Source organism: Streptomyces iconiensis (assembly GCF_028657195.3).
Classification (GTDB): Bacteria; Actinomycetota; Actinomycetes; order Streptomycetales; family Streptomycetaceae; genus Streptomyces; species Streptomyces iconiensis.
In genome coordinates, this window is sequence record NZ_JANCPR020000038.1 from 1 (window position 1) to 56,133 (window position 56,133).

Below are 56,133 nucleotides of genomic sequence, written 5' to 3' on the forward strand. Positions count from 1 at the left end.
ATGCCCTCATCGGCAAGGTGTCGCCGCCAACGAACACCCCGACCTCACCGGCATGCAACCGATCTTGTCGGCATGTTCAACGCCCAAAACCCGCCCGCGACATTGGCATCTTGAATGCCTCTCAACAACCCGGTCAAACGGCCCACCTGGACCGCGCGGTTCACCGGGCACACCCCGCAGCCGCTGATGACCGCCGTGGCCTCCGCCGTCCTGGATTCCAGCCCGGTGCCACGTGAGGCGTACCGCGTCCCCGAGCGGCACCGTGCGCTCGTCACCCTCCAACCGGCCACGGCCGAACACTCCGCCCGCGCGGCGGCGGCCCAGGCCCGCAGCCGGCCTTCCGCCGTACGACCGCACGCAACTCAGAGTCCCCAGCCGCCCGCACCGGCCGTCACACCCCCACGCCCCACCCGAAAGCGCTGAGCAGCGAGCCCGCCGCCAACCCAACGCTCTCCGTGAGGAGTTCCACCATGCCCGACCCCGACACCACCGTGCACGTCTCGCCCGTCTACCTCGCCGGGGAAGGCTCCGCCGAACCCGCGCTCCGCCCCCTCCTGGACGCGGGCTTCCGCCACGAGTACGACGCGCTCGGCAACGCCCGCCTCACCTCTCCCGCACAACACCACCAGGTCGACTACATGCCGCGCGGGCTCACCCAGGTCCAGTGGAAGATCAGCGAAGGCCCCGACCGCTACACCCCGCCCACCTGGCAAGCCACCTTCACCGACAACACACCGCCCGAAATCGTCGCCGCCTTCACCACCGCCCTCGCCCAGGACGCCAGCCCCTGGCCGGGCGGGCGACGACCCAAGTCCGATGACGTGCTGCGTCCCCTGGCCGATGCCGGCTGGCGCCGCCACGAAAGCGCATGGGAGATCGCCTTCACCTCCCCCGACCACCTCGCCAACATCAGCTTCGACACCATGCCCGGCCAGCCCCTCGATCCCGACTACGAGCCCTGGCTCCTCTCCGCAGGCCGCGACCTAGGCCACAGCTACGACTGGTATGCCGCCTTCACCACCCACACCCCCACCCACCTGGTCACCGCCACCGCCGCCCGCCTCGCCGACCCGGCCCCCGTCCCGCGAACCGACGCCCATCCCCTCCACCCAAGCGTGACGGTCACCGAAGCGCCTGCCCGCACGACCGCCTTCCGGGCGGCTGCCGCCCGCAGCCGCACCACCGCCCCCGCCGCACCGGGCCCCTCGGCGCCCACCACACCTTCTGCGGCAGCCAGCGCTCCGGCCAACTCCCAGCCCCGCCACCACAGGTGACCGGATGCGCGAGCCGGGCCCCTCCGGTCACCGCCCGGCTGCGTCGCCCACCGACGAACCAGGCCAACCGACACAATTCGCTGGCCTGCAACAATAGAGCTCGTCGACGGTGATCGTTCCCCGGCTGATCAAGATCAATTCCCAGGGCGGCTGGCAGGTACGGGCGCGAGAGGCTTGCGGAGCCAGCCGGGTATCTGGTCCGATCGTTCTTCTCATAGCCGAAGGGGTCGGCGACCTCACTCTGCAGGGTGCGGGCTCCAGCAAGCGCTCGGACTGATGTTGCAGCAGCGCGCCCTCGCTGGTCGGTTGCGGTCCCGTCCTCGTGTGTCTACGGCCAGGTGTCGGGTAGCGCTGCACGATTGCTTGGGGCCTTGGCTCACGCTGTTGAAAGCCGTTTTCTCGTGGGGTGTGGCTCCTGTGGGGGGATCGGACTGCCTCTCGTGGCTTTGGCGTCCTGGGAGGCTCATCGGTGAGTTGTCTGCGCGTCACGGCTGTCTTCTTGCGGGGGCGCTATCGGCGGTCTTGCCGCTCCGGACGGTCGCGCCACTGCGTGAGGAGGTGGGCGAATGCGATAGGTCAGAAGACGACGCCGACGATGCCAGCGTTCATGATGACCACGATTCTGGCGCCTGCGGTGTCGCTCAGGGTGGTCGTTGTCCAGGTTCCGTCGGCCGCCGACAGGCGCCAGTGCTCGCCCATCGGTGGCGTGGTCCGCCTGGTCACGTCGCCGTCACACGCCCCCGCCACGCCCGGTCTGGGCGGCTGTCTGGATTGACGGCCACCGGCCGCAGGCGTGCGGCGACCGTGCCGTGGTCTGCACCGGCGCGAAGGGTGCCTTGGGCTCATCGCCTGCGAAAAGAAGGGGCGTCTGCTTTCCTCGTCTGCCCTGGAGATCGGAGGCTTCGGCTTCCCCCACGGCGGCGAGTGCCAGCCGTTGCGCCAGCGCTTGCCGGTCCGCACGTTGATGCCCAGGATCCGGCACGCTGCGGCGCTGCTGTGTCCCTGACTCATGAGCTGGAGATATACCTCCCGCTCACGCGTCACAGAACCCCGGCCCCCAGGGCCCCGATTCTCTCTGACCTCGAAGTCCATCGCACCCCTTGAGCTGGGGTGTTGCGACAGCCACTAGAACTCAAGCAAGCCCGGGGCCTTCTTCGCTGCGACTGTGCGACGATGTGTTTTCTCCTGTCGGGTCACGCAGACGGAGTCTGTGGGCTGGTCGGCGGCCGTGCAGTGCAGTGCTCGCAAGGCCAAAGGAAGTCCGGCGGGCGGAACAGCCGTCTCTGGCAGGCGTTGGCTTCCGCTCTGCGGCACGGCCCCGATTCCTCGATTCCTTCTCCAGGGCCTCACCGCACTTTGAGCCCGGCCGCCGTCTGCTCACCGCCCGCGCCTGCCGACATGCCACCGACGCTTCGCCACGGACACCAGCACCCCAGCACACCTGCCAAAAGACTCACGTGACCAGGCCCTGCTGCAGGCTTTCTCCCCTCACCTCGACTGATCCGCTCCGATGTTGGGCGGGTCCGGAATATGGTTTCCGAAGTAGTCGTACGCGGTCCCGTCGTCCCCGCCTCCTTTCACGGACCCGGCCCCGCGTGCGGGTGAACCGCCCTTGAGGCGTACGTCGTCCGGGGCGGTCGGCTCGGCGGACCTGAGCAGCGGGTCGGCGCGGACGCCAGCGGGATCACGGGGCTGATCGGTGTGCCAGTAGAGGTTGTTGCGGTAGGTGCTGACGGTGTCGCGGATGGGGGAGTCCTGGCCGGCCGCACCCACGAACACGTTGTCCTCGAAAGTGACGCCGGTGCGGTTGTTGTCATTGCGGACGAGCGCGGTGTCGGACCGGTTGGTGACGACGGTGTTGCGGTAGACGCGCGTATCGGTGGAAGCGCCGCACACGATGGAGATCACGCCGTAGGACGAGGCCGTGTTCCGGTCGTTGATGCTGATGTTGTCGTGGACGCGATTGCCGTCGCTCACCATGTCCGCGGCGTTGCAGACGAGCAGGAATCCGCCCTCGTTGTCGTGGCTGTAGTTGTACCGGTAGACGTTGCGGTTATTGCCGCCGTCGATGTCGTATGCCATGGAGTCCATCGTTCCGTGGCCCCCGGTGACCTCGTTGTACTGATACAGGACGTCATCTGAGTCCCAGGCCCAGACGCCGGCGTTGTAGTCGGCCGACCGCATGTTGAATCCGTTGACGTAGTTGTGCTCGACGAGAGCGCCGCGCGACTTCTGCACGACGATGCCGTCGCCTCCGACGTCGTACACCTTGTTGTGCGTGAACACGACTCCGGTGGACTGCATGTGTTCGGTTCCGGCAGAGCCCTTCCCGCGCTTCCAGGTGGAGGAGGTGGCGATGCCGCTCCGGTCGACGTGGCGGACGGTGGAGTGGCTGACGCGCAGGTCGTCGAACCGGGTGGGGGTCTTGGACCCCTTCACGGTGAAGAGGATCCCTCCGCTCGGGTCCGGGTCCTTGAAGTCGGCCCCGTAGACGTCGTGGACATCGATGTCCTCGACGACGAAGTGGTGGGCGACGCCGTAGTCGGTGAGCTCGACGTAGAGGCCCGCGCGGCGGTCGGTTTTGGTGTCAGGGCCGGTGTTGGAAAGGTCGAGGTTGCGGATCTCCCACTGTTCGGTATTGGCGAGGAGAAGCGCGGCGCGGGCGCCCCCGCCATCGATGTGCGGCTTGCTCTCGCTCGTGCTCCCGTAGGCATCGATCTGGACGGGGGCCCCGTCCGCTCCCTTTCCCTTGGGCGCGAGCACGCCTTCGCACTCCGTACCCCGCTTGAGGAGGAGGCGCTCACCGGGGGCGTAGGTGTGGGCGCTGGCCTGGGCGAGGGTGCGCCAGGGGGCGGTGGGTGAGGTGCCGGTCGCGGTGTCGTCACCGTTCTGGCAGTCGAGGTAGTAGGTGGCGCCGGGGGCGGCGGTCGTCACGGGGGCGGCGGCTGCGGCCAGGACGGCGGCGAGCAGAAGGGCACGTACGAGCGTGGCCCGGAACGTAGCGCTGGGTCGTGCGTTGACATCCACGACGCGTTCTCCATCCTCGATTGTGCACTCGTCTGCTGCCGACGTCTGAAGGTATTCCGGTGGGAGTTCTAAGTATTCACCTGTCCAAAGGGCAGGTCTGCGCGCTTTGTGTCACCGTCGGCTCTGTCGATACCTCAGCTACCTTCGGCAATCAAGCCGACTCCGTTGAACATGTCCTCGCAATGGTCGCCAGGCAGAAATTTGCTGCCGCTCCAGAGGATATCCACTTCTCCACCTCCGCGAAAATTGGCGAGGCGACAATGCAGATATGGCCATCCCGCCACTTCCTTGGTGGAAAGCTTAGTGTACAAAATGGACCCGGCCCCGGCCGCGACGAAATTGCTTTCAGTCGGTGGGTTCGCATCGAATCCCCGGTTCGCTAGCCCGTCAGCGAAAGCGATGTTATGGAACATGCTCTTGAAGGAAAAGTAAGCGGCATAGTTGTCAAGGTACAGTGTCCCACCCTTCCCAACACCGTAACGGAGCCAGTATTCACGGGATTCGGTTTTCGTTGGGTCGATGATGGTGCATTTTTCTGAATTCTCGTCGCCGGTGACGACGAGGTAGTGTCCGTCGGGGGTGAGATTGATATGGCGGGGGTTGGGGATGGTGTCCCATTGGGGGCGGTCGGCGAAGTAGTGTGGTTCGTGGGGCATGGGCTTGAGGTCTTTGGTGACGGCGGCGGCTTTGCCGTCGTAGCTTTGGACGATGGCGAAGGCGTGGGTTCCGTCGGCGGTGATGGTGAGGTCAATGATGGGCCTGCCGTGCGCTTCGAGGACTTCGTAGGGGGCGGGGTCGGAGGTGGTTTTGCGGGTCTTGCCGCTGGAGTCCAAGGGGAAGGTGTAAATGAATCCGTCACTGCCACCGGCATACAGGCGCTGGTCGACGTGGGAGGGCTGTCCGAAGCCGCCGGCGAGAGCCGCACACAGCAGGTTCACCCTCTTGTTGGTATTTAGTTGGGTCGTGGTGGGGCTCTTGGGGTTGCTGACATCGAACTCATCGATGCTGGGGGTGCCGGTGGTGCGGTAGACCAGCGACCGGGGGGTATCCAGCAGGAGGCGGGCGTCGGACGTCACGCTGCCTCCTGTGCTGCTGGTGTGCCAGAACAGGGCGTTCGTGCTGGTGTCGATGGTCCGGATGCGGAACGGCGACGGCGTGTACATGGTGAGCTTGCTCATGGCGATTCCCTTAGCTGGTCTTGAGCTGGAAGGTGTCCCAGTCGGTTGCCCCGGTCTGTTCGTCTTCCTCGGCGTGCGGGGTGACGGTGTACCAGGTGTGGGCGCTGTCGAGGAGCATGATGGTTTTGCTGTCGATGGCCATGGCGGTGCGGACATCGAGGGTGAGGGTCTTGGGTTCGGCGGTCAGGGGGCTGGTGCTGGTGTCGGTGTCGGTGAGCCAGTACTTGTTGCCGGCGAAGACGACGGCGAGGGCGCGGCTGGGTTCGATGAGTGAGGTGGCGGCGGTGAACTGCTGTGCTGCTGTGGGCAGGTCGGTGAGCAGGCTGCTGAGCGGCTGGTCGGGGCGAGGTTCGAGCTTGTACCAGCCGCTCTTGTTCTTCTCGTCCTGGGGGTCGTAGGGCTTGGCGTTCTTGTTGGGGGCCAGGACGGTGTGTCCGCTGGAGCCGTTCTGGATGAAGTAGGGCAGGTTGCGCTTCACGATGGCGGCGACTGTGGCCTTGTCCTTTGTCAGGTAGTCGCCGTAGCCCGACCACAGGGGGTTGACGGGGTGCGATTTGGGCCCGTAGTGGCTGGTGTCCCAGGTGGGGGTGGGGGTGGTGTTCTTCAGGGTGCGGATGTAGACGGTGGCCTGGGTGGTGAGGAAGAAGGCTTGCCCGAGTTCGGCGTCTTGTGCGGGTGCGGTGTCGCGGAGGTGGGGGAGGTAGAAGGCGACGCTGACATCGGAGAGTCCGTCGGGCCCGGAGATGGTCATAACGGGGGCCTTTCTGGGGCAGTCGGAAGGGAGGTGCATACGTGCGAGTTGCGGGCTGGAGGTGGTGGCTGTGGGCGCCGTTGATGGCTTTCGGGCGGCCCGGACAACGTTGCGCTGCGGCGGGTCTGGGGTATCTGCGGCTGCGGCCACCGGTGCTCATGAGCGCGTGATCAGCCCTCGGCGCAATGGTTGCTGTCCGGGGCGGTCTGTGATGCGTCAGCCAGACGGGGTGATGCTGCCGGCGCCCAGGGGAATCCAGCGGATGCTGACTCCTGAATTCCGTTCCGCTACCCCTCCGATGGTGAAGTAGTTGCCCGCCGCGACGAAGAATTCGGTGTAGTTCCAGTCTCCGGCGCTGCTGAGGGTGACCCGACGGGCTTCCAGGCCCTTGCCGGGAGGGTCGTTGAGGTCGGGCACGGACTTGTCCGAGGGGGCATCGTTGACCGTGAAAGTGATCTGTGCGGGCTTTCCGTTGCCTGTGAGGCTGGCGCATACGATGCCGTCAGTGTCAGGGGTGTAGGTCTTGAAGGCGTGCGGGTCTCCGCTCGTCTTCTTGATGTCGCCTACGAGCAGTTGGACTTGGCCCATGACTTTCGTGGTACCGGTGACGATGAGCGGACCGGTCTGGAAAGTGCCTCGGTTGACGAAGACCATGGTGCTCAGGGAACAGTGGACCTTCGTGTGGCCTGCGCTGTCGCCGACTTCGGCAGTGAGCCGGAAGAACGAGTGATTGTGCAGGGCTTCGGTGTCGGTGGTGAGGACGACTCCCTGGGAGCCGTCGGTGATCGTGCGGGTGCCTTCGTGGGCGTAGCCCTGCTCGTCGAAGCCGACCCAGTCCAGGTCGAGTTTGGCCGGCTTGTTCAGGTGCCAGCTCAGGTGGGTGGACTTTCCGTTGTCGACGAGTTGGGGTTTGGCCTCAAGGCTGTGGAACTCAAATCCGGGGGGCGCCTTGGTCAGCTCCCGGCGCACGGCGGCGTTTTTGTTGATGGCGACTTCGACCCAGGTGGTGCCGACCTTTTCGTTGATCTGCAGCTTGGAGAGTTTGATGCACAGCGGGTCGGCCGCGGTGAGGGTATTGTCCTTGTCCTTGTCCGCGCGGACCGTGAAGCTGCTCGTTTTCTTGTCCGGGCTCAGGGCCGGGAGGCTCGCTGTCCAGCGTGCGCTGCCGTGCAGCAGGCTGACGCTGCGCTGGAAGTCGTTCTTCTCGCCTCGTTCGGTCAGGTCCTCCGGGGTGTTTCCGCAGGGGATGGTGATGCGGATGCTGTCGCACTGGGCGCTGGGGGTAGTGGGCATGACGCGGATTTCGATGTCGCCCGTGCTCAGGCCCGTGGCCTCTTTGGCTTGGAGCGGGTTGGGGGTCGTCGTGACGCCGATACTGAAGCCCGAATCGGACTGAACGAGTGTGTACATGTCGGCCTTCTGTCCTGGGCGGGGCGCTGTGCTGGGGGTCAGGAGGGAGGTGAGTGGCGGGTGAAGGCTTCCAGGAGCTGCAGGAAGCCGGCGCGGGCCTGAGCGGGGTCGGGCGGGAAGGCTGCGTCGGCGGTCGGGGGTGTGAGGTTGGGCCGGCTGCTCCACTGGGTGGCGGAGGCGCGCTGGGCCCATTGCCATTGCCCGGTGAAGGCGCTGGGCTTGGGCATGCGGATGGTGTTCTGGTCGGGGTCGGGCGGGGTGAGCAGGGGATCGGTGGAGAAGGGGATGCTCAGGGCGTCCAGACCGGTGCGCACGGCGAGCTCGGGGATGCGGTAGAACCCCGTCGGCAGGATGTCGGTGACGGCGTGGAGCTTTTGCCAGGGGTCGACCAGGACGGTGACGAAGCGCCCGGTGGTCGCGGGCAGCGGACTGGCGACGCAGGGCACGGTCAGATCCGGATCGTCGGCGGGCAGATGCTTCAGAACCGCGCACTCGGCAGGAACCGGGTGGGGGGTGCGCAGTTGGTCGTAGTGGTCATCGAGGAAGTAGCCGATGAGGCCGTCTTCGGTCAGGTCGGCGGCGCCCAGCCGCAGCGGCCACTGGGCGGTGAGGGTGTCGCTGGGGGTCGTGCCGGGGACAGCGGGGCCGGGCGGCGGGCCGTCGAGTTCGATGGCCAGACGCAGGCGGAGCAGGGCGAGGGGGCGGCCGGCCAGGAGGGCGAGAGCGGCGGTGTCCTGGTCGGTGCGGGAGGTGGTGGTCAGCCCGGCATCGATGAGGGTGATCAGGTCCTCAAGGGCGGTGGTACTCAGGCCGTCGAGGAAGGCGTGGACCTTGTCCAGGGTGGTGTTGCTGTCGAGGGTGCGGCCGGCGGGCAGGGGCAGGGTCAGGTGGGCGGCCTGGGCGGGGTCGGCGCCGTGGCGGTATTCGCTCAACGGCATGCCCGTGCCGGTGTACAGGACCAGGGAGTGGTCCAGGCGGTTGGGCAGGATCCAGCCGGCGAGGGTGGGCGCGATGTCAGGGACGTCCGGGGCGAGGTTGCGGTCGTCGTCGGGGTCGACGGCATCGATGCACAGGCGGGCCGGGTGGAGCAGCCGCGGGGGCAGTTGGACGACTTTGCTGCGGAAGGACGTCATGTCCTTGACGACTTTGTCCGAAGCGGGCGGGCTGTTGGTGTAGACCCTCGTCTGGTCCAGCATGAGGGAGGCGGTTTGGCCGAAGCGGTCGATGAGGGTGACTTCCTCCAGGTAGATCTGGCCGGCCCGGACGGGCTGGAAGCCGGAGCGGGCGGGATCGGCCGCGGGCTGGGGCAGGCGCACCGTACGGGCGGTGGAGGTGCCGGGCGTGGTCTCGGTCAACTGCTGGGCGACGGCCCGGTCGGTCTCGTCGGTGTTGTCGGGTGAGGGCAGGTAGTAGGGCATGGGGCTGCGCTGGAGGAACCAGGCGTTGAGGCCCTGCAGGCTCTGGGAGAGCATGTCGGAGCGGTTGGCGGTGTCGGAGAAGCGTCGGTAGGCGGGCGTGATGTCCTCGGAGCGGTTGCGGGCGATGTGGTCGGTCTTGCGGGAGGCGACGAATCCGGGCAGGGGAGTCAGGGAAAGGCGCCCGCCGAGGGTGCCGGGGGCGTGGTCGCCGCTGCCGTTCCAGGCGTAGTGCGTGCCGTTGAAGCTCCACAGCGGCTTGTGCTCGGTCGAGGTGTAGGGGATGGGGGCGCAGCGGCCCTTCCATTCCAGGAGCAGGGGGGACCAGGGCGGTTTCCAGGCCCGGGTGTGGGGGGAGAGGGCTTGGGCGGTGGGGTTGTGCTCGGGGGCGGTCAGCAGGTGCTGCAGGAGGCTGACGGCGTCCTGGTCGGGGACTGGGTGGTGGGCGGCCTGGTCGAGGGCGGTGAACTCGGCGAAGGCCTTGGCGGCGAGGCTGCGCAGATGTTCGGGCAACAGGTCGGTGTAGGGGGGATCGACGCGATCGGTGACGGGCAGGCCGGGCAGGACGGTGACCAGCTCATCGGGCAGGCGGCAAGACAGCGGGCCCTCGGGGACCAGGGGCTGGTCGATGCCGGGGCCCTGGAGGAGGATGGTCGGGTCTTGGGGGTGCTCGTAGGGGGCCGCGGGGGACGAGGTGAGCGAAAGGCCGGCGGCCTGGGCGGTCTGCTGCACGCTGGCCTGCTGGCGGGCGACGTCTTGGCGGAGCGTGGCGGCGGCGTCGCGCTGACGGGTGGCGTCCTCCAGAGCGTGTCGCAACTGCGCCTCCAGGGCCTTGGCGTTCTCGGTCTCGCCCTGGATCTGGCTGATGCCTTTCAGCCGCCAGAGGTCGGCCAGGCGCTGGCGGGCCTGGGCCAGCGCGGCGTCCGCTTGCCGTAGCTGTGCTTGCCGGTGGTTGAGGTCGGCCAGGTCATCGGTGCTGGGCGGCTGGGCGTCGGGGGTTTGGGTTGGGCCCGGGGTGCGCGGATCGGTCAGGGACCACTGCGGGCTGGTCGGCGCGGCGCCGAACCCGGCGGCGTGCTGGGCGAAGGCGGTCTTGACGGGCCCGTCGGGCGTGTTGAGGTATTCGCAGGTGCCAGCCAGCAGGGCGGCCAGGGCCTGGTGGCGGCGCTCGCCAGCGGTGCCGCGCTCGCCGGGTCCGGCCTTGGGGCTGTCGGTGGGAGGCAGCGCGCTCCACGCGTCATCGACGTTGCTGCCGATGGCGATGTTCACGCTTGCGGCGCTGGGCCTGTTGACGGCCTCGCCGGCTCCCGATCCGTTCAGGGCCAAGACCGTGCCGTAGTAGACGGAGCCGGCCCCCGCGGCGTCAGGCTGCTGCAGCTTCCAGCGCAGGGATTCCAGCGCTTGCTTGGCGTCCTTGGCGCGGGCGGGGTCGTAGGCGGCGTTGGAGTACCAGCCCAGGACGCAGTAGCTGAGCGTCCACTTTTCGTCGGGGTTTTGCACGTTGTCGCTGGGCCAGTCCGCGCTGCTGTCGTGGAAGGACAGCACGTTTTCGTTGTAGGGCTGGAAGGCGGAGAAGGTCGGCAGGCCGGGGCCGAGGATGTCGAGGAACAGCTCGCCGTCGGGGTCGCGCTCCTTCCAGTCGCTCGGGTCGATGCCGACGGTGCGCGAGCCCAGGGAGTCCTTTTGGGGCGGGGAGATGTCACGGCCGTTGATGCGGGTCAGCAGGTAGGGCGAGGTGCCCTCATTCATGCCGTCCACCGGGTCGGGGTGTTGGCTGTCGAGGTAGTCGCTCTCGACGACCCAGGCGCCGCTGACGGTGCGGGCGGCGGCGTTTTCCCCGCTGGTGCGGATGACGAGCCACCTGTTGGGGATCTTGGGGAAGGCCAGTGAGCCATCCGGCTGCTGCTTGCCCTCGCACAGGCTTTCCGGAAGCCGCCAGTGCAGGTACATGCCGCAGTGCCACTTCGGATTGGTGAAGTCTTCCAGAACGGCGTCTTCGGGGTCCTGGTGGTCGATGAGGTTTCGGAAGTCGGGGCGCCAGCGCTTGAAGTGCCCCGCGGCCAGCGCATCGCTGGTCACCACAAGGGCGTCGACCTGGATGGGCACCAGGAGAGGCTGGGAAGACATGGGGGAGGTCACCTCGGGTAGCTGAAGGTCATCGTCTGCGGGCCGTCGACGCACTGCAGGGCGAACTCGGCCGGCGAGAGCAGGCGGCGCTGGGCGATGTCGAACTGGCCGGCGTCCGCCAGGGCCTGGGCCAGGGCGGCCACCAGACCGCCGGCCGCCGGCTCCTCGCCGCGCGTGGGGGCCTTGGGCGAGTCCTTGGCCGACAGCAGGCACAGCACGTCGGGTGTCCCGTCGGGCACCGGCCGCAGGAACCGCTGGACGTCCTTGAGTTGCCGGCCCAGGTTGGTGCCGACGCGGTGCCCCGCGTTGCCGTCCTTCAGGGCCCGCAAGTTGATCTGGCAGGTAGCGGCAGCGCCCTCGTTGGACTCATCGAGGCCGAAGTGCAGGCCGTGGTAGGGCTCCGCGAACACGATCTTGTCCGGGACGTCGGCGAACAGCAGCAACCACACGCCGCTGCCCATCTTGCGCCGGAACGTGGTCACCGTCTCGCCCTTGCGGGTCGCCGTGATCAAGAGGTTGGGGATGTCGAGGGTCAACTGGGTGCGCAGCAGCATCCCGCAGGGCAGGACGTCGGTGGTGGCGGCCACCGCCTCCCGCAGCTCGGCGGTGATCACGCTGTCCAGGGTGGTGGCCACCCCCACGCTGACGGCGCCGTCGACCAGAGCCTGGAGCCAGGCGGGGTCGAGGTAGAAGAAGCGCAGACTCTCCTCGGGCAGGGCGCGGGCATCGGGGACCAGGTAGTGGAAGGGCACCGCGCACAGCAGCGTCCAGGCGTCGAGGTGGGCCGCGGACAGGAACGGGGCGTCCCGGTAGACGTCTTGGGCCGCTCCTGCTCCTGGGGCCTCCGGGGCCGTGTCGGGGGCGCCGGTGGGGGCCGGGACGTGCACGTGGGGCGCGATGGCCCGGCGGATTCGGCGGCGGATGCCAGGGTCAGCGGCGGCCTGCTGCACCGCGGCCGACAGGGCCGGCCGCGGTGCACAGGGCCGCTCATCGTGCTCGTGGCAGGGCGCCGCGGCCACGACCGGTTCCGGGGCGGGCCGGTCGGCGTCACCCGGCGGCGTGGGCAGACCTGCCAGCAGGTCGGGAAGGTGAGTAGCCATCAGGTGGTCCACCAGCTCCAGCCCGCTCAGCGGCTCGGCCTCCGAATGGTCCTGTGCGCTCGGCCCGCACCGGGTGAAGGGGCTGGTGGCATCAGCCGCACTCAGGTGCAGGGCCCGCCAGGCCGCGTTGCGGGCCCGCAGCAAGGGAGCCGACACATCGCCGGTCGAAAGGGCCAGCAGACGGCCCAGCGTCCAGGCGGCCGCGTAGCTCAGGTCATAGATGCCATAGCGTTTGAGGTAGATCAATGCGCTGTCAGGACGCTCCAGATGCCGAAGCGTGCCTGTCGCATCCGCCCACGGCGCCTTCAACGCGGGGGCAGGCACAAACGGGCCCCGGTACCAGGCGAAGGTGTCTTCGGCGCCCAGGGTGTGGTAACTGATCGGGGTATAGCCCCATCCCAGGCGGTCGGTGACGTGCCGGCCCAGGTCACCGGGGGGCGTCGGGCTCGTCGGCGCAAGTCGCAGCCCCAGGGCCGCGGCGTGCTCGCCCTTGGGAGCGGCGGGCGCCGCCAGGTGCCGCATTCGGGCCGTGAACCCGCTACGGCCGCCCGTGACCTGTTCGAAGGACCAGGAGTACAGCGAGAACAGCCGCAGCCGCGCAGGGCGGCCCGCGCTCTGGAAGTAGCTCTCGCAGCCCTCCAGTGACACCAAGTGCGCCTGGTAGCGGCCGCTCAGCCGCGGCAGACGGGAGGTGAAGGCGACCGCGAACTTCCCCGTGCGCATCCGCTCGCCGTCCTCGCGGAACAGCCCCAGATGGTGCGGCAGCTTTTCGTCCACCTCCCGGGCGTGCACCAGGTAGGGCAGCTCCGGGCGCCGGGGGGCGACCCGGTCGAAGGTCTCCACGCTGATCTCGATCGTCTGGCAGGAAATCGTCTGCGCCTCGGCCCCGATGTCCCCCAGCGCCGGCACGGCGACCTCCGACGTGGCCTGCAGCGCCTCCTTGGCCGTCGCGGGTGCGCTGCGCAGGATTTCCTCCTCGCGCAGCAGCAGCAGCGTCATCCAGGGCTCGCCCAGTTCGCTGCCGCTCACGGTCAACGGGCGCGACCACGGCAGCAGCTCGCGGTTGAGCGTGATGTGCGGGGCCACCAGTTGGTAGTCCCCCAGCGCTCCCTGCGCCGGATACACCGCCTCGACCAGATCCTGGCCGACAAGGAATCGGGGAGCAGCGATGGTGAAGGTCTGATCGGTAGGGTCGAGCTGCTTGCCGTCCAGGGTGTGGGTGGTGCGGACGGTGTACTCCCCGGGCGGGATCTGGGGCACATAGCTGTCGTAGAACGACACGCTCAACGGGGTGCCGACCAGCGACATGGCGGCTTGCGACATCACAGCTCCGAGCTCGGTCAGGCCGCTGCCTCCAGCAGCGGGTCATCGGTCAAGGTGGCCAGCACCTCACGTGCGTACCTGTCGAGTCCGTCGTTCTTCGACGTCCGCAGACAGCCCGCCCCCTTCAACGCCTCGAACAACTGGCCGCGCGTCTGCTGGATTGGCGAGGAGGCGATCCCGTCCTTGACCACATGGGCGGCTCCCGGCGAGAACGCTGCGGCACTGCCCTGGGCCGCCGCCTGCGCGGTCAGCGGCATGCCGGCGTCCCGCTCATCGTCGTAGGCGTAGATGGTCTCCATTTCGATGTCGGCCGCGTCCGCCTGCAGCGGGCGGTTGTCATGCCTCGCGGCACACCGCGCTGTGGGCGCCGGTACAGTGATCTCCAGGCCCGTCAGTTGGTGGGGCACCAAGTCCGATGTGGACTTGGGCGCTTCCACCTTCGGGTCTCCCCATTTGGCGAACGGGAGGTTCGCATAGGTTGGTTTGTAGGACCACGCCTCCCAGAACGCGTCCTGGAAGACCGGGTGGCCGGCTGGCAGCGGCTCCCCCTGGCGCGCCAGGTAGCTGAACTGCACGTCGAGCCGTGAGGCGACGTCGGAGCGTTTCATCTCCCGGATATGCACCGCGTCCGTCATCTTGGCCTCGCGCACGGGCTCCCCGGTGGGCGGGCGCACGTACACCTCCTTGGCCGGGGCCTGGATGGTGGCCGAGAACGTGAAACCGTTTTGGGAACCGTTGATGGCCTGTCCGTTCGCCTCCTCTCCCGCGATCGGTGCGGTGTCCTTATCCGGGACAGGCTTGTACGGGCCGGCCGTGCCTTCTTCCGGAATCTCGGTGTTCCTGCGGGGCAGGATTACCGGCTTGGGGACCGTGCGCTTGAACTGGTCCCAGTCGACCGGGAGCTTCTGTTGCAGGTCGCTGCCGAAATCTCCCGAGATGGAGGCGAACCACAGCGAGACGCTCCAGTGGCCACCGAAGTCCGGGCACCACCACAAGGCGAGGTCGACCCCCAGCTCCACCGACGGGCGCACATGCACGGGCCCGATATTGAGGTCCGCCGCGATACCGACCGATGCCCCCAACGACAGATACGCCGTAAACGGGTCCCAGCCGATCCAGCCGTCCACATGCACACTCAGCCACCACCGCAGCCAGCCGAGATTCTGGACCATCGACAGGTTTCCGCCGGCCATCACCGCACGCGGCGTGAACGCGAAATACACCTCGGCGCGCATCGTCACCGGGCCGATGTTGAACGTCACCCCGACGCGCGGCACATTGGGGTAGTGGTCGGGCACTTTGTAGCTCGGCGCATACCCCCCGAGGGTGAACACGAAATCGCCCGCATGAGGGCCCTGCGTCCACACCCGCATCGCGACCCCGCCCGTCAACCGGGCGTCATCGCTGAACAGATACGAGTTGGAACCCAGCACGACCGACGCGGTGAGCACCGTCTCTTCGTCACCGACCGCTACGTCCTTGCCGCCCGCATCCTTCTGCTGCACCTTCACCGAGCGGTGTTCGAGCTGACCCGCAAGCTGGCCCACGAGTTTCGCTGCCGGATCCTTCGAGTCCAGGGGCAACTGGAGCGTGACCAGACCCAAAACGGACACGGACCAGTCGTTGCCGAACTCCACCAGCAGCAAGACCTTGGCCAAGATCTTGAAGGTCTCGAACTCCAGGCCGCCGGCCGCCCAGAAGTTCTGGGCCTTCGGTGTGATCCACGGCGTATCGCCGCTCGTCAGTTTGTCCAGCACCTGCAGCGGGGTCGGGTCCTTGCCCACAGCGGTCTCGTCCGTCAGCCCCGCCACCAGCGGGAACTTCTCCACCTCATCGGGCTTCGGTAGCCGCACCTCACTGTTGTAGCCACCGCCCAGCATCACCCGCCGCACCGTGAAGCACGGCGGCCCGAACCCGCCCCCCACCATCTGACTGAAGTCCAGTTCACCGAACAAGAACACGGAGGGGTCGTCCTGCCCCTTCATCTGCCGGTAGGACCCCGCCACGGTCGCCGCGATGGCGGGCAGGTACACCATCACCGCACCGTCCAGCTGCACCAGATGGTCGTCGGCCCACGCCAGCGGATTGAGTACCAGCCCGCCGGCGACCCGGATCCCCAGCTCCGCCGTCCCCCACAAGAAACTGACGCCGACTCCGCTGAGGGTCGCCGAGGGCTTGAAGGTATCCACGGGGCAGACCACCCCGGCACCCTTGAATTCCAGCGTCAACGGCCCCAGCTCGCCCGCCGCGTCCAAGCTCACGACGATCCGCCCCGGCCGAGCCGGCGTGCTGCCCTTGGCTGTCGGCACAGCCGGCACATAGGCGAAATTGATACGCCGCACCCCTTTGGCGACCTTGCTCAGGCTTCCCCACGACGAGCCGCCCGCTGCCGCCCCGCCCCCCGAGCCGACCACCAGGTCCCGCTGTTCGCCTCCCTTCGGCAGATCCACGCTCAAGGCCGGCTGCTCTGCCGTCCCGATCCCGTAGGTCACCAGCAGGTGCGCACCGACGGCGATATCGTCGTCAAATTGGGTGAACTTCGGCACAGGCAAGGCGAACTTGGTCACGCCGGCTTTCTTGAGGAGCTCGTTGAGCTTCTTGGATGACTGCTCCGTGAGGATCACTCGGTTGCACAGCAGATTGACATGCTTGATGGTCACCTGCTTCAAAACCTGGCCCACGACCGGAACTTCTTTGAGGCTGAAGTTCACATCGACATCCACCACGACCACATGGCGCCAGACGTCCTTTTCTCCCTCCTTCATCGGCACACCGATGATGTACATCTGCGACAGACGCGCCGCTTGAGCATCTGACCGCTTGAGGGCTGCTGTTCCCACCCACCCCCCTTTGTCCTCAGAGCCCGAGCCGTCGATCGTCTTGACGAAGACGTCCTGTAGATGAAAATCCCAGTCGCTCGGCAAGAACAGCCCGTCCACCTGCTTGGCGAGGTCGGACAGTGACTTGCCCTCCCCTTTTTGCATTGCGCCTTGTACGCCATCTGCAGACATCGGGCACCAATCTGTCCATGCCGAGACCGGCCTCGGGGGGGGGAACGAGGAAAGGAAAGCTGAGGGCAGAGGAAGGGATCGTCATGCCGAGGGGCTCCCCCTGGAGTCACTTATTGCAGATTAGTGACCAAATTCAAGGGAGCGCGACGGCAGAACCCCTGTTGGTGAATATTTCGAGGCACACGGGTGACGGGCCCAGGCGTGTCGGAGTACGGCATGTAGAGAAACTGGCAGGAGAAAATGCCTACCGGCCGCTGCCTGCTCCGGCCCCGTCGATCCGTCTGGACGCTGACGAGGCGCCACTTGGCCCGTGGCCGGCCACCCGCTTGATCCGCACCTCAACGGTGCGGGCTTGTCCCACATCAACGCCTTCCGTCGTCTGGCAGCGGCCGGGGAGATGGATGCCGCCAGTCCGTGGGTGGGCAGGCGAGGTTTGATACTGGTGGGATCTCGTCATCAACTGTCGCCGGTTCCCCGAGGAGCCCAGCCCGCTGGTGACCTTCCGCAAGCCCCTGGGCCGTATCGGCTCCATGTGCCGCCGGTCTCGTTGCGGAGCCGGGTGGTGGTCTTGTGGTGGTAGCCGAGAGCGTCCGCGACCACGGGGGCGGGCATGTCAAGGAGCTGCTGGCGGATGGCGGCGCCGCGGGCAGCTGCGGCCGGGACTCCGATCTCGTTCAGCAGCGCGGACAGGTGATCGGGGCGGGCGGGCTGACCGGCCCCGCGGCCGGGGAAGAGCCAGCGGGACGCCGGGTTGGCCGCAGTGTTCATGTTGTCGCGGTGTGCGATGTGTTTCAGCAGCAGGTCAGCGACCGGCGTGGGGATCAGTGAGGGTGACTCCCCGAGCCGTAGCAGCACGGTGTCGCCGTCGCGGATGACGTCGTCGAGGGTGGACGATGCGGCTCACGGGCTGCGTGTAGAGGAGCACGATGATTCCGGCGATTCGGAGCCGCGTCGGTGTGACCGTGTCGGTCAGCAGTCGGCCGAGGGCGTCGAGGCGCTCGTCGTCGCTTAGTGCGGCCCACCGGGAGACCTTCATGGCCGGGATGGAGAGGAAGCTTGGGCAGTGGCGGGTCTGCATGGCCCAGTTGAGGAAGGCTCGCAAGCAGGTGCGGGCATGTTCGGTGTTCTCGGCCCACCACGCGTCGATGTCGAGCTGGCCGCAGGTTGCGAGGTTGATGTTCCGCTTGCCGAGCCGGTGCAGGAAGGCGGTTGCGCACTTGATCTGTCGGCAACCATGGGGCAGGGGCCGGTCGAGGACTCGGGCCAGTTCCTCGGCCGTCAGCTCGATACGCCCTCCGCCTGCCGCACGAGCCCGCCCCACGGAGCCCGCCTCGGCATCATCGATGCTCTCCTCGAACCGGTAACCGCTCCTCCGCGTCCACACGCCTTCCCTCCCTCTTCGTCATCGGTCGCCCCGCAAGCAGCCCGCGGGGCGACCGATTCGTTCCCCCACGAGAAGTTGACCCCGCTCCCCCCGGGCCGAGTTCGCCTCCGGCAGACACCAACCCGGCCCACGGACTGGAATGACGCTCCCATTCCAAGTCAACGTACGGACGGCTCGAAAACCCGCAGGTCAACGAAGGGGTTCCTCGTGACGTCCAACACTCTTACACCAGCTCGCCCCGACTCCACCAACCGCGAGTGGCTGCTCGAATGCCACTGCGCGGAGCCCGTCTGCGGCTGCTGGACAACTGCGGCTGGACCACGGTCGACGACCCCAAGGCCAACGTCTACTGCGCCAGCCCGGACCGCCGTGTCTTCGTCGGGTTCCTGCCCGAAAGCTCCGAGGCCGCCTTCGGCGAGCTGTGGCACATCAGCGTCCACGGACCCGACGGCCGCCGCGCCTGGAGCACCTCCTTCGACCACGACATCCCCGCCCACGCCGTCGCCGGATTCCTCGCCGCGCTCATCGCCTACCCCGGCCGGTACTGCGACTGCATCTGACACCCACGGCACGGCCAGCCCGCTGTTACAACCCGCACCACGGAGGTCTCATGTCCCGCACGCTCACGGTCGGACAACTGATCCACCAGTTGCACACCCTCGACCACGACCAACCGGTCTTCCTCGCCATCAACCCCGACTGGCCCTTCGCCCACCGCATCGACCAGGTCCTCACCGTGACCGACGGGCCCGCCACCGTCGTCTACATCGCCGAGAACGGCCAAGAGGGCTACCTCCCGCCCGCTGTACGCACCGAACTGTCCTGGTCCTAAGACCGCCCTCAGCCCGCGACACGGCCTGCCATGCCGTGTAGCGGGCCGTGTTCCTCCACTCCCCAACCCGCCAACCGACGGAGGCACCTCGTGAGCGACATGGACGGCAAGACCGTTCCCGGACACGCCCAACCATCTATACGAGCAAACCGGAGCTGCACCTGCTACTTCTTCCCGGACGAATACGGCACGCGCTCCCGCGCCCTGGCGAAGAAGCGCGGGCGCCGTATCGCCCGCCGCCGCGAACAACGCTCCTGGCAATCCGACTTCAACGCCCAGGGGCACCCGTGATCCGACCCACCGAGCCCCGGCGAGAGCAGAGACCAGCCCTGGATACCGCGGGCTGGTTTTCCCTGACCGACCGCGCACAGGCCCCCATGCCCGCATGGTCTCGTGGCGCGATCGTTCAGAGAGCCCCCTGCTGCCCGGATACTCCGATCTCGGCGGCCTGGCTCGGCAATGAAGTCGACCGCATTCCCGACGGCGCATACTCCTCGCCTGGGGCCTGCGCCCAGACCTCGACGGCGGGATGGATGGGGTCGCCCACCTCGGGCCGGCCGGCACAGAGGTCGTCCTCGCTGGCCGGCCAGGTCTTCGAGGGGACTGGACCGCTATCGTCCGCCCCACGCTCCACGAGGTCCTCGGATTGCATGGCGCCTTGTCACTGGCCGTAAACGCGCTACGCCTGGCGAATCGACTCCTCGGATAAAGCACCCTGCTCCAGGGCCGCCCCTGCGGGTGCGCCCGCCGGCCACATCCGCCCCCACACCTCAGCGCCCTCCGCCTCGTCGTGAGGCGGAGGGCACCGGTGGGCTGGGCTCGTGCTTGATCTAACCGGTGGTCAGCCTGCCCCGAGGGCGGTTCCGATGGCGTCGGCGGCGTCCCCGAGGGCGTCGCCCGTGTCCGTGGTGTCGGGGGTCGTCCGGGAGTCGCCGCTTCCCGGGGCCGGAGGAGCGTCGCCGCTGCGGGGGGTCGTCGGGCCGTCGCCGCCGTCCCCGGGGGGCGCCGGCATGCCGCGCTCGCCCACGCCCGCACGCTGGAGCGTGTCCACCTCCTTCGGTAGCCAGTAGTAGGGCTTGGCGTTCACGACGAGGTCGTCGCCGCGGGCGCCGCCCGGCTGGAGTTCCGCGCCGAGGTTCGGGGAATGGATCCGGTCGCCGGTCAGCTCCCAGTGCTGGCTCTCCTTGGACGGGTCACACCCCGCGGCTGACGTGTGGTAGTTGTCGCTGTCGCGATCGATGCACCACGTGTATCCGGTTTTCCCGAACGACAACAAGTACCTGCCGGGCACATCGCTGTAGCGCACGTTCACCCGGTAGTCCGTGCCGTCCTCCTTGTCCTTCTTCTCGTCGAACTCGTACAGGGACGGCCAGCCGAGAGTGATGAGCTTGTCCTGCTCATGCGCCGAGAAGTAGTGGTAGCTGCGGCCCGGTAGCGGGACGGCATCGCAGTCAGCGCCGTCTCTGCGGCAGTTCTGCTGCGCGATCGTGAGCAGGAAGTGGTCGGAGCTGATGCCCCGGCGCTCGACACTGAGGGTCCCGTTGGTCCGCTGCCCCGACATGAAGAAGTCCAGCTCGCCCCCGCCCTCCTGAGTGGGCTCGTCGGCGGCGATGACGCGGTCCTGGAGGGGCTGCGGGAGGCTGGCGGGCCCGTTGTTGAAGTCGGCGAGCATCAGCCAGTCCTGGCCCGGGTGCTGGCGCTCCATGAACTCTTCGGCCGCCTGGTACATGAGCGCGTTGTCGTTCGCCCGGCCTCCGTGGGACCTGGCGTGGCCGGTGAAGTACCAGTCATTGCCGATCTGCACGCCCATGATGGGCCGGGAGTCGTCGTTGTCGTTGTCGGAGTGGACGGGAAGGACCACGGCGTCTACCGCCGTCTCCCGGGTGACGATGGCGAGGCCGTTGCGCTGCTGACCGGTGCTGCCCCAGTAGATGTTCACTACATCCGGTCGCGTCTCGGTGCCCATCTGCCAGACGTGCTCGGCGACGCCCGGCTGCGGGAAGACCCGGTCGGTCCACCGTCCGGGCGGCTCGTTGCCCGCTTCCTGAAGAGCCACGACCTCGACGCCGTCATTGAGCCGGGGCTGGACGCTGGTATGCCAGCGCGATTCCGGCCGGCCATCGCCGCCCTGGAACTGGCCTTCCATGTTCCAGGAGCCGACCGTACGGTCCGTCGCGGCGGCATGAGCCGGCGTCGAAGCGCCGGGGAGGTCCACCACGGTCAGCGACACGGCCAGCAGGACACCGACAGGCAACAACCGGGCCAGTCTCGTCAGTGCGGCACGTGGCTGAAGTCTGGGTAATCGCATAGGTTTCGGCACACTCCTCTCCTACTGCGGCTGACTCCATGGCGGGGGCAGCCAGTTGCCGGACAACACTAGTGAGCCGACGGAGAGGTTGTTAGCACTAGGTTTCCCTCACAGTATTAACTTCTTCGGCCGGTACGCCCCTTCTTGAGGGAGTCATTTCGCGGTGAGTCCGTGGCCGCTGCCACCGAACCCGTCCGTGGAAATCCTTGTCATCGAATCCAGCCGCCGCATCTGAGGACGACGCTCATGCGCTCGGCCCCACGGGCCGCGCTGTCAACACGTCAGCCCCGCATTCCTGCATCCCAGTCGTCCGGGAGGTAGGTGCCCGCCAGCGTGCCGTCGTAGCCCGTGTCCCGGATGACTGCGTCGAGGCTTGGGTACTTCTGGCCGCCTTCGCCTGCCATGGCCTCGAAGTCGACCCGGGTCAGCTCGGGCTCGTGCCACTCATGGGTACAGCGGCAGCGCAGGAAGATCTGGTTGCGGCGGTCGCAGATGACCAGCCAGTCGCGGCGGGCGCCGCACTTCGCGCACATGACGGTGATGCCGGTGATGGTGATCGGGCCCGGGTGGGTGGTGGTGTATGTCCCGATGGAGTCGTCCGGTTCGTTCGCTTCTTGCAGTCGCAGCAGCGGGTCGTCGCCGGGCGTCGTCTCCGGGAGGGTGGTTCTGGAGTGGTGGAGTTCTTCGGTGGTCATGCGCATCGGCTCCTTGTGTTCCTCTGACCAGCCCTAACAGGCGGGATCGGACTCGTCCAGCCCTTTGTGCCGCGCCTTCAGCGCCTTCGTCGGTGCTCGGGTGCGGCGGGGTTCTGTGTCGTCGGGGTGGCGGTGTGGGTTCGTGCTGGCTGGGGCTGTTGTTCCGTGGTGCGGGTGTCGGCGCGGGGCTGTGACGGGTCCGCGGGGAGCCGCCCGATGCGCCGCAGGCGCCAGACCAGGACGTCGGTGACGCTGTCTGCGGTGTTCAGCTCGCGCCATGCGACGGCCTGCTGGAGCAGGGCTTCGGGGTTGTGCCCGGCATTCTCGGCCTGGTCGAGGGTGGCGACCAGCGCGTCCCAGCCGTCCTCGCGGCGAAGGCTGCCGGTGCGGCCGGGAAGAGCGGCTTCGACCGTGCCGGTATGACGGGTCCGTACGCGCTCGGGCAAGCGGCGCCCCTGCGCACGCATCGCGCGCAGGGGCGAGGTCGCGGCCGTGCGGTAGGCGGCGCGGAGCTGGTCGGCGGCCTGCCGGGCTGCGGCTGCTTGCTGGTGGTGCCGGCGGGCGGTGTGCCAGCGGGCGGCGGCGATGGTGGCAAGGACCAGGGTGGACAAGAGCATGGCGGTCGCGCCGCCGTCCTCGCCTCGCCCCAGGGCGTTGCCGGCCTGGATGATGCCGCGCGCGGCGAAGCGAACGGCTCGGTCGTCAGCGCGTTCGGCGCGAGTGTGGAAGCGGGTGGCGCGTTCGAAGGCACGGGCTGCTGCGGTCACCTGCTGCCGGGTGGAGGCCGGAGAGGTCTGGGCTACGGCGTCGAGGACTTCGCCGAGGCCGGAGAGCTGCGCGGCAGCCTCGGCTTCGTCGCCGTCGTCGGCGTAAGCCGTGGTGGTGCGCTCCACGATGCCGGTGACGTCGCGGCGGGCTCGCGCAGGTCCCTCACACTGGCGGGGGCGGTCGTCGGCGGGCGGGACGTCAGCGTCTTCCGGGCTGCCGAGGCGCCTTCGGATCTTGGGGAGGGAAAGGTCGTGGCCAAGGCGGGAGCCGGGGAACCAGACCGGCTGGCCCGCGCGGTTGCGGTCGCCGGGAAGGGCGACCCTGTACCCGAGGACGTCGCCGGAGGGTGCGAGCCGTCGGTCGAGGCGTACTCCCGCCTCGGTCAGCCGGTCGAAGAACTCGGCTTCGTCAGCAGCGCCTGCCATGGCCTGGCGGACATGGTCACGCAGGAGTTCGCGGGCGGTGACGGTACGGCCCGCGCGTTCGGCCTTGGCACGCTCGGCGCTGGTGGGCCGCTTCGCGGCAGTGCGGTCACCGGGGTTGAGCCGGCGCAGGCCGAAGTCCTTCTCGATCTGGCGGCATTCGGCCTGAGCGCGGTTGTAGTCGTCGTGCCGACGCGGGGAACGTCCGTCCGCGCGCTTGAGGGTGGCAACGATGTGGATGTGATCCTCGGCGTGGCGTACGGCGATCCAGCGGCACGCTCGTTCGTCACCCTCTTCGGCGATGCCGGTGGCGGCCACGACTCGGCGGGCGACCTCGGCCCACTCGGCATCCGACAGGTGCCGGTCGCCGGGATCGGTACGGACCGGGCAGTGCCACACGTGCTGTTTCGGTCGGCGGTGTTCCGGCACGGCCTCCACTGGTAGGTCGAGGCGCTCCTGCAACTGCTTGAGCGTCGCGGCCGGATCGCGGCCCGGATCGGGGGCCAGCTCCGGTTGCCAGGAGGCGACCAGGTGCGGGTCGAGGTGTTCGTCGCGGCGGCCGGGCCCGTAGAGGTAGGCGAGCAGGCCGTAGGTCCGGCCGCCGAGGGAGATGTCGGGCACCACGGCGGTCAGCGCTTCGCGATCTCGGCGGCGGCGGCCTCGACGCGGGCGGCTGCCTGCCGTACGCGGGCGAGGGCGTCTTCGGCGTACGGGGCCGCGCCACCGCTGTTGAGCGCGCGGGCGACTTGGTTGAGGTTGTTGCCGACGCGGGCGAGCTGGGCGGAAGCGCGCATCAGCTCCTCGACGAGAGTGCGCTGGTCCATCAGCCATGTGTGCGGACCGTCCTGGGCGCGAGCCACGGCGACCGCGGCGTCGGCGAGAAACCCGGCGACCCGCAAGCCCATCGCTTCGGCGGCGCGCTGGACGTCGATGAGTTCATCGGCGGTCAGGCGGACGCTGCGCACGCGGTCGCGCTGCAGGGACTGGCGAAGACGCGGGCGCATACGCGTCTCGACGGCGTCACTCGGCGACATCTCCCCCGTCGGCTGCGATCCGCCCCCGGTCGCAGCCTGGTCCGGCGCCCCCTGGTGCCGGACCTCCTCCGCCCCTCCGGGGGCGGAGGCATGCCCTTGCGAAACTCCCTCGACGGCGGCGCCGTCGAGGGAGTTTCGCAAGGTATAGCTTGCTCGGCCTCGTGCCGGCTTGCCGTACGCGCTCCCCTCGGACGAGGTGGCCGAGGTGTCCGGGTGCCTCATCGGGCAACGTCTCCGGCTTCGACGCGGACGTCGCGCAGGACGTCGGCGATGTAGTCGAGGGCAAGGACGGGATGGTGCAGCGTGTGCGGGGTGCTGGCGGGTGTCCGCCGCACGGTCCAGGTCCCCTCGGAGCCGGGTTCGGCGTGGTGCAGGTGGCCGTGGACGCGCAGCACTGCGAGCCACACGTCGATCTCCTCGGTGGTCGGCGGAGTGGTACGCACTGGGATCTCCCGGGTGAAGGCGGTTGGGATGGAGGGGTCGTGGGGTGACCGGGTGGGGGGGCCACCCCGCTGTCGGTGTCCGGAGTGACCGGGATGACCGGGCGGGGTGTCCGCCGGGTGGGTTCGTGGCGGTCAGCCGGTGGAGCGGAGGGTTCGGTCGCCCGCTTCGGTACGGAGCTGCTGCATCAGCTCGGTCAGCCGGTCGTTGGACAGCGGGAGGCCCTGTCCCCGGATGGCGTCGGCGACCACCTGGCGGGTCAGCTTCCCGCCCTCGGACACCGCGCGGCGGGCGATCGGCAGCAGGTCCTCGACCTCATCGGGAGCGGACGGGGAGCCCGTCTCCGCATCGCCGTTGCCCGCCGACAGGTCCGGAGTGGGCGTCCCGTGCGGGGAGGGGTGACCGGATCTGGTGTCCGGCTCTCCGTCGAGATCAGCGTCGCGCCCATGATGCTCCGGTGCGTCTTCGGAGCCGGTGACCGGCTGCCCGCTCCGGCCCTCCGGGCGGGTGTCCGCCGGACGGCCGGAGGCCCCAGCGGACAGTGCGGAGGGCTGCTGACCGGTGACCGGCCGGACAGTGTCCGGGCTCTCCGTCGCGCCCCGGCCGGACCCGCTGTCCGTAAGGGCAGCGGTGACCCGCTCGGTGCGCACGGCCGAGGTGTCCGCACCGGCCGCGTCCGAGTGTCCGGGCTGGGCGGCTCGGCGGGCGATGAGGATGTACAGGTGGACGGCTCCGGCCAGGGCCAGCGGGGCGAGCGTGGACAGCACGCCGACCGCGACGTCCCCGAGCTGGAGACCGCCGCCGCTCGGGGCCCGATCGTTGAGGCGGACAGCGTGCAGGGCGTTGGCCCAGATACTCGCGGCAGTCGCGATACCGAACAGGGCCCACACATATACGCGGGCGCCGAGAGAGGCGCTGCGCATCACCAGCACCGCACGCACCCCGTAGCCGATGAACCCGTCGATGACGAAGGGAAAGAGGTAAGTAAGCAGTCCCCGGATGTGGATGGCCACGGCCATCTGCTGCAGCGCGTCGTAGGACAGGGCGCACCCGGCGGCGCCGAGGGTGACGATGGCGGCGCGGTCCCAGCCGGTGATGCGCACCGGTATCGCGTCGGTGTGGGTCACGCGGCCGTCCCGAGGTTGTCGCGGGCGGCCTGAGCAGTGGGCGGGGCCTGGTCGCTGCTGGGGCCGTTGACCGCGCGGTTGCGGACCTCACGGCGCAACTCCCGGTAGCGCTTCTTCGCGTGCTCCTCGGTGATCTTCAGCAGTCGGGCGAGGCGAACAGCAGGGACGCCTGCCTGGTAGGCAGAGCGGCCGACTTCCCGGCGCTCGGCGTAGGTCAGGTGTATGTCGTGCCCTGCCAGGGTGGCGTTGACGCGGGCGTAGTCGAGGCGCAGGGGGAGCTTGCTGTGCAGCGGCTCGCGTTCCTCCTCGGTCATCCCGCCCCGGATGCCCTCGCGATCCCCCGCCTCCAAGGCGGCGTCCAGGCAGGTGCGGCGGACCGGGCACTGCGCGCACAGCGCCTTGGCTGCGTGGATACGGTCCATCTCCTCCGGCTCCGGGAAGAAGATCTCCGGGTCGACCGGGTTGGTGGTGGTGGGCAGGCAGGCGGCCTGGTTGTGCCAGGTGTGGTCGCCGAGGGTGCGCGGCTCGGTGTGGGTGTGGTGCATGGGGGTGTCTCCGATCGGCCCCCGGGGCGCGTTCGGGCAGGCGCGGCCCGAGGGTTGGTGCGTGAAGGGAGGCGGACCGTTGGTCGCGCGGAGAGGGTCAGACGGCGGTGAGGCGGCGGCGCTCGGCGGCCAGGGCCCTTCTGCGGTCCGGGCCGTCGAGGATGACCTTGTCGGTCATCTCGGTCAGCCGGGAGGCGACGCGATCCCCGATGTGCGCGCGCAGGTCGCTCATGCCGAGGTTGGTGGTCACCAGGGTCGGGAGCATCTGCGTGTAGCGGCGGTCGATCAGCCGCATCGTGATCTCCTCGGTCCACTCGCTGGCCTTCGCGGCACCGAGGTCGTCGATGATCAGCAGCGGGCAGCGGGCCAGATCCTGAAGCTCCCGCTCGCCGTCGCAGCCCTGCCGGGGCCGCAGTTCGGCGTACAAGTCGGCGGCGGTGATCGCCTTCCACCGCAGCCGCACCCCGGCGGACAACAGGCTGCGCACCGCACCGTACGCCTGATGGGTCTTGCCCGTGCCGGTGGTGCCGACGATCAGCAGCGAGCGGCCCTGGGCGATCCCCGGGGAACCGTCCGGGCCCCGGCGCCCGGCGGCGGCGACCTCGCTCACCCAGGCGTCGACGGCGGGGTGGTCGGCGACCGCGTCCTGGTAGCGGGCCGGGATACGGGCCTGGGCCGCCTCCAGCGCCGGGCTGGGCTCGGCATCGTCGGCAACCGGGGCGTCGGGGTCGATGCCCCGGGACTTCAGGATGCCGGTCAGGCGGCGGGCGATGCCGCCGACGGGCTGGGCGTCAACGTCGCGCATCACAGCTCCTCGGCGTAGGCGGCGGCAGGGTCGGCCGGGTTGGCCCAGGCCCGGTGCCCGCGCACGGTATTCGCGGATTCCGGCCGCACCAAGCCACCCGTCGAGCCGGTGGCATTCATCGCCTCGTTCACCAAGCTCGGAAGCGTGCTCGGATGCAGCGCCTTCGCCCTGTGGCGAGCCAGCCCGGCACGGATGTGCTCCGGGTCGATGCCCTCCTTCAGCAGCTTGGCGACCTCGCGCCCGAGGTGCCCGAGCACCCCGTTCGGCGGCCGGTGGGCGCAGGAAGCGGCGTACTCGCCGATGAGCTGCTGGGTGGAGACGGACTCCGGTGCGGGCGCGGCAGCGCCCCCCGAAGGGGAAGATCCTAGATCCACGTTCCTAGGTCCTAGATCCGGACCATGAGGACTCACTGAAGGCTCACCGCCCCCTCCGTGAGGACTCACTGAGCCCTCACCGAATGCGAGTTGACCTGCGGTTTCGCCGTTCAGTGAGCCCTCACGCACTGCTCCGTGAGGGCTCACTGAGCCCTCCGTGAGTCCTCCGTGAGCCTTCGATGAGGGCTCAGCGAGGGCTCCCGGAGTCTGCGCCGCATCGTCGGTGGAAGGCCGCTCGGCGTCGTGGACCGGGCAGTCCGGGTGGCGGATGCCGCTGGGCCGGTTGATCCTCTGATGCCGCTGGAAGGTGACGATGTGCAGGTACCTCTTGCCGTCGACCTCGTAGCGGCAGATCAACCCGGCCCCCGCGAGCTGGGTCAGGTCGTCCTCGACACCGACCGGTCCATGCTCCGGGCGCAGGGACCACAGCAGCCCCGAGAGAACAGCGGGCTGGTCACGGAATCGGCCGTGGTCGTCGGCCTGGGTGAGCAGCCCGAAGAACGTGCGCTCGGCGGCGAGGGACACCTCGGCGAGCGACTCGGAGGCGAACGCTTCCGGCTTGATGGTGCGAATGCGGGCCATGGTCAGCAGCCTCCGTTCGCGACGGCGTGCCCCTCAGCGGCGGGCAGCAGGGCGCCAGAGACGAGGTCGAAGTCGTGCGGCTCGGCCCAGTCCAGCTCCGGGCTGGCACGCATCACCCACCGGGCGACGGTCAGGCGCTGCGCCCGGTTGAGTCCGAGCGGGCGGCCCCGCTCGTCGAAGGCGCGGGCGTGAGGGCTCGGCCAGCTCCGGTCCGGCCCGAGCTGCGAGACGCGGATGGTGCGGGCGCCGGGCACCATGTCGGCGAGCAACTCGGCGAGCCGTTGCTGGCGATCCCCAGCGTGAACTTGGGTGTTCTCGGTGGTCACGGCGACGGCCGTGCTTCCCGAGGTGTGGTCGGGCATGCGACAATTCCTCGCTTGTAGGCGGGGAGGTCGGCCGCTCTCGTCGAAAAGGTCAGCCGTCCGCCCCGGTTATGAATCCGTGCCCCTTCGGGGGTGGCGGTCCCGGCGCTCGGAAGCTGCTACTTCCGGGCGCCGGTCGCGTATCCCCGCGGTGCACTCGGTCTCCCCGTCCCCTCCTCCCGGGTGTTTTCCCTGGCGGCTCTCGCCGAGGGACCAGCAACATATGCGCAGGTCGGCCAACGATCCAGCGGGTAGAGGGCGTTGGCGCTGACCGACACCAACCCGACATCACCTTCGGGACGCGGGCGGTTTGAGCACACAGGCGGCTGCCGCCGTGATGACGGACGCATGCACCGCGTTTTGCTAGGCTGAAAGTATTCCGACCACGGAACAAAGTCAACGAGTCGACAATCTTTCAGTTTGGTGTAGAAGGGGACGGAGTCCGATGCCAGCCCGGCACTTCGACAGAGCCCTCGTGCGCGCGGTACGCAGATCCGCGGAGCGGTCCCAGGGCGACGTCGCGGCCACCGTAGGTGTGGGCACGTCCTCGGTCGCGGGCTGGGAAGCCGACAGTCCGACCGAACCGGAGCCCGAGAAGCTCCCCGCGCTGGCGCGCGCCCTGGATCGGGGGCTGGACGACCTCTTCCCCCGCGCTGGACTACCGGACCTCGCCGACCTCCGCTGCGACGCGGGTTTGTACCAGTACGAGACGAGCGAGATCATCGGGACCAAGAGCGCGGGACCGGTCCGCGGAGCGGAACGCGGCGTGCGGCGCCTCAAAGACCGGTATGTCCCGTTGCTGGCCGAGGCGTACGGCGTCACCGTGGACGCCCTTCTGGCCGCGCAGGAACGCAGCTTCGGCAACGCCGTGCCGGACGCCGATGGCACCACCGCGATCCCCGTCTCGATCGGGGAGAAGATCAACTACCTCCTCCAGCACTCCTTCCCGGTCGGGCAGGCGCCCGGCGATGAGGAGATCGCCACCGGCGTCAATACGACCGAGGGAAGCGAGGTCACCGACGCCGAGGAGATCGCGGCGCTGCGCGCTGGTCAAGCGACCAGCGCCAGTCCTGTGGTCATCGAGGGACTGGCGGACTTCTTCGGAGTCAGCAAACTGTTCTTCGCCTCCAACGAGGACGTGGTCCGGCAAGTCGTGGAGGGGCTCCAGGCTCTGAGCGCGCTGCAACACGGCTCGCTCGGCGCGCTCGCCGCGCGCGGCCTCGGCGACGAAGGGCTCCCTCCGGCCCTGATCGCCCAGATCAACCGGATCGCCCAGGAGTTCTCGGCCGTCGCCCCGGGAAACGCCCAGCCCCGGCACTCCGGGACCGAGCCGGAAACCGGGGAGTCCGCCGGAGAGTGAGCGCTCAGTCGCGCCGCACCGGAACGCATGACCCCGGTGCTGGTTGAGGCTGGTCCTGACGCGGGCTCCGGCTCCGCAAAGCGTCCGACAGCTCCAGGAGTTGCCGAAGATCGCCCTCCCGGCCCTGTCCGCCCCATGCGGCGAAATTCAGCGGAGGGCAATCCGTAGTGCCTCTCACAGGAGGTGAGGCGCACGCGGTGCGCAGGCGTTCGGCCAGGATGTCCGGAGGCAGATCGAGCAGCACCGAGGAGGACGGCGCCAGCCCCAGGTGAGGGCTGACGCGGACGAGTCCGTCACGGCACTCGATCATCCGGCGATGAAGACGGCGATGGACACTGCCCCTGCTGCGGACGCGCGGTTGCGGAGCGAAGACGAGATCCGGATAGGTGCTGGTCAGCAGGAGCCACAGCGGCTCCAGCCGCCGGTAGGTACGCACACGGCGAAACCACAGCGACAGTCCGGCCGCGCGCAGGCGTACGGCCGGGTAGCTGAACCCGGCGACGAAGGTGACGACCGCGGCGACGAGGAGGAGTTGGGCGCACGGCACCCAGAACACCGTCGTGCCTCCCAGCGCGTGCGCCACCATGGCCGCCACGTGTGCGGCGCACGCCACGGCGCTCGCCCCCAGGCCCCAGGCCGCTACCCACATGCCGGCGGCGTGCGGCTGCCTCGATATGCCCGCGTGCCTGGTGGTCCACCAGCACGTGGCCCCCATGAGGTAGCCGAGGTACACGGCGGTCACGCCATAGAAGCCGAGCACCGGGGGGATGCCCATGTCCGTGTCGCTGTAGCCGTGGGTGAGTGAACCGCTCGGCGCCCACGCCGCGAACCCCGCGAGCGCGGCCACGACCAAGCACAGCGCCAACCCCTCCCGGACGGCTCTGCGACGGGCCCGGGAGGTGGGAGCGGCGTAGAGGTAGAAGCACAGAAGGGCATAGCCGCAGGTCGCCACCAGAACGTGCTGCACGACCTTGGCCACCCGGTGGTCGGGGGCGGAATCCCCGGCCAGCGCCGCGAGCGTCCCCGCGTCCCCGGGCACGGCGGTGGCGTAGATGCCCCAGATGCACACCATGCACACCGCGACCGCGCGCAGCGGCACATCCCGTGGATGACGCGCCGCCTGGACCACACGCCAGCCGGCGGCAAGACTCAAGACGAGAGTGAAGGCGAGTCTCACTGCCAGCCCCTGTGGTCTCCTAGAATGCCCCGCACCCGCGCTCCGGCCCGGTCGCCGCAGCGGCCGGGCGGGACGATCTCGTCGAGCACGGAGGCCCACTCCCCGATGATCGTGGCGATCATCTCCGCCTCGCGCTCTTCGGCCCCGGAGTAGGAGTGCCGCTGCAGCACCCGCCGGATCGCCGCGTCGCTCAACGCGGGGAACGCGCGCCTGAGCCCTTCCACCCCGGCGCATCCCCGGTGCCCGGCGACGATATGGCTCAGCTCGTGGAGGACGATGTGGTCCTGGTGCACCCGGCTGGTGCGCTCCTGGAAGACGATGACGTCCGCGGCGGGGAGATCGAGCCAGAGACCCTGGGGCCCGCAGGCCGGTACCGCCAGCGGGCGCAGCTCGATCTCGCGGCCCCGCTCCTGCGCGACCGCCTCGCACAGGTCCGGCACGCTCAGCGGAGGCTGCACCTCCAACCTCCGGAAACGGAGCCGGATGCGCCTGCGCAGCTCGCGCTCGCCAGGTTCCACGGTCCGTGGACGCCGGAGAAGATCGGGGAAGGGCCACATGTTCTCGTCCTCGTGTTCACGCCGCAAAGCCTTCACCACAGCGTCCGGACGGACGCTTCGTGCTCCGCCCATCCTGCACAACCTCAAGCGCCACTCTCCGTGGCACCAACCCCTCCGTCGGCCCCTCGGAGCGCCGTCACCCAAACGGAATGCATAACTCCGCTCAATATCCCCGGCCAGGAATAATGCGGATAATGATCTCCAGCGACGAAGGGCCAAAAGCGGCATAAAGGATCACCAAGGGCGTCTGTGAATCCCTCGGAGGGGGCCGTATGTGTGAGCAAGACCATCAAGCACGAGCGCTCCGGAACGAACTGGGCACCTTGCTGCGCGCGTGGCGAAAGCGCGCCACTCGGCCTCAAGCGGCCCCGGCCGCTCTTCTCCGCCGACGCGGGCCGGGCCTCACCCAGCGGGACGTCGCACGTCTGACCCGGGTCAGCGTGACGTGGTACCGCGAACTGGAACGGGGCGCCCCTCGCGATTTCGGCATGGACCTCCTCCAGGACCTGGCCGCCGTGCTGGACTTGAGCGACACCGAACGCACCGTCCTCTTCCAGCTCGCGCTGGGTCACCCCCCGCCGCTCGCCACCCCGGTCGGCGACGAACCGGTTTCCCCCCTCGTCCAGCCGGTCCTGGAGGCCCTCCCCTACCCCGCCTATATCTCGAACCTGTGGTGGGACATCGTCGCCGCCAACTCCTCACACGCCCACTGGTTCCCGAGCCTCGGCGGCAACCCGATGCGCTGGCTCTTCCTCACCGCAGAGGCCCGCCAACAGCTCATCGACTGGCCCACCGACTGGGCACTCCCCGCCCTCGCCGAGATCCGCTACGCGCTCGCGCTGCACCCCGACTGCGCGGAACTCCAACGGCTCCGAGACGACATCCTCCGGAGCAGCCCTGAAGCCAGCCGTCTGTGGGCGAACAACGCAGCGCAAGCTCGTCCCGACCAACGCGTTCGACGCCTACGACTGCCCGTCCGGGAGGGGACCACCGCAGTGCAGGCTTTGGCGTTCGCACCACTGGATGCACCTTCCTCCCGCCTGATCATTCTCCAGGAGCAGACACAGCCCGAGGGCAAGCGACGAGAGCAGAAGTATTGATGCGGTCGGATTTGCTTACCGCGCCGCCAGTTCCCTCGCCGCCGCTGCGGCGCTGATCTCCACCGCCTTGAGGAGGATCTCCTCCAGGTGGGGCGGGACACTGTCCTGGTCGAGCCCGGCCGAAGCAACCGCTTCGACCAGGCGGCGTCGTTGTTGCCGGGTCATCTCCGCTGAGCAAGCTGCGCTCGCGAGGATGTCCCGGGCTACGTATCCGTCCAGGGAGAGCATCGCGTCATGCACCAGTCGGCGGGCGACCTCGGCACCCCCGGTGGACGAGAGACCGAGCACGGTCAAGCCGAGGCGAGTCCGGAATACGGCGAGTTCAGGTGCGCCTTCGAGTCCTAGGTAATCTGCCGTGACCTTCACGGTGGCCTGCTGAACTGGCTCGCCCCCGGCGGTGCGGCACAACAAGTCCAGACACGAAGCGACGGGGCTCTCCCAGACTTCGGAGAGTGTGCTTTCCGCCAATACGTGCCGTGCCGTCGCGGCGCCTCCGTGGAGACACTGGCTCACGATTTCTACCTGGCGTCCGTCGAGCAGGCGACGGCCGACGCCTCTGTGCTGGGCGACGTGCGCCCTCGCACGGTCCCACTGCTGGGCCGCGACCAGCGCGCGGGTCCCTTCGCCGAGGAGCACGCTCCACAGCCATTGGCACACAGTTCGACGATCGTCAGGTGTGGAGGTCAGGCGCGCCAACGAGAGCGAGCGGCCATCGATGTCCGTCTCAGCCTGGGCTCTGACGCCTTCGTACAGGGAGGCGAGTACCTGGTAAGCCCCCTCACCGTCGCCATCTCGAATGCGGAGGCGGGCGAGATTGACGAGCGGTTCGAGAGCCAAGCGTGCCTGTTGTCCGCTGAAGGGCTGGGCAGACGGGTACGTGTCCGCGTGGCGCCAGCACAGTTCGCGCGCCAGGTCGGGCAGCCCGCAGTCGCTCGCGATGAGGGCTGCCCGGTTCAGGGCCGTGGCTGCGGAGCTGAGGCCGCCGTCGTGATCGGCGGCCTCAGCCAGCATGCTGACTTCCCGGACCCGCTCCGCGAGCGACGGGCAGGCGGGACGCGGACGTGCGACCAGCGGGAACCGCTGGGCTATCCGACCGATGTCCATCTCACTGCCACTCGATGATCATGCGGTTGAGGGGGTTGTCGAAGGCGAAGCGGCCAGGCCGGGGCGCAGGCTGCGCGGTGCCGAGGTCTTGGATCTCGAACTGCACCTCGCGACCACGGTATTCGCGGTCCCAGATCCGGATCTGCTCGGCGACCCGGTCCGCGAGTTCCAGCGCTTCAGGGCCGTGTCCGATCACGCCGAACTCGTAGAGGGTGGCGTCGTCCGGGGCCTTCTTTGTGGCTTTGCGGCGGGTGAGGTAGGTGAGGGTGCCGCCGTCGAAGGCCGCGGTGGAGCTGGCGTACGGGGCGGTGACCACACCTCGCTCGATAGCTTCCTTCTGCGCAGGCATCCGGCTCAGGCCACCTGGCATCGTGCAGGTCAGCCACAGCTCCAGCCACTCCGCCGACTCCGGCCCGCGGAAGTTCACGCCGGTCCACGCTTCGGAGCGAGTCCGGGAGAGCACGCCAGTGAGCGCATCGGCGTCCACGGCCTGGTCGCCATTGGTCACCAGGGTCACGGAACCGTCGTCGGCGAGGTTCACGAAGCGACGTGGGTCGTCCGCGATGCCGGCCCTCAGCGGCATGAACGTGTTCATCTCGGAACCGATGCTGCGCCAACGACCGTGGTCGTCCTGCTCGAAGAGGATCGACCGGGAGACACTGCCGCGCAGACGCAGCGGGGTCAGGAGGCGCCCTCCGGGTGCGAGCTGATCGAGCCAGGCGTGGGGAACGCCGTGGGCACCGACGGTGGCCTCGATACGGTCGTACGGCGCGTTGGGGGCATAGCCGAGCGCGCCGTCGCCGAGGATCACCTCGACGTTGTCGATTCCCGCCGCTTCGAGCCCGGTTCGGGCGCCCTCCACGAGGTCGTCGTCCACGTCGACCGTGGTGACGTGGCCCTTCTCCCCGACGAGGTGGCCTAGCAGTCCGGCGTTGAAGCCGGTCCCGGCTCCGAGTTCCAGCACTTTGTGGCCGGGCTCGACGTCGAGCTGTTCGAGCATTGTGGCGACGATGTCGGGCTGCGAGGCGCAGCTGATGGAGGCGCCGGTCTCGTCGTGCTTGATGTTGACGGGGGCGTTGCCGTACGCCTTCTCCAGAGTCGCCTTGGGGACGAAGACGTGGCGCGGGACCGTCCGCATCGCTTCCTCCACGCGGGAGGTGCGGATACAGCCGTCGGCCGTCAACTGGTCGACGAGCTGGGCACGCAGGCGGTCGGCATCGCGGGCTTCGATCGTGTCGCTGGTCACGCTGCTGACCGTAGTGGCCAGTGCGGTGGCGGAAGGGGTGGACTCGTCGTTGTCGCTCGTTCCCATGACTACCTCTTTCGCGAGTGTTGACAGGGTGTGCTGGTCCGCCCGTGGAAGGCCCAGGCGGTTGAAGTGGAAGAGGGCGTGATGGGCGAGGACGGAGCGAAGCCCGCGCTCCAACTGCCCGTTCCGGTCGAGGTCGGCCAGGCGGCGGCCGAGTTGGTCGAAGGCCGCGATCCAGGGGCTCACACTCGCGAGGCGGCCATCGCGGACGAGAGTGCTGGAGGAACTGGCGTCCACGGTCATCAGCCGGTGGATGGCCGCTCGCGTGCGGGCTGATGGACGGGTGCCGCCGTCGCGCTCGTCAGCGATCTTGGCCCAGACGTCGCCCTGCTCGTACCAGTCGAGCCCGGCCGCGCGGAGCGCGGTGCTGATGGTGACGACGGCCAGCTCCCGCCGGCCGAGGGCGTCGGGGCTGTCGGTGCGCTGCCGGACGACGTGGCCCAGGACCTGGCGGCTGTCCTCGTGGTGATGGAGGTGGGCTTCGGCCATGGCGGCCGGGCCGCCGAAGGCGGTCACCTCCGGCTCGTAGATGCCCGGCACACATGCAGTGAGCGGGCCGCCTGCGACCAGGTCCTCCAGCGCGCCGTGCAGACGGGCTGCGGCGGCCGGGTCCATAGGGCGGTACCGCAGCCGCCAGGTCGGGAACTTGCGGAGGAACGCCCAGGGCCCCAACCGGTCGCCCTCAGCAACAAGCAGGGGGAGAAGGTGCTCTATGACGATGGGTTCGGCGCGTTCCCATGCCGCGAACGTCAGCACGCGCTGCGGCCACTCCTCGGGTGCCATGTGGTCCTCTCTTCAGTCAGGTGATCAGGAAGGCGCTGTCCCAACCGGAGAGGGGCGGGCTGTCGGTGGCGAAGGTGTGGAGGGCGAGGGCGGTGCCGGCCGCGCCTTCGAGGAGACCGATGTCTCCGCCGCCGACGGGCTCGCACGGGGTGTTGACGAGACCTTCGGGCGGGGTGCCCGTGATCGGAGCGAGAAGGATCGGCAGGCTGTCGGTGAATCCCGGTGTGAGGGCGTCGGCGGCAACAATGCGCGTGATGTGCGCCAGTCCCGCGAAGCCGTGGCACAAGGAGAGGTCGACCGTGGCGTCCCGCTGCCCCGGATCGCTCACGGACCGGAGCAATGCCGCTTCGGCGGCCCGTTGCCGGTCGGCGTCTCCGGTGGCGAGGGCGGCGAGCTGCTGGGCGCGTGCGAATCCGGCGGTGCCGTAGCACCACGAGGGCCGAGAGGGTCCTGGGCCGGGGGCTCCGCTGCGAAGCTGCTTTCGGGTGACCCAGTACGGCCACCAGGGGCCGGTGGGCCCAGCCTGCTGCCATCGGTCCAGCCACGCGAGGACGCGGGTGATCGCCTTGACCTGCCCAGGGACGGTGATGCCCGTGCTCGCAGTGAGGGCCAGGAGTGCCAGGGGGCCGCCGATGCCGTGCGCGACGCCGTTGTTGGCGTGCCCCTCGGGATAGTCGAGGGACGGTTTGCCGGAGGGGGCGAGATGGGTCCACCAGCCGGGCAGCAGTTCCCCGTCGTGCTTGACCGGTTCGGTCAAGCGCACCAGGTACGTGAGGACTTCGCGCAGCAGCTCGGTGTGCTCTCTGCGGCGCAGGAGGAGTGCGCCCAGACCGCTCAGTCCGCGGATCGCGTCGTACTCGGCCAGCTCCGGGTAGTCGCCGTCGTCGATGCGGGCGTGCGCGAAACGGAGACGCTGCCGAACCAGCTCGGTGACGTGGGTATCGAGGGTGTCCAGTGCGCGGGCATAGCGTCCCGGCCGGTCGGCTGCGGCGTGGAGTGCGAAGGCGAGCGCGGGCGCCCCGTAGTAGAGGTGGGCGTCCGGACCGCCGACTGCTCCGCCCTCGGCGGCGCACGCAAGCCAGTCGTGTGCCCGCTGCCAGGGGCCGTGACCGGAGCGGGCGCGCTCGATGTGCAGGAGCGCGACTCCGGCCGCCCCGTGAGCCAGGGACTGTGGCCACCAGCCCTGAACGAGGTCGAGCCGCCGGGCATCGTCCGGGGATGCGAGTCGGTCCGCGATGGCGCCAGCAGCCGCACGAGCGGTGTCACGCAGTTCCATGGTCATGTCCTCCTCGGTGCTGCCAGGCCCGCGCCGCAGCGCGGGCGAGGCGCACGCACATGCGCTCGTCGGCTTTGTCGATGCCGACGGCACGGATGTGGTGGGCGTGCAGAAGCGAGTCGAGGACCAGGTCCGGGTCGAGGGCTGCATTGCTCAGCCGGGATCGGTAACGGGCGATGGCCTGGTCACGGTCCGCCCATGCTGCGGCGATGGCCTCACCGCCGATGTGTGAGCGCAGGGCTGCCCAATCGTCGGCCGGGTCCGCGAGCCGGATGGTGTCGTTGAGAACCTGCCGGTCGCAGGGACGCGGATCGCGGATCTGCCCGTACCGGGTCAGCCACTCCATCGCGCCGGGCACGCTGCCGGTGAACGCCGTCGTAATGGACACGAAGTTCGCTGCTGCCATCACCTGCGGGCCTGGTCGCCAGGTCTGGGCGAGCTGCACAGCGAGGGTCCGGGAGTCGGCGGCGAATACGTCCTCGGCCAGGCCCATCAAGGGTCCGGTTCCCCACCTCCCGGTCTCGGGGTAGGTGGTGGCGAACTTGAGGTCGCTGACGAGTCCGGCCCGGCGAAGTCCGGCTGCCCACTCGCTGACGTGAGCTGCTGCCGCTCCCGCATCTGCGTCGTCGGGGACGGCGATCCGGAGGCGCAGGTGTGGGTGTGGGTCGCGGTAGCGCATGAACCACCACTGCGGCGGGGTCTTCCAGCGGGCCAGCAGATCGGGAAGGTGGCGGGAGAGGATCTCCGCCTGTCGCTCCGGGTGGCCGTAGATCTGGGCGAGAAGCCACCCGCGGGCACCAGGTAGGTGCCCGTGGTCACGGGAGAGCACGCGGTCTTCAGTCACTGGGGGAACGGCCGGCCACTGAGCTGGGCGAGCGGCCGTCATCGGGAGGACGATCTCGTGGGCCCGCCCGTCGAACCAGTTGCCGTTGGTGGAGGTCTCGGTGAGCACGGCTGTCTCGGACCGGGACAGGTGGGAGCGCAGGATCGCGCGATGGGCACTCGTTTCCAGGTGTAGCGGCAGGAACTGATCGCCCTCGGCAAGCGCTAAGGTCTCGGGCACTCGACGTCGGGCTCTCCACTCCTTCACGGCCGCGTGCCACTCGGTCCATGAGGCAGGCAGGCCGGGGAGATCGGAGGCGTCGAGGCGCCAGCGGGCTGGGGCGAGAACAGTGCGGCCGTAGCGCACGCGGGGCAGGTAGGGCAGCGCCGTGGCGACGCCCCACGCGAACTCGGTGACCACGGCGGACTGGGCACGGCTGATCTCCGCGAGGAACCGTACAAGGGGCGGGGTGTGTGCTCGCAGGTCGAGCGCGTGCAGGACGTGCGGTTCGACCAGGCGCTGCCGCGAGAGAGAGGCCAGGTACAGCCTGCGGCGATCGCAGCCGACGACGAGGTCGTCCAGATCGATGGTTCGCTCGTCCGAGCTGCGGTGCTCAGCGACGCTGAGCACGCTCGGCAGCAGCTCCGGTACTCGGATGACCGTGGCGTCCTCACGATTCAGTGGCGGGAAGGAGAGCTGGACGGGCACCGCTCCCGGCGTGTTGGCCGGGATCTGCGCCACCGATGCGGTGGCAGCAGCTCGGGCTTCGGGAGGCAGAAGCGTGAGGAAACGGCCGGTGATGGTGCCGATTCCCCGCGAGGGGTGCACGGACCAGAGCGTGAAGTCCCCGCGACACAGGTCGTCTACGGTGGCGGCCTCGATCTGAAGGTTCAGCTCCAGATGCGGCGGCACCTGCATATCGTCCTGCTCACCGACGTGCAGCTCGGTGAGCAGCTCCTCGTCCAGAAGGATCTCCTCGCGTCCGTCGAGGGCGGCGGCCTGCGCGAGAGCGAGCAGACGCTGATCCCGCATGGTCACTCCTTCGCGCGGCTCCGAGTCGCTGTCCAGATAGCCGGCGGGGAACCCGAGCCCGACATCAGGGTCCGTCACGTCGCGCAGCCGCACCAGCGAGCCGATGCCGTACCTCTCGAAGAACCGGACGTGGAAGTCCTTCCAGCCCGGCGTGCCGAACGGTGCTGGCGTGAGGCGGGCCAACGCCGTGGCCGCCTTCTCCGCCTCGCGGGCAATCTCACGGGGCAGGACAAGCGAGCAGTCCAATCGCAGGTCAACCGCCAGGGGCCGGTCGGCCACGGCGACGGCCGTCATCTTCTCGTGCAGGGCGCGGCGAAGGCGGCGCCCATCGGCGGGGGCCAATGCCTGGTTGTGCTGGCGCACACCGTCACGGACGGCCCGCAGATCGTCCACCATGTCTGCCACGGAGCGCAGTTCTCCCGCGTCGACAGCTTCGAGCTGCCGTACGAGATGGTCCAGGGGGTCGAGGGTGGCGGACGCTGCGTGCAGGGAATTGATGAGTGCGCCGTTCAGCACGAGATTCGTGATCAGGCCCCGGATACGCCCCGCCGGGACGTGGGGGAACGCCGCTTGCACCTTGTCCACGAGCAGCTCGTAGGGAACCGGAGCGCGGGCGGAGTCCAGCGCGGCCTGGACCGCGGAGGTGAACCGAAGCGACACCTCCGCCGTGGGGCGGCCACGGCCCCGCGAGCGCGGAGGGTAGGGAACGATCAGGCGATCCCCCCGGACGAAAGGCGTGTTGCTCGCCACCACGGGAAGCCGACGCATCAGATCCGGGCACCTCTCCAGGCGCTCGATCACTTCGGTGAGCCACGTGGCGTCAGCGCTGGCTACGGCACGGTGCCACGGACCCGTGCGCACCTCACCACTCTGCCCGAAGGCGACCGGCGCGATGCCGGCGAACAGCCCGTTCGGTGTCGCCCGGCCGGTGATCCGCTGGAGGTACCGGACGAACGACACCAACGTCCGACGCACTTGCCGGGCTCGGAGATCGGTGGATGCGCACAGCGCGTCCAGGTGGCGGGCGAAGCCGGGGCTGGCCTGCTCCACAACCTCGGAGATCTCCTCGCGCCCCCAGACTTCCTGAAGCCACCGGTGCCAGTGCCGTACCTGGTCGGAGGAGTCTCCGGAGACATCCGGCAACGGGGGCAGCTCTAACCGCGCGTAGCGTGCCGCGCGCACGAGCGCGGTGTCCGAGCACTGGTACTGCACCTCGCGCCTCACGTTCTGAGCCCTTTCGTTCTCTGTCGGATGGTGCTGGTCCCGCAGCGCGTACTGCTGCGGGGCCAGCACCGGTTGGTGCCGAGAGGGTCAGGCCACGTTGGTGGCGCAGGACCCCGCGCAGGTCGGCTTGCACCCGTCGTCGGTCAGGTTGATCAGGGCTGCGGAGCCATCTCCGGACTCCAGAACGCTGATGTCGAGATCGAACTCTTCTTTTTCCATGGGGACTTCTCCTTTTGAACGTGTACGGCCCGAGGGCCGTGATTCGAGTGCCGCCGGTCGACGGCGTCCGGTCTGGCCTGTGGCCATGCCGGAAGCTGGTGAGTCAGGCGCTGCTGGAGATGCAGGAGTGGCCTCCGCAGGTGGCACCGCAACCAGCTCCGGTCGAGGCCACCACGCTGAGCGGTTGACTCGACTGGATGATGACGATGTCCAAGTCGAAGGGGTCAGTCGAGACCGCCGACATGTGCTGCGACGGGTGCTTACTTACGGCAGAGAGCACAGCAAGTCCTCCTGATTAGCGTGTAGTTGCTGGTCGGGTATCGCTGGGCGGCCGGACTCTGCTCGGCGGGCGGTAGCCGTACGCTCCGTCTGCCGAGCGCTTCTCGACCAGCCGTTTGCTTTGTGTCTCGGGGTTACGCTGCGCGTACCTCGTCAGCGACGGCGGCGTACTGCCGGTGTTGCCTCTCGGACAACACGAGCTGGGCACCTCCAACGGCGGCGAGGAACAGCAGGACGTGCCGAGTCGTCATTTCGGGTGACCCTTCGCAGTTGGTTGATGATGGGCTCCGCTCGTGGGATCGGAGCGGAGGTGTGACGCGCGCTCGAAGGCGCGGATGAGGGTCTGAACGAGACACGCGAGGTTCGGGGAAGGTCCTCACCGCGCTGCTGGCGACGGCGTAACCGAAGTTCGGGCCGCCGATCGCGACCGTCGTGAACCCGAGTTGGTGGGGCCGTTCTCACGGGGGCCGGGTGGGATGACCTTCATGCAGTTCCATGAGGATGCCTCGGGCTCGGGCCTGGAGGGCGGCCCGGACTCGGCGCACTTGGTACGGCGCGCAGCAGCTATCCAGATCGATCACGCGGACCCAGCGGTAGTCGTCGAGTTCGGACTTCTTAAGGCCGCGCGGCTTCGGCAGGGTGATGGGCGTGTGGTTCGGCACGCGTCCGCACCAAAAGACGAAGTTGATGCCGGCCGCGATGTCCTGGTCTGGCTGGGCCGCTGTCCAGTCGAGGACCAGCAGGCGACGGGGCCGCACGTCCAGCCGCGTCTCCTCCCGGACCTCCCGGCGTACGGCTTCCCACGGCGGCTCGTTCTTCCAGGCGGTCCCGCCCGGCAGTTGGTAGCAGCCGCCGTCCTTGGCGGTAGGGCGCACCATCAGCACGGCATTGGCCTGGTTAAGGATCAGTGCCAGACATCCGTGCCGGACCGGCGACGGGTTCTTGAGTTCCTCGGGCGAAGGCACCATGACCTCTCTGGGGTTGGTGGGCAGGCTGCTCTGGTTCAGGCGACCAGAGCGAAGTAGTCGCAGTAGAGGTCGATGAGGACGTCGAGGTCGAGTTCGACGACGACGATGTCGTGGTCGCTCAGCCCCTTCGTGCTGACGGTGTAGGCGTCCAGGAGCGCGGGCCCGACGAGTTCGCTGGCGTAGATGATGTCGATGCGGCGGCCGGGGCCTTGGCTGAGACTGGCGTGGGTGGTCTCGGCGACCGCCCGCTCCATGCCCCGCCGGGTGTGGGCCAGGTGCCGGCAGGCGTCGATCAGGCCGGCGGTGGTCAGGGTCCGGTCGGTGTCGCAGTCCATCACTCGCTCGCCGAACGGGTTCAGATAGGAGCGGTGGGCCAGGTGCTGCGGGTCGCCGCGCAGGTCCTCGGGCCGGGGCACCGGGCATTCGCCGGGCGCGGCGAGCAGCGGGTCAGAGTAACTGTTGCGGTCCATGCCCAGGGCGAGGAGTGGGATCTTCCGGCGCCGGGGGTCCTCGGGGGTGCGTACGCGGTCGGCGAGGCAGGTGAGGTCGTCGGTCTCGATCCGGCGCCGGTTGACGGAGTTGTAGGACAGGTGCGCGGAGGCGGCGATCACGTCGATGCCGGCGGTGCCCCGCACGCGCAGGTGCACGGCGGTCGGGTGCAGGTGCCAGCCCGGCCACGCGGTGTTCCAGGTACTGAGGTGTTCGAAGATCTCGGGGTCCCAGTAGACGGCGGTGGCGTGGAGGCCGGGGCCGAGCCGGCCGTCCATGCCGAGCACGTCCAGGGACTGCTTCCACAGGTCGTTGCCCGGTGCGCAGCCGGGGAGTTCCTGGCAGGCCACGACGGCCAGTCCGAGCTGTTTGCGCAGCAGGTGCATGCGCGTCCACACAGCCGCCTCGCCCTTGCCGTTCTCTTGGAAGTTGCTGGTTCCGATCCTGATGACGCGCACCGGGTGCTCCTCCTGGGGAAAGGGTTCTTGGGGGCTCGTGGTGGGGTGGTTCAGCTCTTCTCGTAGCCGGTGCCTAGGCAGTCGCGGCAGCGGATGGCGACGACCGTGCCGCGCTGCATTGTTCGGATGCGGCCTGCTCCGTCGCGGGTGGAGCTGAAGCGAACGGTGGTCACGGCGCTGTTCCTTCGTGGGGAGTGCTACCCGGGGGGTCAGAGCTGGTGGAGTTCGGTGAGGCGCAGGAGGTCGTTCACGGCAGTGGCGAGACAGGCCGTGCGCCAGATCCGGAGGTCGGCGGCCGGGTCTTGCAGGGCGGCTTCGGTGACGAGCGCCCGGCGGGCAACCGCGCGCGGGGTCCCGCTGGCGTGTGCCGAAAGGCGGGCGTCGGTGGCCAGCGCGCTGGGGGTGAGGTGCTGGCGTGCGGCACAGAGGTGACCGATGCAGTGCTCCAGGCTGGCCGGATGCGGAGAGAGCCGTCTTCGCCACCACGTGTGCGCCTTGCGGACGCTCTCTCGGATCGCGGACGGCCGAAGGTCCGAGTCGTCGTCAAGCTGCTGGGCGGGCTGGAGTTGCGACGCGCACGCAGCGGACGTGTCCGGCTCCTCGGGTATGCGGGTGCCAGGAGGTACGAATGGTCGCAGGCTGGGGCCGAACTTGATCACCTGCTCGCCCGCGAGGATCTGGAGGGCTTCGTTCACCGGCTGCGCGTTGGTGACCACGATGCGGCTCAGTTCGGCGCGGGAGGGCAGGCGCTTGCCGATCGGCAGGACATCGGAGGCGATCAGCGTCCTGAGCCAGGCGGCGATCTGACCAGGCAGGTTCCTGTGCCGATCTACGCCCGGGACGCGGGCACGGCCTTCGTTGTGCATCTCGACCGTGCCCGAAGCAGCGAGGTCGGCCAGGGCCAGGCGCACGCTGGAGTGGGGCGCGCCCAGCCGGGTAGCGATACGGCCCACTGGGAGTAAAGCGCCGGGCGGATAGGTGCCGTTTTTGAGGCTGTTCCGGATGTGGCGGGCGATCTGTTCGACGGGCGGGGAGGGAGACTCGGTCTCGGCGAGCGCGTGCAGTAGCTCCCGACCGTTGTTCGTCAAGACGATCAGGCCCTCGTACGAGGTGTCCTTCCTCCCCTCCGGCCTGACGACGGCAGCCATCAAACGGTCCCAGCGGGCCTGGTCAGCGGGCGACCCGCCCGCCCCCTCCCGCCGCTCGCGGGCCAGCGGCAGCCACTCGGCGATGTAGGTGTAGGCGCGGTCGTAGCCGTTGAGGACGGCGGCAGTCGAGCGCATGGCCATCGGGCCATGGGTGAAGGACAGCTTCCGAACCGTGGAGGACAGGTCGCGGCGCCTACCGCTCTCCAGGGCTTGGGGGTCGTTGGCCGGTGGACACGTCGGGGTGTGAGAGTTCACGGGGGTCCTTACCTGCGGGTCAGGCCCGGTGGTACCGGGCACGGGCCGATATCAAGGAGGCCAGGGCGGCGTCCATTGCGCTCTGGCTGGACAGGGTGCTGCCGCAGCCGTCGTCGGAGGTCAGCGTCAGGGCTTCGTGGCTTGATCGACCAGCGGCAGCCGGGCTCGTATCCGCTCGTACGGGGCGTCGAAGCCGTTGGGCGGCACCGGACCGTTGGCGCGCGGTGTGCTGTTCGCCACGGCATCGCGGAAGGCTGGCGGACGCCCATCGAATTGCGAACGGTCAGTACGGATACTCACGGCGGGCTCGCCCCTTGGGGCCCGGCCGGTGGACGTTCGGGCGGGTTTGACGCCGATGCCGGCGAACGCGGCGGACTGCTCCTGGGGGTACTGGCTGCACCAGCTGCCCGCGTACCACTGACCGGTGGCGACCAGGCCGGGGCCCTGCTGGACGAAGTCGCCGAACAGCTCGGCTATCTCCTCCCGGCAGCGCGGCCTCACGCGCAGCCCGTGCTGGGCACAGGCGTCGATCAGGTCGGGCATGGTGGCGCGGTGCCAGTGGTCGGTCAGGTGGGTGATCGACAGGGTGCTGCCGCGCGGCAGCCAGGCGCGCAGTGTGGCCATCGCCTGGCGTACGGCCTGGTCGTCCTCGCACCACGGCAGTACGTCGTGCACCAGGACGGCGACCGGCTCGTCCAGGTCGAACGCCGCGGCCACCTCAGGGCGGGCCAGGAGCCGTTCCATGTGAAGGAGGTCGGCGTGTACGGCGCTGACCTGATGCGGATCGCCGCCGTCCTGGTGGCGCCTGGTGTGCTGGTGGACGGCCGGGTCGTGGTCAACGTAGACGACGGGGCAGCCGGGCTGGGTGGCGGCGGTGATCTCGTGCACGTTCGGCATGGCAGGCACTCCGCACCCCAGGTCGAGAAACTGCCGGATGCCGTGGGCCAGCGAGGTGCCGACCGAGACGTGGGTGAAACCGCGGTTGATGATCGCGGCGGTCTTCGCCCACTCGGCGGCACCGTAGATGTCGAGGGCGGCTCTGCGATCGCACGGGTAATACTCGATGCCGTCCAGAAACAGGTCATAGACGCGGGCTGACTGAGCGGTGGTGAAGTGCGCGTACCACAACGGCTCAACCGCACCGAGGTGTTGTTGTTCGACGATCACGCGGCGACCGCCTTCCCGGCCGCCCCGCGGCGGGGGCGGCGCGGCGCGACGGCCGCGAGGTCGGGACGGAGCTGGCCGGTGTCCTCGAAGAGCAGGATGCCGTTGCACAACAGGGTCCAGCCCTGCTCGAAACAGCGAGAGTCGGCCTGGGCGGCGTCCGCGTCGGGCGCCTCCGCCGACGGACACACGGGAGTGTGGGAGCACATGGGAGTCCTCCTCATGGCGGGTCAGGCCCGGACGGCGCCGGGCGGCGGGCAGTTCTCGGGGACAGGCGTACGAGCGGTGTGGTCGTGCTTCTCGTCCAGGTCCCCAAGCGGGGGGGGATCGTGGAGGTGCAGGGCCGTCCGGCTGTTCTTCGCCGGTTTCGCCAACGCCAGCGTGGCGCCGCGGATCGCTGACTTCACCACGTCTCCCCCTCCGGTGAAGTTGGCGGTGAAGTGCCCTCGGTCTGCTGGCCGGGCTTGTGGGGTGTGATGCGACGCAGTCCTTCGCGGATGTGCTCGGCGTCCTTCGGGCTCACGGTGGAGGCGATCTCCAGGGCTTGCGTGAAGAGCTGCTGGGCGCGCTCGGGTTGGTGCTGTTCCTCGGCGGTGCAGCCGAGCATGTGCAGGGCGCGGGCCTGCCAGCGCGCGGAGCGCAGCGCCCGGAACTCTCCGAGCGCCTCCTCAAGGAGCCCGGTCGCCTTCTCGAAGTCCCCGCCGCGCGCCCAGGCCCGTCCGAGCCAGGCGGTCGCGCGGGCTGTGTCGAAGACGTCGGGGACCTGGGACAACTCGGTGCGGGCGAAGGTGAGGTGGCCGATGGCTTGCCCGGCCCGCCCGGCTTCGAGGTGGACCAGGCCGAGGGTGAGGTGGGAGAGGCCGACGCCGCGCCGGTAGCCGAGGCGTTCACGGATGGTGATCGCTTCTTCCAGGACGGCGCTCGCCAACTGGCCCTCGTGCTGCGCGTGGTGGCAGACGCCGAGCTCGTGGAGGGCCTGGGCTTCACAGCGGGCGTCGCCATCCTCGCGAGCGAGTCGCAAAGCGTCCGAGGCACGTTCCGCGGCCTCCGTGTAGCGCCCCGCCCCGCGCAGGCCGATAGCAAGGGTGGTGAGCATCTCGCGCTGTGCTCCTCGGTGCCGGCAGCGGCCCGCGGCGGTCAGTCCCCGGTAGTGCAAGTCCAGCCACAGCTCCAGAGGCCGCGTCCGGTGGAACAGAGGCCAGGCACTGTGCACGAGCTGCCACACCAAGGAGTCCCAGCCCCGCGTCTCGGCTGCCCGCACCCCGGCCTCCAAGTCGCTCTGGTGGCTCTCCAGCCACCTCATAGCGCCCTCCTCGTCGTCGAACGGGAAGGGCTGCGAGGACGGATACTCCACGTCGCGGTCCATGGGCTGGTGCGCGGGGGTGAGCAGATTCTCGGCACGGGTGAAGGTGAGCAGGAGCCAGTCCAGCCAGCGCCGGGCGGCCTCGGTCATGGACGCCTCGTTCTCGTCCTCGGCGACGCACCGCTTGGCGTGCGGGCGGACCTCGTCGTGAAGCCGGAAGCAGGCGCCTCCTCCGGGGTGCTCGCCCTGGCTCTCCAGGAGCCGCACGTCAGCAAGCGCCCGAAGCTGCCACGCGGCTTCTTCCGGAGCCAGCGCACAGGCGGCGGCCGTGGTGCCGACATCGATGACGATGTGGGGAAGCGCGCCGAGGAGCCGATAGACGCGAGCGGTCCGGTGCGGGAGTTCCTGATACGTCGTGTGCACGGTGGTGGTCACAGAAGGAGTCCCTACGTCGATCCGGTGGTCGGTTCGGGCGTGTGCCGCGACGGTCGCCACCGACACGTCCGGCAGGGCGACGAGCCGGGAGGCCGCCACACACAGCGCGAGCGGCAGGTGTCCGCACCGGCCCGCCAGCTCTTCGAGAGCGGCCCGTTCGCGGGCGACTCGTTCCTCCCCCACCAGCCGCGCGAGGAGTTGGGTGGCGGCCGCTTCGGCAAGCGGCTCCAGCCGATGGATGCGCGCGCCCTCGGCTACCAGATCGGTCAACGGCCGACGAGCGGTGACAGCGATCAAGTGGCCCTGGCCACCAGGCAGCAACGGGCGAACCAGAGCGGCGTCGGCCGCGTTGTCCAGGAGCAGAGCCAGGCGGCGACCGGCCGTGACAGAGCGCCAGAGCGAGGTCACCTCGTCCAGATCACCGTCGATACGGGTAAGGCCGAGTGCGCGCAGGAACCGGCGCAGCACCGCCCCGGGCCGCACGCCCCGGCCGCCACCGAGATCGGCGTAGAGCTGGCCGTCGGGGGTGTGCTCCTCCTGCGCGCGTAGCCACCGGGCGGCGAGCGCGCTCTTGCCCACTCCACCCACCCCGGTGATGACCACCGTCGCGGACGCGTAGGAAGAACGCTCGCCGAGCGCGGCGTCCAGACGCTCCAGGTCCGCTTCCCGGTCCGTCCACGCGGCCGTCACCGGGAAGAGCTGGCGGGGAGGCGGCGGGGAGGGCGCCTGGTGGTACAGGTGGACGCCGCCGTGCACGACCCCCGCCTGGACGACAGGGCCGCGAACCGAGCCGCCGATGCTGTTCCTCTTCACGAGGGCCACCCCCTCTCGGACACAGCGGGAACAGGACGGCCGGACGGGGCGGACGGTCGGGCGGCCTCGTGGGACGTACGGAGCACGTGCAAGACGCGCACACGCCGGTCGAACGCGGCAGAGTCGGCAGCGCACAGGGAAGCCATCGGGTGGGTACCTCGACTCCGGCGGGCAATGGTCTGGAGTCTGGTGACGGCGCTCATCCAGTTGGTCACCAAGTCCCCCTGTTCGTCTTCCGCGCGACCGCGGGTGGAAGTTCGCCGCCGAGGCGCACAAGGACCCGCTTCAACAGGTCGGTATCGGTCGGCGGGGAACTGCGCAGCGCCAGATACGTCGCCCACTCGCGCTCTTCCTGAACGGACTGAGCCTCCGCGCTGCGACGCGCCGCGACCGCCAAGGTGCTCTGCGCCGCCCTCACGCGCGCGGCCAGATCCGCCAGGCGGTCCGGCCGCATCCGGATCTCCACCCGCGCGGGGCGGTCCTCCCCTTCTTCTTCCGCGAAGGCCGCGTTGACCACGAGCCGCACCGGCAGGTCGGGGAAGCGGTCGGCGGCCAGATCGTCCCCGGTGAGCACGGTCAAAGTCACGGAGTCCCGCGCCATCAGGTCGCTCCTTCGACGGCGAGGGAGCACCATGTCGTCGAGCCGTCCGGGCTGACGCCCCACTGCGTAGCGAACGCGGCGACCAGGAGCATGCCTCTGCCGGTCTCGTCGCCCACCCCGGCATCCCGGACCCGCGCGGTGCCAGGCGAGCCGTCGTCCACGGCAATCAGCAAGCGGTCCGCAGTGATGACGAACCGGACGACGGTGTCGCTGCTTCCGTCCCCGTGCCGCAAGGCGTTGGTGACGAGTTCGCTGATGAGGAGCTGGGCGTTCTCGATCAGGCCCGGCATGCTCCAGTGGCGCAGTTTCGCGGCGCCGATCCGGCGGCAGCGCTCGACCCAACGGGCCTCGTAGCCAGGAACGGGGGCACCCGACGCCCTGGGAGTGCGCAAGATCCGCAGGCTCAGGTCGTCCCGGATGTCTTCGGCCAGGAGAGGGAGTTGTCCACCGCAAGGCTCCACCGCTGTCGCCGTCATCGCTGCTCCTCAGGGATCTCGGGATACACCAGCGCGATGAAGCCGAAGTGGTCCTCGAACCACTGGAGCTGCGACTCGTACTCATCGCGGCGCGGGGTGATGGCGGACTGCGCGAGCGCGACGACACCGTCCGCGTAGCCGGACCGCACGTTCCGCCGCACGCGGCTCCAGCCCGACCGGACCGTCGGACGGGCAGGCCCGGTACGGTCCGTGATGATCTGCCGGGCCCCGACCAGCCAGCCCTCCCGTACAGCGAAGGCGCGCACCTCCCCCAGCGAGCGCGTGGGGACCTCCCCCGTGTGCGCGGTGAGCGCGTAGAGGCACACCCTCGGAGTCCGGCCCTTCTCCCTCAGCACCGCGACTTGGCGGGCCAGATTCGAACAGCGTCGCTTCATCGCACAGAGCCCCGGGTCGGGCCCCACCCCCATTGCTTGCGGAACGAGCCTCTGGCCAAAGGGCGACTCCCGGTCCATCCATTCCGCCGCTAACCGTGAGTGGGCGCCCGGAGCCGGGAGTACGGTCGCCTCGCCGTTCATCGAGGTGATGGTGGCGACGGTAGTGGCGGGGGTCATCATGGCTCCTCCAGCGCATTGCTCTTGAGCCCCAAGAGGCCGCGGGCTGCCCCGGTGCACGTCCGAGCCCGGGTCTCTGTGGAAGGAAGCCAAGATTCCCGCTCGCAGGCGGAGGGCACCATGTCGCGGCAGGTACCACCTCATGCACGGTGGGCTGACACAGGTGTCACCGGCATGTCATTCGGGACCCACATCGGTCCGATGGCGCCTTGGAGAAGGCGAGTTGGGCAATAGTGAGCTGCGGGGCCATTCACCTCACGCCCCGATCCTGATCAGCGGCCAGAAAGGCGAGCGCCAAGATGACGGCCAGGACGCTGCTTCAACAGCTCGTATCGGAGCGGGGATGGACATATGCCATGTTCAGACGCGCCTACGAGCAGGCTGCCCGGGAACTTGCAGCAGCCGCAGGACAGGCCCCGTCGACCGCGACTGTCGAAGAGCAGACTTTCCGGCGTTGGACGTCAGGTCGTGTAAAGGGCCTCCCGAATCTACCGGCGCCACAGGTGCTGGAGCACATGTTCGGGTTCTCCGCTCGCCAGCTCCTGGGACCACCAGAGACGCTTCCGGCCCCGCCCCACCAGCACGTGCTTCTACCGAACGAAAGCGAGCTCACGATGACTGCTCGGGACGCAGCGGCACACGCCACCGGCGCCGCTTCCCTCAGCGTGCCAGACATGACGCTCGACCAGCTCGACGACGACGTTGTAGCTCTGGCGCGCGAATACAACCGCACATCCCCCAGCGAGGTGTACCGACGTGCGAAGGAACTCTTGAACCTCGCCCAGGCCTTTCTGGAACGTACAGAGGTACCTCGGCAAAAGAAACGCGCGTACCTGGCCGCTGGCCAGTCGGCCGCCCTCCTGTCAGCGATCAGCTTTGACCTGGGGGCACTGCCCCCTGCCGTATCGCTTGCACGCACCGCCGCTCTCTACGGAAAGGTCATCGAGCACGGTCCGCTGCAGGCGTACGCGCACGGTGCACTCGCCTTTCTCGCCTTCTGGGACGGCCGCCCAGCAGAGGCGGTACGGCTTGTCCGAACCGCCCGCGAATTCGGTGGGCTGGGCGACACCGCTCGTATCCGTCTCAACGTGATCGAGGGACGGGCCTTCGGCCATCTGCGCGATCAAGCCGCCGCTGAGCAGGCCATCGGGAATGCCTTGTCCCTGAGCACCGGCACACGCGATGAACTCCACGACGACATCGGCGGGGAGTTCGGGTTCCCGCAGGATCGTGTCGCGATGAGCAACGCCACCACGTACCTCCTGCTCCGCGATGCCGAAGGCGCTGAAGAGGCGGCTGCCGCCACCTTGGACCTCCTGGCATCCCGCCCAGAAGCGCAGCGACCGATCCTCATCTCCTCCCAGGCTTCCGTCGACCTTGCCCGCGCCCGGTTGCTACGCGGCGAACTCGCGGGCGCTCACGAGGCTCTTGAACCGGTCTTCTCCATCCCCACCGAGTGGCGGGTGGCAGGCACCGTGGAGCGCCTCGCGGCCGTCCGAACCGAGCTGTGCCGGTCGGACTTCAATGGGGCGGCCGAAGCGAACGCGCTGGGCGAACGGATTGAGGAATTCACCTCCACAGCCGCCGCGCAGAAGCTCGGTCTCGCCACCCCACTCGCCATCGAAGGCTGACGTCAGTCGACCAGCTTCGCCAGGATCTCTGCCTCCCTGACCCCCGACATTCCGTGCTCCGCCCACCGCGGGTGTTCAACAGGCGTGCCCCCTGTTCGAAGCCACTGCCAGGTGTCCGCGACGGTATCCGCGAGCGGCCGACACCACAGCCCGGCTGCCTGAGCCCGGCTGGAGTCAACTCGCCAGGCCCCAGCGTTGGTCCGCCACAGCGGAAGCTCGGTCCACTGCTTCACACCATGGTCGATCAAGAGGGCATCGGACGCCCAGACGAGATGCCCAGAGCTTCCGGTGACTTCGAGACACGCGTTCAGGAACCCTCCCATCGTCGCGTGCCCCATGGGAGCTGTGACGTTGTACGAACCGCCCCCGGCAGCTTGGGCTTGTTCAAGAGCGAAATCAGCGAGGTCCCGGACGTCGATGGGCTGAACCCCCTTGTCCGGGGCCCCCGGAGCGAGCATCGGACCGCCGCTCCTCGCCCTGTGCAACCACCAGGGAAGGCGCCCCACATATTCACCAGGCCCCAGAATGACCCCGGGCCGCAGGATCGACACCCGGTCGGCACTGAACGTGGTCAGGGCCGCTCGCTCCGCGCCCGCCTTCTGCCGCCCGTAGTACCAATCCGGACCATCCCAGTCCGCGGGCAGGCGACCGTACTCGATGTCGGCGTCGGCCGGCCCGTCCAGGAGCTCCGAGGATTCCGTCAACGGCTCGTCCGGCCAGCCCCGGTACGCATTCACGGTGGAGACGAAGACGTAGGCTCCTGCCGCCTGCTCCAGAGACCTCGCTCCCGCCAGCACATCACGCGGAGCAAGCTCGGAAGCAGAGGTATCGATCACAGCGTCCCACGGCCCGTGAACGGCAAGGTCCGCTACGTCCGCCGGGACCGTGCGATCTCCACGGATCTCCGTCACCCCTTCCGGGGCCACTCCGGAACGCCCCCGATTGAAAGCGGAAACCTCCCACCCCCGCTCAAGAGCTGCCTGGGCAACAGCCCGGCCCAAGAACCAAGTTCCGCCCAACACAAGGATTCGCATGCCCCCGATCCTGCCCGCCGAGCCATCTGCGATGCCAAGACGAACTCAGGGTGAGTACGAAGGGCGTTCAGACTGTGCTTACCCACAAACCTCACCGCTCCATGGGAGTGCCGCCGACTCCTGCTCGTCTGGAGCGAGCCCACGGGGCTTGAGCGGAACTTCAGGAAGGTGCACTGCCCAAGGATGCCTTGCCTGGGCGATCGAGCCACCACGCCGAAGAGCTTCATACACAGACCAGAAGTGGCGGTCGCCCAGAAGCAGGACCAGCGCTGGATTCTGTACAACACCGCGACCCTGACGAAGACCGATGGCGGCGTGGTCGGGGCCGGGGAGCCGCAGCGCGACACGAAGGTCTTCCCCTGGGCACAGTTCGCACGGAAGGGGACCGGCCACCGGGTCACGGTCGTCAACGTGCACCTGGCCCACGGCGACGGCCCCGGCAGCGGCAGCGGCAGCGGCAGCGGCAGGGAGTGGACCGGCTGGCCGAGGAGATTACCCGGCAGACCCCGTTGGGCACCTGCACCGTCCTCGCTGGGGACTTCAACTCCACCAGGAACGACGACACGGCCGGGACGTAGTCGAACACCACCCTCGCCGCCATCCGGGCCCCGGTCGAGCACGGCCTCGCCCATATCAAGAACTGGAGCGTGCTCAGCAAGGTTTGCACCGACCCGACATGGGCGACCAGCCTGGTCAGGGCCCTGCTGGTCTTGACGGACCGCGAAATCACGCGTCAACCGACGGTCTTCACCGAAGTCACCCGCCCCCGACCAGTACGAGCTCCTCAAGCCTCACGCACGCCAGAGCTCTCACCTGCAACTCAAGGATGCACACCTCTCAATGGGCGCTCAACGAATGCCCTATGCGATCAGGCCGAAGCCGGTTCCGCAGGTCTCTCCTACGCCGACACGAGCGATAGGCCAGGCATACATCACCTGCATGCCGGAGCGGGTTGCCATCCGCCTCACTCGGAGGTCCAGCGTCATCCCACGGCGTTCACGGGACTCCATCTCCGCTGCCGACTTGAGCGAGGACGCGAACTCCTCAGAGCTGGAGGCAAGAGCGAAGTAGCCCAGAGCCGGAGCTCGCACCAGGCGAAACACGATACGACTGACTTCCCTCCCCCATGCATCCAGTTCGGCCCCCAGCTCGACTTCTGCGTGAGCAATGGGTATCTGGGCCTGTGGGAGGGTGGTGTGAAACTCATGTTCCCCCTGACGCAGCGTTTCGCCCCCGTACGCCAGTGCAACGGCGTTGGCCGAACTCTCATTCAGGGTCTCCAGCGTCCAAGCAGGCACAGCCAGGGCGCCGCCCGTTGTGTACCGGCCAGCCGACAAGCGGCCCCGAATCTCGTCTCCTTGGATATTCGACATGGTTTCTCCGTTCCTGGCTGCTCAAGCCGCCCCGGGCGGAGCGTTTTCAGGGCCGTGCACGCGGCCGATGAACCATCGCCTTGGAGCTTTGGTGTTGAAGAGGGTGATCCTGACTCCGAAGTCGCGCAGGATCTCCTTCCGGGCCTGCACATCGGGCGCCCGGTGCCAACGGTCGGCGACCGTATCGCCCGTCGGCTGGGAGACCATTCCGGGCGAGATGCGTGGCATTGCCTCAAGGGCCGCGAGTTCCTTGCCCATCGCGGCGTAGCGTTCGCGGAACCAGTCCTGGTCGTCCGCGTCGTCGTAGAGGCCCGCCTCGCGGTCGGTGCGCAGCCGTTCGCGATTGGCCCGGACCTCGGCTATGCGTTCCGTAACGCCGTTCCCGGGGTCGTAGACGGTCTCGTAGATCGCTCCGTCGCCGAGTGTCCGGAGGAACCAGCGCTCGACGGCCTCATCGAGCAGTTGTGTCCGGATGAGCGGCGCGGGTCGGCAGTGCAGGGCTGAACGCCAGCCCTTGTTGCGGGCTGTACACACGTACCGAGGAGGCACGTCCGCGGATGTCTGTGTGAAGAGCCTGTTGTGGCAGTGCCCGCAGTAGGCAAGTGCTGTGAGCAGGTACGGGCGGTTGGATTGCCGCGGACTGCCCTTGAACCGGGTCTCACCGGCCTGGAGGGCTCGGCTCAGCGCCTCGTGCGTCGTCCGGTCCCACAGCCCCTCACAGATCCGTACCGGATTGCCCTGCGGGTCCAGCACCGGCTGGTGACGGTGGGTGAGGTAGCCCAGCGCGGACTGGGAGAGCAGGATGTTCTTCAGGCTGGTGGGAAACCACTGGTGACCACGTGCGGGCTTCCCGTACATCACGGCCAGGTGATCAGCGGGTGCCAGTTCGCCGCTGCGGTTCAGCCGGGCGGCCTCACTGCTCAGCGTCACACTCTCCGGATCAGCCAGGATGCGCTGCGCCACTCCCCTGATCACAGAAGCCGCATGGGGGTGGAGTTCCACCCGGTCGACCCGGCCGCCCATGACCTCGCGCACGAACCGGAACCCGTAGGACGGCTTGTTCTTGGGCCGGCCCGCCTTCCGGGCCTTGACCGTCGCGTCACGGTTGCGCCGCTGAATGGAGCGCAACTCCATCTGGGCGCCCCATGCCTCGATGGTGAAGCGGTTCTCATCGGCCGGGTCGTCCAGGTCCCAGGGACCGTCGTGCCCGTAGGTGACGAGGAGCTTCCCTTCGTCACGCATCTTGTAGCCGGTGTTCAGGCAGTCCACGACGTTACGGCCGAGGCGGTCGACCGCCGCCGCGACCAACCCGTCGTAGTGCCCCCGCTCGTCCTGTAGCCATGGCCCCAGCTCGGGCCTGGTCACGGGGTCGGTGGCACCGGAGACCTCCCAGTCATCGGCCCAGCCGACGATGTGCCCGTCGATCGACGCGGCTGCCGCCAGCACGTCGTCCCGCTGCCGTTCCGGTGACGTCGTCGCGGCCTTCATCCGCGACAGCCGCCGCACGCCGACCAGGCACTTTCCACAGCCGTCCCAGGGCCGCTCAATCGCATCCAAGTTCGTACCGCCCACTGCATCTCCGTATCGGCGAGGAAGGGTACGGAGAATTGGCGGCCACCCCCAGGACGATCTTGGTCAGCCCAGGAAGCTCAACCGCACATTGCGGTTGACGTTAGAGATGTTCGTGTCGACCAGGCATACGGACTGCCAGGTGCCGAGTTCCAGGTGGCCGTTGAGGACCGGGAGGGTGGCGTGTGGGGGGACGAGGGCGGGGAGGACGTGGTCGCGGCCGTGGCCGGGGGTGCCGTGCTGGTGGCGCCAGCGGTTGTCCGGGGGGAGGAGGTCGCGGAGGGCGCCGAGGAGGTCGTCGTCGCTGCCCGCGCCTGTTTCGAGGAGGGCGATGCCGGCAGTTGCGTGGGGGACGAAGACGTTGAGGAGACCGTCGCGGCCGGCCGCGGCGTCGGCGAGGAAGCGCTCGCAGTCGCGGGTGAGGTCGAGGACGGTCTCGGTCGAGCCGGTGGTGAGTTCGAGGACGTGGGTACGGAGCGCGTCGGTCATGGCTCCATCATGGCCGCCGGCTCTCCCCCACGGCGGCAGGGCCCGGCGCTTGGCGGATTCGAGGGGGCGTTCCGCCCGTGCGGCGGCGGGGGCCCGTTCCGCCTGTGCGCCAGCGGGGGGACTGGGACCGTGCCACCGGTGCGGCGATGGGGACGTTCCGGCTGACGGCAGCCTGAGGGCCGTTCCGCCCGTGCGGCGGCGTGCGGGTCTCCAGGTGGGCGGCGGGGCCCTCCCCGGTGTGCGGCGTGGGGTGCGGGCCTGCGGTGGGGAGATGGGGGGGCGGGGCGGGAAGGTTCGGGGGGCTCTTGGGGTTCGTACAAATATGAACGATGTGGAGGTCGTGGTCATCGGGGCCGGGCAGGCGGGGCTCTCCAGCGCGTACCACCTGCGGCGCAGCGGATATGTGCCTGGTGAGGACTTCGTGGTGCTGGATCACGCGCCGCGGCCCGGAGGTGCGTGGCAGTTCCGCTGGCCGACGCTGACGTACGACAGGGTGCACGGGATGTACGCGCTGCCGGGCATGGAGCTGACCGGGGCCGATCCGGACCGGCCCGCTTCCGAGGTGATCGGCGAGTACTTCGCCGCGTACGAGCGCGCCTTCGAGCTGCGGGTGCGGCGTCCCGTCGATGTGCGGGAGGTGCGGGACGCAGGCGAGGACGCGGGCCGGGACGGGCGGCTGCTGGTGCGCACGTCGGAGGGTGACTGGTCACCACGGGCCGTGATCAACGCGACCGGTACCTGGGACCGGCCCTTCTGGCCGCGCTTTCCCGGCCAGGAGCGCTTCCGGGGGCGGCAGCTGCACACGGCGAACTATCCG

At 69.0% G+C, this 56,133-nt stretch carries 52 protein-coding genes and 1 pseudogene (1 of these 53 only partly in view); 9 read left to right on the forward strand and 44 right to left on the reverse strand.

What is annotated here, in order from left to right:
• Positions 1 to 114: 114 nt before the first annotated feature.
• Together NMN56_RS30730 and NMN56_RS30735 are read left to right on the forward strand one after the other, a co-directional pair.
• Complete coding sequence (locus NMN56_RS30730; protein WP_274046973.1) at positions 115 to 423, forward strand: DUF317 domain-containing protein; 309 nt, start codon at positions 115 to 117, stop codon at positions 421 to 423.
• Between the two features lie 47 nt (positions 424 to 470).
• Entirely contained in the window at positions 471 to 1,274 is an 804-nt protein-coding gene (locus tag NMN56_RS30735; protein ID WP_274046974.1) for an SPDY domain-containing protein, read from the forward strand.
• 576 nt (positions 1,275 to 1,850) lie between these two features.
• On the opposite strand, the gene NMN56_RS30740 is transcribed toward NMN56_RS30735, so the two are convergent.
• From NMN56_RS30740 to NMN56_RS30785, 11 genes and pseudogenes are all read right to left on the reverse strand, one after another.
• Entirely contained in the window at positions 1,851 to 1,997 is a 147-nt protein-coding gene (locus NMN56_RS30740) for a hypothetical protein (RefSeq protein ID WP_280842922.1), read from the reverse strand.
• A gap of 168 nt (positions 1,998 to 2,165) precedes the next feature.
• Positions 2,166 to 2,366: pseudogene (locus NMN56_RS43120) on the reverse strand (helix-turn-helix domain-containing protein); the annotation flags it as partial.
• Between the two features lie 396 nt (positions 2,367 to 2,762).
• Complete coding sequence (locus NMN56_RS30745; protein WP_274046976.1) at positions 2,763 to 4,301, reverse strand: right-handed parallel beta-helix repeat-containing protein; 1,539 nt, start codon at positions 4,299 to 4,301, stop codon at positions 2,763 to 2,765.
• A gap of 134 nt (positions 4,302 to 4,435) precedes the next feature.
• Positions 4,436 to 5,479 carry a hypothetical protein gene (locus tag NMN56_RS30750; RefSeq protein ID WP_274046977.1) on the reverse strand — a complete coding sequence of 348 codons (1,044 nt, stop codon included), beginning with the start codon at positions 5,477 to 5,479 and terminating at the stop codon, positions 4,436 to 4,438.
• A 10-nt stretch (positions 5,480 to 5,489) separates the two neighbouring features.
• Positions 5,490 to 6,230, reverse strand: coding sequence for a hypothetical protein (locus NMN56_RS30755; RefSeq protein ID WP_274046979.1), 741 nt, complete (start codon positions 6,228 to 6,230; stop codon positions 5,490 to 5,492).
• A gap of 216 nt (positions 6,231 to 6,446) precedes the next feature.
• On the reverse strand, positions 6,447 to 7,640 hold the full coding sequence (locus NMN56_RS30760; protein ID WP_274046980.1) for a hypothetical protein: 1,194 nt from the start codon (positions 7,638 to 7,640) through the stop codon (positions 6,447 to 6,449).
• A gap of 38 nt (positions 7,641 to 7,678) precedes the next feature.
• Complete coding sequence (locus NMN56_RS30765; RefSeq protein ID WP_274046981.1) at positions 7,679 to 11,182, reverse strand: hypothetical protein; 3,504 nt, start codon at positions 11,180 to 11,182, stop codon at positions 7,679 to 7,681.
• An 8-nt stretch (positions 11,183 to 11,190) separates the two neighbouring features.
• Positions 11,191 to 13,605, reverse strand: a complete 2,415-nt coding sequence (locus tag NMN56_RS30770; protein WP_274046982.1) for a hypothetical protein — start codon at positions 13,603 to 13,605, stop codon at positions 11,191 to 11,193.
• Positions 13,606 to 13,622: 17 nt separating this feature from the next.
• Entirely contained in the window at positions 13,623 to 16,616 is a 2,994-nt protein-coding gene (locus NMN56_RS30775; protein WP_274046983.1) for a DUF6603 domain-containing protein, read from the reverse strand.
• Positions 16,617 to 17,072: 456 nt separating this feature from the next.
• A complete protein-coding gene (locus NMN56_RS30780; protein WP_274046985.1) occupies positions 17,073 to 17,384 on the reverse strand; it encodes a hypothetical protein in 312 nt (103 codons plus the stop codon).
• Between the two features lie 34 nt (positions 17,385 to 17,418).
• Positions 17,419 to 18,000, reverse strand: coding sequence for a hypothetical protein (locus NMN56_RS30785; RefSeq protein ID WP_274046986.1), 582 nt, complete (start codon positions 17,998 to 18,000; stop codon positions 17,419 to 17,421).
• Between the two features lie 257 nt (positions 18,001 to 18,257).
• Here NMN56_RS30785 and NMN56_RS30790 point away from each other — a divergent pair, with 257 nt between their 5' ends.
• The 3 genes from NMN56_RS30790 to NMN56_RS30800 all read left to right on the forward strand — a co-directional run bounded on the left by NMN56_RS30790 (position 18,258) and on the right by NMN56_RS30800 (position 19,123).
• Positions 18,258 to 18,560, forward strand: a complete 303-nt coding sequence (locus tag NMN56_RS30790) for an SPDY domain-containing protein (protein ID WP_274046987.1) — start codon at positions 18,258 to 18,260, stop codon at positions 18,558 to 18,560.
• A 50-nt stretch (positions 18,561 to 18,610) separates the two neighbouring features.
• Positions 18,611 to 18,832, forward strand: coding sequence for a hypothetical protein (locus tag NMN56_RS30795; RefSeq protein ID WP_274046988.1), 222 nt, complete (start codon positions 18,611 to 18,613; stop codon positions 18,830 to 18,832).
• 90 nt (positions 18,833 to 18,922) lie between these two features.
• Positions 18,923 to 19,123, forward strand: a complete 201-nt coding sequence (locus NMN56_RS30800; protein ID WP_274046989.1) for a hypothetical protein — start codon at positions 18,923 to 18,925, stop codon at positions 19,121 to 19,123.
• A 550-nt stretch (positions 19,124 to 19,673) separates the two neighbouring features.
• On the opposite strand, the gene NMN56_RS30805 is transcribed toward NMN56_RS30800, so the two are convergent.
• The 10 genes from NMN56_RS30805 to NMN56_RS30850 form a co-directional block, all read right to left on the reverse strand.
• Positions 19,674 to 21,140, reverse strand: a complete 1,467-nt coding sequence (locus NMN56_RS30805) for an endonuclease/exonuclease/phosphatase family protein (protein WP_274046990.1) — start codon at positions 21,138 to 21,140, stop codon at positions 19,674 to 19,676.
• A gap of 281 nt (positions 21,141 to 21,421) precedes the next feature.
• Positions 21,422 to 21,835, reverse strand: coding sequence for a hypothetical protein (locus tag NMN56_RS30810; protein ID WP_274046991.1), 414 nt, complete (start codon positions 21,833 to 21,835; stop codon positions 21,422 to 21,424).
• A gap of 77 nt (positions 21,836 to 21,912) precedes the next feature.
• Positions 21,913 to 23,649 carry a relaxase/mobilization nuclease domain-containing protein gene (locus NMN56_RS30815; RefSeq protein WP_274046992.1) on the reverse strand — a complete coding sequence of 579 codons (1,737 nt, stop codon included), beginning with the start codon at positions 23,647 to 23,649 and terminating at the stop codon, positions 21,913 to 21,915.
• Positions 23,650 to 23,654: 5 nt separating this feature from the next.
• Positions 23,655 to 24,059, reverse strand: a complete 405-nt coding sequence (locus tag NMN56_RS30820) for a plasmid mobilization protein (protein ID WP_280842923.1) — start codon at positions 24,057 to 24,059, stop codon at positions 23,655 to 23,657.
• Between the two features lie 218 nt (positions 24,060 to 24,277).
• Positions 24,278 to 24,502 (reverse strand): hypothetical protein, encoded by a 225-nt coding sequence (locus tag NMN56_RS30825; protein WP_274046994.1) that lies wholly within the window; start codon positions 24,500 to 24,502, stop codon positions 24,278 to 24,280.
• 132 nt (positions 24,503 to 24,634) lie between these two features.
• Entirely contained in the window at positions 24,635 to 25,627 is a 993-nt protein-coding gene (locus NMN56_RS30830; protein WP_274046995.1) for a DUF2637 domain-containing protein, read from the reverse strand.
• Positions 25,624 to 26,172, reverse strand: a complete 549-nt coding sequence (locus NMN56_RS30835) for a WhiB family transcriptional regulator (protein ID WP_274046996.1) — start codon at positions 26,170 to 26,172, stop codon at positions 25,624 to 25,626. The genes NMN56_RS30830 and NMN56_RS30835 overlap by 4 nt, the downstream gene beginning before the upstream one ends.
• 97 nt (positions 26,173 to 26,269) lie before the next feature.
• Complete coding sequence (locus tag NMN56_RS30840; RefSeq protein ID WP_274046997.1) at positions 26,270 to 26,977, reverse strand: ATP-binding protein; 708 nt, start codon at positions 26,975 to 26,977, stop codon at positions 26,270 to 26,272.
• Positions 26,977 to 27,933: a hypothetical protein gene (locus NMN56_RS30845; RefSeq protein WP_274046998.1), complete on the reverse strand. Its 957-nt coding sequence runs from the start codon at positions 27,931 to 27,933 to the stop codon at positions 26,977 to 26,979. Before NMN56_RS30845 ends, NMN56_RS30840 begins: the two co-directional genes overlap by 1 nt.
• 2 nt (positions 27,934 to 27,935) lie before the next feature.
• Entirely contained in the window at positions 27,936 to 28,295 is a 360-nt protein-coding gene (locus tag NMN56_RS30850; protein ID WP_274046999.1) for a hypothetical protein, read from the reverse strand.
• A 445-nt stretch (positions 28,296 to 28,740) separates the two neighbouring features.
• Here NMN56_RS30850 and NMN56_RS30855 point away from each other — a divergent pair, with 445 nt between their 5' ends.
• A complete protein-coding gene (locus tag NMN56_RS30855) occupies positions 28,741 to 29,655 on the forward strand; it encodes a helix-turn-helix domain-containing protein (protein ID WP_274047000.1) in 915 nt (304 codons plus the stop codon).
• A 4-nt stretch (positions 29,656 to 29,659) separates the two neighbouring features.
• Here NMN56_RS30855 and NMN56_RS30860 read toward each other — a convergent pair whose 3' ends face one another.
• Entirely contained in the window at positions 29,660 to 30,808 is a 1,149-nt protein-coding gene (locus NMN56_RS30860; protein WP_274047001.1) for an MAB_1171c family putative transporter, read from the reverse strand.
• 20 nt (positions 30,809 to 30,828) lie between these two features.
• Positions 30,829 to 31,416, reverse strand: a complete 588-nt coding sequence (locus NMN56_RS30865; protein ID WP_274047002.1) for a hypothetical protein — start codon at positions 31,414 to 31,416, stop codon at positions 30,829 to 30,831.
• A gap of 245 nt (positions 31,417 to 31,661) precedes the next feature.
• Between NMN56_RS30865 and NMN56_RS30870 the strand changes: the two genes are divergently transcribed.
• Positions 31,662 to 32,489, forward strand: coding sequence for a helix-turn-helix domain-containing protein (locus NMN56_RS30870; protein ID WP_274047004.1), 828 nt, complete (start codon positions 31,662 to 31,664; stop codon positions 32,487 to 32,489).
• A 15-nt stretch (positions 32,490 to 32,504) separates the two neighbouring features.
• Here NMN56_RS30870 and NMN56_RS30875 read toward each other — a convergent pair whose 3' ends face one another.
• The 17 genes from NMN56_RS30875 to NMN56_RS30950 all read right to left on the reverse strand — a co-directional run bounded on the left by NMN56_RS30875 (position 32,505) and on the right by NMN56_RS30950 (position 49,220).
• Entirely contained in the window at positions 32,505 to 33,500 is a 996-nt protein-coding gene (locus tag NMN56_RS30875; protein WP_274047006.1) for a hypothetical protein, read from the reverse strand.
• Between the two features lie 94 nt (positions 33,501 to 33,594).
• Positions 33,595 to 35,685, reverse strand: a complete 2,091-nt coding sequence (fxlM, locus tag NMN56_RS30880; protein ID WP_274047007.1) for a methyltransferase, FxLD system — start codon at positions 35,683 to 35,685, stop codon at positions 33,595 to 33,597.
• 16 nt (positions 35,686 to 35,701) lie between these two features.
• On the reverse strand, positions 35,702 to 36,961 hold the full coding sequence (locus tag NMN56_RS30885) for a lanthionine synthetase C family protein (protein ID WP_274047008.1): 1,260 nt from the start codon (positions 36,959 to 36,961) through the stop codon (positions 35,702 to 35,704).
• Positions 36,948 to 40,040, reverse strand: a complete 3,093-nt coding sequence (locus NMN56_RS30890; protein ID WP_280842924.1) for a lantibiotic dehydratase — start codon at positions 40,038 to 40,040, stop codon at positions 36,948 to 36,950. Before NMN56_RS30890 ends, NMN56_RS30885 begins: the two co-directional genes overlap by 14 nt.
• An 87-nt stretch (positions 40,041 to 40,127) precedes the next feature.
• The gene (locus tag NMN56_RS30895) at positions 40,128 to 40,259 is read right to left on the reverse strand and encodes an FxLD family lanthipeptide (protein WP_274047010.1); all 132 of its coding nucleotides are present in this window, start codon (positions 40,257 to 40,259) and stop codon (positions 40,128 to 40,130) included.
• A 103-nt stretch (positions 40,260 to 40,362) separates the two neighbouring features.
• Complete coding sequence (gene fxlA / locus NMN56_RS43405) at positions 40,363 to 40,503, reverse strand: FxLD family lanthipeptide (RefSeq protein ID WP_430542751.1); 141 nt, start codon at positions 40,501 to 40,503, stop codon at positions 40,363 to 40,365.
• Between the two features lie 493 nt (positions 40,504 to 40,996).
• Positions 40,997 to 41,506 (reverse strand): NUDIX domain-containing protein, encoded by a 510-nt coding sequence (locus NMN56_RS30900; RefSeq protein ID WP_274047014.1) that lies wholly within the window; start codon positions 41,504 to 41,506, stop codon positions 40,997 to 40,999.
• A gap of 35 nt (positions 41,507 to 41,541) precedes the next feature.
• Entirely contained in the window at positions 41,542 to 42,453 is a 912-nt protein-coding gene (locus NMN56_RS30905; protein ID WP_274047016.1) for a hypothetical protein, read from the reverse strand.
• A 50-nt stretch (positions 42,454 to 42,503) separates the two neighbouring features.
• On the reverse strand, positions 42,504 to 42,626 hold the full coding sequence (locus tag NMN56_RS30910; RefSeq protein WP_274047017.1) for a hypothetical protein: 123 nt from the start codon (positions 42,624 to 42,626) through the stop codon (positions 42,504 to 42,506).
• A 36-nt stretch (positions 42,627 to 42,662) separates the two neighbouring features.
• A complete protein-coding gene (locus NMN56_RS30915) occupies positions 42,663 to 43,856 on the reverse strand; it encodes a GntR family transcriptional regulator (protein WP_274047018.1) in 1,194 nt (397 codons plus the stop codon).
• Between the two features lie 126 nt (positions 43,857 to 43,982).
• Positions 43,983 to 45,023, reverse strand: a complete 1,041-nt coding sequence (locus tag NMN56_RS30920) for an SAM-dependent methyltransferase (RefSeq protein WP_274047019.1) — start codon at positions 45,021 to 45,023, stop codon at positions 43,983 to 43,985.
• Complete coding sequence (locus NMN56_RS30925; protein ID WP_274047020.1) at positions 45,020 to 45,229, reverse strand: DUF5999 family protein; 210 nt, start codon at positions 45,227 to 45,229, stop codon at positions 45,020 to 45,022. The genes NMN56_RS30920 and NMN56_RS30925 overlap by 4 nt, the downstream gene beginning before the upstream one ends.
• A gap of 21 nt (positions 45,230 to 45,250) precedes the next feature.
• Positions 45,251 to 45,427 carry a hypothetical protein gene (locus NMN56_RS30930; RefSeq protein ID WP_274047022.1) on the reverse strand — a complete coding sequence of 59 codons (177 nt, stop codon included), beginning with the start codon at positions 45,425 to 45,427 and terminating at the stop codon, positions 45,251 to 45,253.
• Positions 45,424 to 47,571, reverse strand: a complete 2,148-nt coding sequence (locus tag NMN56_RS30935) for a tetratricopeptide repeat protein (RefSeq protein ID WP_274047023.1) — start codon at positions 47,569 to 47,571, stop codon at positions 45,424 to 45,426. The genes NMN56_RS30930 and NMN56_RS30935 overlap by 4 nt, the downstream gene beginning before the upstream one ends.
• Before the next feature lie 211 nt (positions 47,572 to 47,782).
• Positions 47,783 to 48,172 carry a hypothetical protein gene (locus NMN56_RS30940; protein ID WP_274047025.1) on the reverse strand — a complete coding sequence of 130 codons (390 nt, stop codon included), beginning with the start codon at positions 48,170 to 48,172 and terminating at the stop codon, positions 47,783 to 47,785.
• Entirely contained in the window at positions 48,172 to 48,648 is a 477-nt protein-coding gene (locus NMN56_RS30945) for an ATP-binding protein (RefSeq protein ID WP_274047026.1), read from the reverse strand. Before NMN56_RS30945 ends, NMN56_RS30940 begins: the two co-directional genes overlap by 1 nt.
• Positions 48,645 to 49,220: a hypothetical protein gene (locus NMN56_RS30950; RefSeq protein ID WP_274047027.1), complete on the reverse strand. Its 576-nt coding sequence runs from the start codon at positions 49,218 to 49,220 to the stop codon at positions 48,645 to 48,647. The genes NMN56_RS30945 and NMN56_RS30950 overlap by 4 nt, the downstream gene beginning before the upstream one ends.
• A gap of 299 nt (positions 49,221 to 49,519) precedes the next feature.
• On the opposite strand from NMN56_RS30950, the gene NMN56_RS30955 reads away from it, so the two are divergent.
• Complete coding sequence (locus tag NMN56_RS30955; RefSeq protein WP_488199818.1) at positions 49,520 to 50,851, forward strand: NsdA family TPR-like regulatory protein; 1,332 nt, start codon at positions 49,520 to 49,522, stop codon at positions 50,849 to 50,851.
• Positions 50,852 to 50,853: 2 nt separating this feature from the next.
• Here the strand turns inward: NMN56_RS30955 and NMN56_RS30960 are convergent, their stop codons facing one another.
• The 4 genes from NMN56_RS30960 to NMN56_RS30975 form a co-directional block, all read right to left on the reverse strand.
• Complete coding sequence (locus NMN56_RS30960) at positions 50,854 to 51,885, reverse strand: NAD-dependent epimerase/dehydratase family protein (protein ID WP_274047029.1); 1,032 nt, start codon at positions 51,883 to 51,885, stop codon at positions 50,854 to 50,856.
• A gap of 860 nt (positions 51,886 to 52,745) precedes the next feature.
• Complete coding sequence (locus NMN56_RS30965; protein ID WP_274047030.1) at positions 52,746 to 53,258, reverse strand: hypothetical protein; 513 nt, start codon at positions 53,256 to 53,258, stop codon at positions 52,746 to 52,748.
• Positions 53,259 to 53,279: 21 nt separating this feature from the next.
• A complete protein-coding gene (locus tag NMN56_RS30970; RefSeq protein ID WP_280842925.1) occupies positions 53,280 to 54,815 on the reverse strand; it encodes a recombinase family protein in 1,536 nt (511 codons plus the stop codon).
• Between the two features lie 78 nt (positions 54,816 to 54,893).
• Positions 54,894 to 55,316, reverse strand: a complete 423-nt coding sequence (locus tag NMN56_RS30975; protein WP_274047032.1) for a YjbQ family protein — start codon at positions 55,314 to 55,316, stop codon at positions 54,894 to 54,896.
• A 322-nt stretch (positions 55,317 to 55,638) separates the two neighbouring features.
• Here NMN56_RS30975 and NMN56_RS30980 point away from each other — a divergent pair, with 322 nt between their 5' ends.
• Positions 55,639 to 56,133: the start of an NAD(P)-binding domain-containing protein gene (locus NMN56_RS30980; protein WP_274047033.1), read on the forward strand. 681 nt of this gene lie beyond the right edge of the window; only the first 495 of its 1,176 coding nucleotides appear in the window; it begins with the start codon at positions 55,639 to 55,641; its stop codon lies off the right edge, out of view.

What these genes read in the sequence shown, in the direction of transcription:
- NMN56_RS30730 (WP_274046973.1), top strand. Translation starts at nt 115, where the DNA reads ATGCCTCTCAACAACCCGGTCAAACGGCCCACCTGGACCGCGCGGTTC.
- NMN56_RS30735 (WP_274046974.1), top strand. Translation starts at nt 471, where the DNA reads ATGCCCGACCCCGACACCACCGTGCACGTCTCGCCCGTCTACCTCGCC.
- NMN56_RS30750 (WP_274046977.1), bottom strand. Translation starts at nt 5,479, where the DNA reads ATGAGCAAGCTCACCATGTACACGCCGTCGCCGTTCCGCATCCGGACC.
- NMN56_RS30755 (WP_274046979.1), bottom strand. Translation starts at nt 6,230, where the DNA reads ATGACCATCTCCGGGCCCGACGGACTCTCCGATGTCAGCGTCGCCTTC.
- NMN56_RS30760 (WP_274046980.1), bottom strand. Translation starts at nt 7,640, where the DNA reads ATGTACACACTCGTTCAGTCCGATTCGGGCTTCAGTATCGGCGTCACG.
- NMN56_RS30765 (WP_274046981.1), bottom strand. Translation starts at nt 11,182, where the DNA reads ATGTCTTCCCAGCCTCTCCTGGTGCCCATCCAGGTCGACGCCCTTGTG.
- NMN56_RS30770 (WP_274046982.1), bottom strand. Translation starts at nt 13,605, where the DNA reads ATGTCGCAAGCCGCCATGTCGCTGGTCGGCACCCCGTTGAGCGTGTCG.
- NMN56_RS30775 (WP_274046983.1), bottom strand. Translation starts at nt 16,616, where the DNA reads ATGTCTGCAGATGGCGTACAAGGCGCAATGCAAAAAGGGGAGGGCAAG.
- NMN56_RS30780 (WP_274046985.1), bottom strand. Translation starts at nt 17,384, where the DNA reads ATGAACACTGCGGCCAACCCGGCGTCCCGCTGGCTCTTCCCCGGCCGC.
- NMN56_RS30795 (WP_274046988.1), top strand. Translation starts at nt 18,611, where the DNA reads ATGTCCCGCACGCTCACGGTCGGACAACTGATCCACCAGTTGCACACC.
- NMN56_RS30805 (WP_274046990.1), bottom strand. Translation starts at nt 21,140, where the DNA reads ATGCGATTACCCAGACTTCAGCCACGTGCCGCACTGACGAGACTGGCC.
- NMN56_RS30810 (WP_274046991.1), bottom strand. Translation starts at nt 21,835, where the DNA reads ATGACCACCGAAGAACTCCACCACTCCAGAACCACCCTCCCGGAGACG.
- NMN56_RS30820 (WP_280842923.1), bottom strand. Translation starts at nt 24,059, where the DNA reads ATGTCGCCGAGTGACGCCGTCGAGACGCGTATGCGCCCGCGTCTTCGC.
- NMN56_RS30835 (WP_274046996.1), bottom strand. Translation starts at nt 26,172, where the DNA reads ATGCACCACACCCACACCGAGCCGCGCACCCTCGGCGACCACACCTGG.
- NMN56_RS30840 (WP_274046997.1), bottom strand. Translation starts at nt 26,977, where the DNA reads ATGCGCGACGTTGACGCCCAGCCCGTCGGCGGCATCGCCCGCCGCCTG.
- NMN56_RS30845 (WP_274046998.1), bottom strand. Translation starts at nt 27,933, where the DNA reads ATGGCCCGCATTCGCACCATCAAGCCGGAAGCGTTCGCCTCCGAGTCG.
- NMN56_RS30850 (WP_274046999.1), bottom strand. Translation starts at nt 28,295, where the DNA reads ATGCCCGACCACACCTCGGGAAGCACGGCCGTCGCCGTGACCACCGAG.
- NMN56_RS30855 (WP_274047000.1), top strand. Translation starts at nt 28,741, where the DNA reads ATGCCAGCCCGGCACTTCGACAGAGCCCTCGTGCGCGCGGTACGCAGA.
- NMN56_RS30870 (WP_274047004.1), top strand. Translation starts at nt 31,662, where the DNA reads ATGTGTGAGCAAGACCATCAAGCACGAGCGCTCCGGAACGAACTGGGC.
- NMN56_RS30875 (WP_274047006.1), bottom strand. Translation starts at nt 33,500, where the DNA reads ATGCTGGCTGAGGCCGCCGATCACGACGGCGGCCTCAGCTCCGCAGCC.
- fxlM (WP_274047007.1), bottom strand. Translation starts at nt 35,685, where the DNA reads ATGGCACCCGAGGAGTGGCCGCAGCGCGTGCTGACGTTCGCGGCATGG.
- NMN56_RS30885 (WP_274047008.1), bottom strand. Translation starts at nt 36,961, where the DNA reads ATGGAACTGCGTGACACCGCTCGTGCGGCTGCTGGCGCCATCGCGGAC.
- NMN56_RS30895 (WP_274047010.1), bottom strand. Translation starts at nt 40,259, where the DNA reads ATGGAAAAAGAAGAGTTCGATCTCGACATCAGCGTTCTGGAGTCCGGA.
- fxlA (WP_430542751.1), bottom strand. Translation starts at nt 40,503, where the DNA reads ATGTCGGCGGTCTCGACTGACCCCTTCGACTTGGACATCGTCATCATC.
- NMN56_RS30900 (WP_274047014.1), bottom strand. Translation starts at nt 41,506, where the DNA reads ATGGTGCCTTCGCCCGAGGAACTCAAGAACCCGTCGCCGGTCCGGCAC.
- NMN56_RS30925 (WP_274047020.1), bottom strand. Translation starts at nt 45,229, where the DNA reads ATGTGCTCCCACACTCCCGTGTGTCCGTCGGCGGAGGCGCCCGACGCG.
- NMN56_RS30940 (WP_274047025.1), bottom strand. Translation starts at nt 48,172, where the DNA reads ATGGCGCGGGACTCCGTGACTTTGACCGTGCTCACCGGGGACGATCTG.
- NMN56_RS30945 (WP_274047026.1), bottom strand. Translation starts at nt 48,648, where the DNA reads ATGACGGCGACAGCGGTGGAGCCTTGCGGTGGACAACTCCCTCTCCTG.
- NMN56_RS30950 (WP_274047027.1), bottom strand. Translation starts at nt 49,220, where the DNA reads ATGACCCCCGCCACTACCGTCGCCACCATCACCTCGATGAACGGCGAG.
- NMN56_RS30955 (WP_488199818.1), top strand. Translation starts at nt 49,520, where the DNA reads ATGACGGCCAGGACGCTGCTTCAACAGCTCGTATCGGAGCGGGGATGG.
- NMN56_RS30960 (WP_274047029.1), bottom strand. Translation starts at nt 51,885, where the DNA reads ATGCGAATCCTTGTGTTGGGCGGAACTTGGTTCTTGGGCCGGGCTGTT.
- NMN56_RS30965 (WP_274047030.1), bottom strand. Translation starts at nt 53,258, where the DNA reads ATGTCGAATATCCAAGGAGACGAGATTCGGGGCCGCTTGTCGGCTGGC.
- NMN56_RS30975 (WP_274047032.1), bottom strand. Translation starts at nt 55,316, where the DNA reads ATGACCGACGCGCTCCGTACCCACGTCCTCGAACTCACCACCGGCTCG.